The sequence below is a fragment of the Embleya sp. AB8 genome (genome assembly GCF_049739465.1).
Classification (GTDB): Bacteria; Actinomycetota; Actinomycetes; order Streptomycetales; family Streptomycetaceae; genus Embleya.
In genome coordinates this window covers 57,417-115,087 of sequence record NZ_JBMHHY010000036.1, presented here as the reverse complement: position 1 = coordinate 115,087, position 57,671 = coordinate 57,417, and the positions used below count along the sequence as shown (strand labels likewise).

The window sequence follows — 57,671 nt, the reverse complement described above, 5'->3', positions numbered from 1 at the left end:
TGGCCGCGAGCGTGTCCACGATCGTCGTGTCGATCTTCTACCTGCTCGCCCAGATGGTCGGCGCGGCCTCGGTGGTCTCACTGCTCCTGGACGTCAAGAGCGACACCGCGCAGATCTCGGTGATCGCGGCAGTGGGCGCGCTGATGATCGTCTACGTCACCGTCGGCGGCATGAAGGGCACCTCCTGGGTGCAGATCGTCAAGGCCGGGCTGCTGATGGTCGGCGCGTTCGTGATGTGCGTGTGGGTGCTGGCCAAGTTCCACTTCGACATCGCGGATCTGCTCGGCACCGCGGCGAACAAGTCGGGGGCGGGCGAGTCGTTCCTGCAGCCGGGGCTCAAGTACGGCGCCACGGACGGCTGGTCGAAGATCGACCTGATCTCGCTCGGGCTCGCGCTGGTGCTCGGTACGGCCGGCCTGCCGCACATCCTGGTGCGGTTCTACACCGTGCCCAACGCCCGGGTCGCGCGCCGGTCGGTGACCTGGGCGATCAGCATCATCGGGGTGTTCTACCTGATGACGCTGATCCTGGGCTTCGGCGCGGCGGCGCTGATCGGCAGCAAGGAGATCAAGAAGGCCGACCCGACCGGCAATACCGCCGCGACCCGGCTCGCCGAACACCTGGGCGGCGGCGCGGGGACCACCGGCGGTGCGCTGATGCTGGCCTTCATCGCGGCGGTGGCCTTCGCGACGATCCTGGCGGTGGTGGCCGGGTTGACGCTGGCCTCGTCCTCGTCGTTCGCGCACGACCTGTACGCCAACGTGTTCCGCAAGGGCCGGACCACCGACGCCGAGGAGGTCAGGGTGGCCCGGATCGCGGCGCTGGTGATCGGCACGGCGGCGATCGTCCTGTCCGTGTTCGCCCGGGAGTTGAACGTGGCGTTCCTGGTCGCGCTGGCGTTCGCGATCGCCGCCTCGGCGAATCTGCCCGCGATCGTGTTCTCGTTGTTCTGGAAGAACTTCAATACGCGCGGCGCGGTGTTCGGCATCTACGGCGGCCTGGTCACCTCGGTGGTCGTGGTGCTGCTTTCGCCGATCTGCTGGGGTGGGGCGACGGAGACGAAGCCCGCGATCAAGCAGCTGACGGCCAAGCAGGCGGACGACTGCGGGGTTTCGAAGGACCGCAAGGATGTGGGCAACGCGACGGCGTTGTTCAGCTGTACGGCGACCGCGCCCATTCCGTTGGAGAACCCGGGGATCATCTCGATCCCGGTCGGCTTCGCCTGTGCGGCGATCGGCGCGTTGTCCGCGCGGCGGCGGCGGGACGAGGACGACGACCGTAGGTTCGCCGAGCTGGAGGTCCGGGCGTTGACCGGGGCCGGCGCGCACTGAGGTTGGGCTTTCGGTGGGTATCGATCCGGACCCGTGGCCTGGGCGGCGGGTCCGGATCGGTACTACACGTTGGTGCTGGGGTGGCCGAAGCGGCCCTTGTAGAACAGCAGCGGGGCGCACTCCACGCGGGGGGCGTCGAGGGCCTGGACCCGGCCGATGACGATCTCGTGGTCGCCGCCGTCGATGACGCTTTCCAGGGTGCAGTCGATCCAGGCGAGTACGTCGTCCAGGCGCGGTGACCCGGTCGGCGTGGGGGAGTGGGCCACGCCGGCGAATTTGTCCGCGCCGCTGACCGCGAAGCCTCGGCACAGGAGTTCCTGGTCCTCGGCGAGTACGTTCACGCAGAATCGGCCGCCCGGCCGGATCCGGGGCCACGTGGTGGACGTCTTCGCCACGAAGAAGGTGACCAGCGGCGGGTCGAGCGAGAGCGACGCGAACGACTGGCAGGCGAAGCCCACCGGGGTGTCGCCGTCGAGCGCGGTGATCACCGTCACGCCGCTGGCGAAGTGGCCGAGGACGTGTCGGAACGTGGCGGCCTCGACGATGCCGTCGCCCTGCGGCAGGGCAATGGCCGCGGGGTCCGCCGGCTTCGTGCTCGCTGCGTCGATCTGGCCCATGGTGGACTTCCTCGCAGGTGTCTTGGGGCGTCGGGACTGTGACGCTACGTCACCCGATTTCCTTGCGTCAATCAAAGGAGAGGGGGTCCTTCGTCACACCTGACGACGCGTCAGTTGCCTTGTGGCGCAAGGCACATCCGCCCGTCGGCGGGCCGTGGGCGAGCGGCTGGGGGGTTGGCCGGGCGGTTGGCCGGGCGTTTGGTCACCAGCCGTAGTACTCCGGCTTGCGGCGTTCGATGAGAGATGCGACACCTTCGTTGGCGTCGCGGGAGGTCATGTTGAGCTCGACGATCTGCGCCTCCTCGTCGAAGGCGGCCACCCGGTCGGTGTCCAGGGAGCGGTTGACCAGCTGCTTGGTGTACGCGTAGGCCCGGGTCGGGCCGGTGGCCAGGCGTTCGGCCCATTCGCGGGTGACGGCCTGCAGGTCGTCGTCCGGTACGACGCGGTTGACCACGCCGATCCGCAGTGCCTCGGCGGCGGGCAGGTCGTCGGCGAAGAACATCAGCTCCTTGGCCTTCTGCGGACCGACCAGGCGGGGGAGCAGGTAGGCGCTGCCACCGTCGGGCACCAGGCCGCGGCGGGTGAAGATCTGGATGAAGCGGGCGGACTCGGCAGCGATGACCAGGTCGCAGGCGAGGGCCAGGCTCATGCCATAGCCGGCGGTGGTGCCGTTGACCGCGGCGATGACGGGCTTCTCGCAGTCGAGGACGGCGTTGGTGAGGCGTTGCACGCCCGTCTTCATCATGCGGGTGGCATAGCCGGCGGGGCGGGCGGGGGGTTGGGGGGTGGCGTCGTCGGTGTGGGTGTCGGTGTCGGCGGTGGCCTCGGCCTGCTTGGCCTCCTCGGCGGCGAGCAGGGACTTGGTGCCGGGGCTGCTGCGGAGATCCATGCCGGTACAGAAGTGCTTTTGCCCTGCGGCCGTGAGGACGACGGCGCGGACCGCCTCGGTGGCGGACGCCTCGGCGAGCAGCTCGATGAGGAGTTCGCGTTGGGACCAGGTGATGGCGTTGCTGGCCGCTGGGCGGTTCAGGGTGAGCCACAGGACGCCGGCGCTGACGCGGTGCAGGAGTTCTTGGTCGGTGTTGGTGGTCATGTGTGCGTTGGCTCCTTGCTGGGTTGGGTGGCCTCGAACGCCGGCCGGGCTGAAATGTGGCCTCGAACGCCGGCCGGGCTGGATGGTTTGCGTCCGACGTTGCGTCTTGGTCGGTCCGGGTTGGCCCCAAACGCCCGCCGGGCTGAACGGTGGCCTCGGACCCCGGTCAGGCTCGGCTGTCGCCTCGACGCCGGCCGGACCGATCAGCAGCCCGGCCGGCGTTCGAGGCCACCCCGGTCGGCGGCCGGGGCCTACCGCGCCACCGCCAACGCGTCCAGCGCGACCGTGCCGCCGCCCCTCGGCATCACCATCAGCGGGTTGATGTCCAACTCGGCCAACTCGTCGCCCAGTTCGAGCGCCATGCGCTGCACGCGCATGACCACGTCGACCAGTGCGTCCAGGTCGGCCGGGGGTTGCCCGCGCATGCCCTGGAGGCATTTGAGGCCGCGGAGTTCGCCGAGCATGCGCTTTACCTCGTAGGCGCCGAAGGGGGGTACGCCGATGGCTATGTCGTCGAAGACCTCGACGAAGATGCCGCCCAGGCCGACCGAGACCGTCGGGCCGAACAGGTCGTCGTGGGAGATGCCGACCACCATTTCCACGCCGCGGTCCACCTGTTGGCAGACCAGGACACCTTCGAGGCGACCCGCACCGGCCTCCTTCGCCGCGTCGGTGATCTCGCGGTACGCGTCCCGGACCTGGCTGGCCGAGCGCAGGCCGAGCTTGACCAGGCCCAGATCGCTCTTGTGCGGCAACTGCGGCCCGCACGCCTTCATCACCACCGGGTAGCCGATCAGCCCGGCCGCCCGCACCGCCGCCGCGGCGGAGGTGACCAACTGCTCGCGCGGCACCCGGATCCCGTACGTGCGCAGCAGCTGCTTCGCCGAGTGCTCGGACAGCGGCTTGCCCGAGGACAACAGCCGCTTCGCCTTCGCGGCGGCCGGCGACGCGATGCGCGGTACGTCCTCGAACGGCGACGTGTACTGGGTGCGGAAGCGGTGGTAGTCGAAGTAGGCCCGCAGCGCCCGGACACAGTTCCCGAACGTGCGGAAGACCACCACCTTGTTCGACTTGAGCAGGATCTGGCGATACGCGTCCTCGTCGCCCACCGGCGAGCCCCACACCACGCAGACCACCTTGTCGGTGGCCTCCGCCGCGTCCACCAGGTCCTGCGCGAGCCGGTCGCTCATCGGCGGGAACGCGCCGGTGATCGGACAGACCAGGACGCCGATCGAGGGGTCCGCCAGGATCGCGTCGATGATCTTGCGGCCCCGCTCGTCACCCGCCGGGTGTCCGCCGTTGTCCACGGGGTTGGACACGGTCAGGTACGGCGGGATCCAGGCGTGCAGCTTCTCCTGTGTCGTACGGTCGAGTTGAGGGACCGTCAGGCCCTCGGCCGCGGCCAGGTCGGCCATGTGCGCCCCGGTGCCGCCGGAGATCGAGTACACGCAGACCCCCGGCGCGATCGGGGTCCTGGTACGCGCGAACAGCTGCGACGTGTCGATCAGTTCGTCGAGGCCGTCGACCCGGGTGACCCCGTACTGGCGGAACACCGCCGACGCGGTCCGGTCGCCGCCGGTCAGCTTGCCGGTGTGCGACTGGGCCATCCGCGCGCCGGTCTCGGTCCGGCCGACCTTGACCACCACCACCGGTACACCCTGCCGGGCCGCATGGTCGGCGGCCAGCGCGAAGGTGCGGCCGTCCTTGAAGCCCTCGACGTAGGCCGCGATCACCCCGACCTCCTCCTGGTCGGCGAAGTGCCGGACGAAGTCGGCGATCTCCAGGTCGGCCTCGTTGCCCACCGGGGCCCAGTGCGAGACCCGGATGCCGATCTCCTGCGCGGCGAAGACCGGCCGGCCCTGATGCCCGCTCTGGGTGATCAGCGCGATCGCGGGCCCGTCCAGGTCGGTACGGAACTCCTCGAACGCGTTGAGGTTGGTGTTCGGCCCGAGCAGGCGCAGCGAGCCGCCCGAGGTGAGCCGGGCGAGTCGGGCCTGCGCCTCGGCTCCCGCGGCGCCCGCCTCGGCGAAGCCGGCCGCGAACACGACCGCGAAACCCACGCCGGCGCCCGCGAGTTGCTCCAGTACCTCGGCCGGGTCGCCGACCAGGACGACCGCGAGATCGACCGGTTCGGGCACCGCCGAGATGTCCGCGTGGCACGGCCGGCCGGCGATCCGCTCGTGTTTGGGGTTGACCGGGAACAACCGCGCGCCCACCCGCTCGGCCCAGGCGATCAGTTGTGCGGTGATTCGGGCGCCGGGTCGGCCCTCGGTGTCCGAGGCGCCGATCACCGCGACCGTGCGGGGTCGGAAGAAGCGGTCCAGGTCGGCGGGGCGGAGCGCGAGCGGGCGGCCGGTCACGTCGAGTTCGGCCGACGGATCCGCGTTCGCGGTGACGCTGGTTCGAGTGTGCCCCGGGAAGTGGTGTCCTCTGCTGTCGTGAAGCATCATCGCGCCCGTCCCTTTTTCGATCTTTCGTCGCCGCCAGATCCGATCGACACTGGAATCGAGCTGACGGTTAGTCAGTTAGCTTGCTGATGGGACGTCAGGGCTGTCCACTGTCTCACCGGCCCGGTCCCGACGCATCTGTCCGATCACCTGGACATTTGCTGACTTTGTCAAACATGTTGTGGATATCTGCTGGTCATCGCGCGGTTACTAAACGTCCCCGAAGGACTTCTCGTGCTCGGTCAGGGATCTGCGGTCCACTTTGTCCATGCCGGTCAACGGGAGCGCCGACACCACCCGGATCGCCTCGGGGAGCTTGTGGGCGGACAGTCGCGCGGCGGCGAACTCGCGCAACGCGGCCAGTGACGGCCCGGATGCGGCACGTGACACCACCACCGCGACACCGATCTCGCCCATCACCCGACTGGGCCGCGGCACCACCGCCACCGAGGCCACGTCGGGATGGTCGAGCAGGACCGCCTCCACCTCCTGCGGATACACGTTGTATCCGCCGCGGATGTACATCTCGGTCATCCGCCCGGTGATCCGCAGGCAACCGGCCTGGTCGAGCCGGCCGAGGTCGCCGGTACGCAGCCGACCCTCCCCGTCGAGGGCGGCGGCGCCGGCCTCCGGGTCGCGCCAGTAGCCCGCCATCACGGCGGGCGACCGCAGGCAGATCTGCCCCTCCTCGCCGACCGGCAGGACGGTGCCGGTCCGCGGGTGCCGAATCTCCACCTCGATGCCCGGTCGGGGACGGCCGACCGTATGCAGTGCCTCGGCGTCGGGCGCGTCGAAGGCGGTGAGGGTGCCGAGCCCGCCGGACTCGGTGGACGAGTAGCGAATCGAGTAGCCCGCCCCGAACCGGGTCCGGGCCTCGTGCACGAGCGCGGCGGGGGACGGCCCGCCGCCGACGATCAGACCGCGCACGTGGGCGAGATCGTAGCTGTCGAACTCCGGTCGGCCGAGCAGGAGGGAGACCTGCGCGGCCACCCCGCCGAGGTAGGGGATCTGCTCCCGGGCCACGACGCGCAGCGCGTCCTGGGCCCGCCAGCGGCCCAGGATGTGCAGGGTCGCGCCCATCTTGAGGTAGCCGGCCAGCTTGGTCATGAAGCCGACGTGCGGCAGGCCGGTGGCGACCAGTTGCGGGCCGCCCTCGCCCCAGCGGTCCCCGGTGTCCAGGGTGGTGATCGCGGCGATCTGCCGGGAGGTGAACAGGGCACCTTTGGGGGTGCCCGTGGTGCCCGAGGTGAATACCACCGTCTCGGGCAGGTCCGGGTCCCGAGCCCCGGTCACCGGCGGCGCGGGCGGGATCGTGTCGAGCCGAAGTTCGGCCCACACGTCGCGCGCGGCGCCGGCCGGCACGCAGCGGATCGTCTCGGGGCCGGCCGGGACACCCTCGGCCAACTCCTCGGTGGCAAGCACCAGGTCCGGCGCGGCCCGAGCCAGGATCGCGGCGCGCTCGACGGGGGTGTAGCGCGGTCCCACCCCCGTGGTGATCGCGCCGAGGCGGGCCAGTGCGGTGTAGGCGATCACGTACTCGGGCCCGGACGGGAGCACGAGGGCGACCAGTCGACCCGGCCGGACCCCGCGCCGGGCCAGCCCGGCGGCGACCTGGTCGGTGACCGCGTCCAGGTCGGCGTAGCTGAACCCGGTTCCGCCGTGCACGAGGGCCCGCCGCTCGGGGAAGCGTCGGGCTGCCGCACGAAGCACCTGGGCGAGAACGGTCACAACGGGTCCCTTCGGCCTGCGCCCGAAGTATCGGCGTGGGGGTGGTGTATGCCACACAACACGACACGCCCGGGGTAAGGCGACGTTTCGGAGGTGTGACGAAAGCAATGTTCCAAGGGTATGACGGTGTGTCAGATACTGGTGCTCGCGGGCTGCCGGATCGTCAATGGGGCCGACCCGGTTCTCGGGCCGGGCAACCGGACCCGGACCCGCGTGACCTGAGTGTCGAGGAGTTGGCGGTACGTGGACGTCGAGTTCAGCGATGAGCAGCAGGAGATCCGCAAAGCGCTCCGGGACGTGTTCGACAAACACAGCGATTCGCCCGCGATCCGGGCGGTGATGGCCACCGAGACCGGCTACGACGCCGCAGTGTGGCGGCGGGTGTGCGAACAGACCGGACTGGCCGGGCTGGCGATTCCGGAGGAGTACGGCGGGGTCGGCTTCGGCTTCACCGAGTTGGTGGTGGCCCTGGAGGAGATGGGCCGCTCGCTCTTCCCCTCACCGTTCCTGGCGTCGTCGGTGCTGACGGCGTACGCGCTCGCGCACGCGGGCGACGCGGCGGCGCGGGCCGAGTACCTGCCGGGCATCGCGGCGGGCAGCACGCTCGGCGCCTTCGCGCTGGCCGAGCCGGGCCGCCGGGATGTGCGCGCGGTGGAGCTGGCCGCGCGGGCCGAGGGCGACGGGTGGCGCCTGGACGGCGTCAAGACGCATGTGATCGACGGACTGATCGCGGATCTGGTCGTGGTGGTGGCAAGGGTCAATGGCGACCTGGCGCTGTTCACCGTGGATCGGGACGCGGCCGGGCTGAGCCGGGCGGCGCTGCCGACGCTCGACCAGACCCGCAAGCAGGCCCGGTTGACCTTCGTGGACACCCCCGCGCGGTTGCTCGGCGCGGTCGGGGCCGACGCGGCCCTGGAACGGGTGCTGGCGCTCGCCGAGATCGCGGTGGCGGCGGAGGCGGTGGGCGGTGCGGCGCGCTGCCTGGAGCTGACCGTGGAGTACACGAAGGGCCGGGTGCAGTTCGGCCGGCCGATCGGTTCGTTCCAGGCGATCAAGCACCGCTGCGCGGATCTGTACGTCGAGGTCGAGACGGCCCGCTCGGCGCTGTACTACGCGGCCTGGGCGGCGACCGAGGCGGAGGCGGCGGGGCTCGACGCGCCCGGCGAACTGGCGGTGATGGCACCGCTGGCGATGACCACGGCGACCGCCGCGTACCGGCATGTCGCCGAGGAGATGATCCAGTTGCACGGCGGGGTCGGCTTCACCTGGGAGTACGACTGCCACCTCTACCTGAAGCGGGCCATCACGTCGGCGCACCTGTTCGGTGAGAGGAGCGCACAGCGCGCGCGGATCGCGGAGCTGGCCGGGATCTAGGCCGCCGGTTTCGGCTTGCCGTCCTCAAACGCCGGACGGGCTGACATCAGCCCGCCCGGCGTTTGAGGACAACACGCCCGGCCGAAAGCCGAGTCGTGCCTCGAATCCGACTCGCCGACAGGCCTAACGCGTCGGCGGCTTTTTCCCGGTGACGCCCATGTAGACCAGCGTGCTGAGCGCCGGGCGGACGTCCTTCATCTTGATGTTCCAGGATTCGAAGCCCTTCTGGTGCCCGGCCACCGCCGCCAGCATCGCGACCAGCGTGCCCGCCATGGCGTTCGGGATGACGTCGTCGCCGACCTTGCCCTTGGCCTGCATGCCCTCGATCGCCTCGGTGAGCGAGCCGGTGACCGCCGTGAGGATCTTCTGGCGCACCTTGTAGAAGCGCTTGTCACCCTCGGCCGAGGCCAGGTCGACCACCCGCAGGATCGGCTCGTAGTCCCGCCAGAACTCGAGGAATCCGTCGGCCAGGGCCTCGGCGGCGGCGAACCCGCCCTTGCCGGCCCAGTTTTGGTCCTCGGCGAGAGTCTTCAGCCGCTGGCCGTCCTTGGCCATGTCGTTGGCGATCTCCAGGATCGCGCTCTCGACATCCTGAAAGTACTGGTAGAAGGTGGCGGGAGAGGTGCCTGCCATACGGGCGACGTCGATGACCTTGACGTCCCGGTACGGAGACGTGTCGAGCATCTCGCGGAGGCAGTCGAGCAGCTTTTGCCGCGTCGCCTGTCCGCGTCGCCCGGCGACGCGGCCGTCGACGGTGCGAACTTGTCCTGTCATGCCGTCAGTTTACGGGCGCATGATCGGTTCCGCTGTCCGCCGCACGGAGGAAAGCGGGCATTTCCCCGCCGCCGTGCATGAGCAGTTCCGCTCCGCTGACGTACCGTGACATCGGCGACGCGAGGAACAGACACACGTCCGCGACATCGCTCGGATCGGCCAGTCGACCGAGCGGAATCGTGTCCGCGACGCGCTGTACGCCGGCCTCGTCCCCGTAGTGCAGGTGCGCCTGTTCGGTCCGGACCAGGCCCACCACCACGGAGTTGAGCCGGATCTTCGGCGCCCACTCGACGGCGAGCGAGCGGGTGAGCGAATTCATCCCGGCCTTGGCCGCGCCGTAGGCCGCGGTGCCCGGCGAGGGGCGCACGCCGCTCACGCTGGAGATGTTCACGATCACCCCGCCGCTCTCTTGACGGTGCATCAGGCGGTGTGCGGCCTGGGCGAAATACAGCGGGCCGAGCAGGTTCAGCTCGATGATCGCCCGGGAGAAGCGCGGCGACGCGGTGGCCGCGTCGGTGTGCGGCGCGCCGCCCGCGTTGTTCACCAGCACGTCGAGGCGGCCGAAGCGTTGTTCGACGAACTCCACTGCGGCACAGGCCGTGTCGGGGTCGCGCACGTCCGCCGGGGTGTAGGCGGCGGTGCGTCCGCCGGCCGCCGGCAGCGTCTCCGGTTCGCGGCGCGAGCAGACCACGACGTCGGCGCCGGCGGCCAGGAAACGTTCGCTGATGCCCCGGCCGATGCCCTTGCCGCCGCCGGTGACCAGGACGACCCGGCCGGCCATGTCGAGCGGGTTGCCGACGGACGTCATGGCGCCTCCTGAAGGTCTGCGGTGTCGTGGGCGCCACGCTCGGTGTGTCTGGCGTGGGTCGCTCGGGGTCAACTATGGTGGCAGAAATCTGACGATCAGTCAGATCGGGTGGTGATGTGCCTCTCACGACCGGACGGCCGCGTCGGCCGCACCCGCCGGTACCCGGGCGCACCGCCGGCCGATCCGACGCACGCGGCCGAATGGATCTGGTTGCCATGGCTATCCGTTACGAGGTGCGTGAGGGCATTGCCGAGGTGGTGCTGGACGCACCGCCGGTCAACGCGCTCACCGTCGCCGGCTGGTTCGAACTCGCGGACCGGCTCCGCGACGCGAGCCGCGATCCGCAGGTCCGGGCCGTGGTGCTCCGGGCCGAGGGGCGCGGCTTCAACGCCGGCGTCGACATCAAGGAAATGTCGAACACCGAGGGCTTCGACGCGCTGGTGGCGGCCAACAAGGGCTGCTTCGACGCGTTCGCGGCGGTGTACGACTGCGAGGTGCCGGTGATCGCCGCGGTGCACGGGTTCTGCGTCGGCGGCGGGATCGGCCTGGTCGGCAACGCGGACATCGTGGTCGCCTCGCACGACGCGTTCTTCGGCCTGCCCGAGGTGGACCGCGGCGCGCTCGGCGCGGCCACCCACCTGGCCCGGCTCGTCCCGCAGCACCGGATGCGGCAGATGGTCTACACGTCGGAGCACGCTCCTGCGGCCGAACTGCACGCTTACGGCTCGATCTACAAGCTGGTCGACCGGGACAAGCTGGTCGAGACCGCGTTCGAGGTGGCCCGCACGATCGCCGCGAAGAGCCCGACCGTGATCCGCGCCGCGAAGGCGTCGCTGAACGGCATCGACCCGGTCGACGTCAAGCGCTCGTATCGCTACGAGCAGGGCTTCACGTTCGAGCTGAACCTGACCGGTGTGTCGGACGAACTGCGCGACGCCTTCACCGAGGGTCGCGAAGCGGACACCTCGAAGTGAGCGCCGAGACCCCCTTGCCGGGGGTCCGGAGGTCGTCCCCCGGGCGAGCACAGTACCGAGGGGCGCGAAGCGGACACCTCGAAGTGACCCGGACACCTCGAAGCAGATCTCGACGTAGCCGCAGAGACGGAGCAACCATCCATGGCTGACAAGCGCATGACGCCCGATCAGGTCGTCGCACGGCTCTCCGACGGGATGACCATCGGGATCGGCGGGTGGGGTTCGCGGCGCAAGCCGATGGCCCTGGTCCGGGCCATCCTGCGGTCCGACCTCAAGGATCTGACCGTCGTCTCGTACGGCGGCCCCGACGTCGGGCTGCTGGCCCGCGCGGGCAAGGCGCGCAAGCTCGTCTACGCGTTCGTCTCGCTCGACTCGATCCCGCTGGAGCCCAACTTCCGCTACGTCCGGGAGAACGGCCTGGTCGAGGCGGTCGAGTACGACGAGGGCATGTTCCTCACCGGGCTGCGCGCCGCCGCCCAGCGGTTGCCGTTCCTGCCCACTCGGGCGGGCCTGGGCTCGGACATCCTCACCGTCTCGCCGCACCTGAAGACGATCGAATCGCCGTACGGCGACGAGACGTTGGTGGCGATGCCGGCGCTGAACCTGGACGCCGCGCTGATCCACGCCAACGTCGCCGACGAGCGTGGCAATGCCGCGCTGACCGGCCCGGACCAGTTCATGGACGACCTGTTCTGCCTCGCGGCGGAGCAGGCGTACGTCTCGGCCGAGCGGATCGTGCCGAGCGAGGAACTGCTCAAGGCGGCCGGCTGTGTACACACCCTGACCGTGCATCGCTACATGACGCACGGCGTGGTCGAGGCCCCGAACGGCGCGCACTTCACCGAGTGTCCGCCGGAGTACGGCCGCGACGAGGCGTTCCAGAAGGCGTACGCGAGCGCTGCCGCCGACCCCGAGGCGTGGGCCGCGTTCGAACAGCGCTTCCTCAAGGTCGAGAGCGAAGCGGCGTATCAGGCCGCCGTCGCCGAGTTCGAGAAGGAGACGGCCAAGTGACTACGGACACCGTGCTGGAAACGACCCGTGCGGACGTGTGCGTCGCGGCCGTCGCGGACTGCTTCCGCGGCGACGGCGAGATCATCGGCAGCCCGATGGGCGCGATCCCCACGATCGGCGCCCGGTTGGCCCGCGCGACGTTCGAACCGGACCTGATGTTGTCCAACGGCGAGTCCTACTTCTTCGAGGGCGACGCCCGACTGGGCGCCCGACCCGACGAGTTCGCGGTGGTCGGCTGGATTCCGTACCGCCAGGTCCTGGACGTGCTCGCGTCGGGGCGGCGGCACGTGATGATGGGCCCGGTGCAGATCGACACGCACGGCAACGCGAACATCTCCGCGATCGGCGACTGGGCCCGGCCCAAGCGCCAGGTGCTCGGTTCGCGCGGCGGCCCGGGGAACACGATCAACCACACCACCAGCTACTGGATCCCCAAACACTCGGCGCGCGTGCTCACGCCGAAGGTGGACATGGTCTCCTGCGTCGGCTACGACCGGGCCGCGGCGACCGGTTCGGCGGGCCGCTTCCACGAGGTCCGACGGGTCGTCACCAACCTGTGTGTACTGGACTTCGAGACCGAGGCGAAGGTGATGCGGCTGCGCTCGGTGCACCCGGGCGTCACCGTCGAGGAGGTCGTCGAGGCGACCGGCTTCGAGCTGGTGATCCCGGCCGAGGTGCCCACCTCGCGGGTGCCCTCGGCCGAGGAACTGCGGATCGTTCGGGACGTGTTGGACCCGCGCGGGATGCGGCTGCGCGAGGTGCCGGCGTGACGGGCGTGGCGGCCGGGTTGCATCCGGCGCTGCGTACCGGGTTCACCGAGAAGTTCGGCGTCGAGTATCCGATCGTGCAGACCGGGATGGGCTACGTGTCGTACCCGAGCCTGGTCGCGGCCACTGCCGAGGCGGGCGGGCTCGGCATCCTGGCGTCGGCCACGATGACGTACGACGAACTGGTCGCGGCGATCGCGGCGGTGCGGCAGCGGACCGACAAGGCGTTCGCGGTGAACCTGCGCGCGGACGCGGCGGACGCGGCCGAGCGGATCGATCTGATGGGCCGTGCGGGCATCCGGGTGGCCTCGTTCGCCCAGGCGCCGAAGCAGGACCTGATCAAGCGCGCGCACGACCTGGGCATGCTGGTGGTGCCCTCGATCGGGGCCAAGCGGCACGCGCAGAAGGTCGCCGAGTGGGGCGTGGACGGCGTGATCGTGCAGGGCGGCGAGGGCGGTGGGCACACCGGCTCGATCCCGACCACGCTGCTCCTGCCGCAGGTCACCGACGTACTCGCGGGCAGCGACGTCACGGTGATCGCGGCGGGCGGCTTCTTCGACGGGCGCGGCCTGGTCGCGGCGCTGGGCTACGGCGCGGACGCGATCGCGATGGGCACCCGGTTCCTGCTCACCTCGGACAGCCCGGTGGGGCACGCGGTCAAGGACGTCTACCTGGCCACCGACGTCAACGGCACGGTGGTGTCCAAGGAGGTCGACGGCGTCCCACACCGGGTGCTCGCGACCGACTTCGTGAAGAAGCTGGAACAGCGCTCGGTGGTGGCGCGCTACCCACGTTCGATCGCCAACGCGATGCGGTTCCGCAAGCTGAGCGGGGCTCGGGTGACCGACCTGGTCCGCGAGGGCCTGGCGATGAAGAAGTCGCAGGGGCTGAGCTGGCCGCAGGTGTTGATGGCGGCGAACACCCCGATGTTGCTCAAGGCGGCGATGGTGGACGGGCGGCCGGACCTGGGGGTGATGGCCTCGGGGCAGGTGGTCGGGGTGATCGAGGACCTGCCCTCGTGTGCGGAGTTGATCACCCGGATCACCGTGCAGGCGAGCGGGATTCTCTATGGCCTCGAGGGCGATCGGGGCTGATCGCGCGTGGCCGCCGGCGCCGCCCTGTTCCGGGCGGCGCCGGCGGCCTTCGTGTTGCCGCATGTCGCCGCGCGCAGCCGGGTGTTGCCGCGCGTTGCCGAGGCGTCCGGGCGGTGTCCGGGCGGCGTTTGTGCCCACCGGGAGGGTGGGTCTGGACCCACCCCCGCTCGGGGTCCCGGCGCAGTGTTCCGCAGGCGGCCCGCCGACAGACTCGACATGTCAGCGGGAAGCACAGCGAGAAGCACGAGGGGAACCGACCAATGGCCAAGCAGCCGGCGACCGTTCGCGTCGCACGATGGAGCGCCACCCACCCGTGGCGGGCGATCACCATGTGGATCGCGTTCGTCGCCATCTGCCTGGTCGTCGGCGGTGTGGTGGGCACCACGAAGACCACCAGCGCGGACATGGGCACCGGCCAGTCGGGCCGCGCGGACGAGATCGCCCGGCAGTACGGCCTGGACGGCGCGGCGACCGAGAACGTGCTGATCACCGCGAAGAGCGGCGCGCTGAACCGGGTCGCGGCGAACAAGGTCGCGGCGGAGGTCACCGCCAAGCTGAAGGCGCTGCCCGAGGTCGCCGAGGTCTCCGCACCGCTCGCGGCGCCGGACGGCAGCGCGGTACTGGTCCCACTCACCATGAAGGGCTCCTCCGACAAGGCCAAGGACCACCTCGACCCGTTGCTCAAGGCGACCGAGGGCGTCCAGAAGGCACACCCGGACCTGCGGGTCGAGCAGATCGGCGACGCGTCCGTCTCCAAGGGCATCGACGACCAGATCGGCAAAGACCTCGGTCAGGCCGAACTGTTCAGCCTGCCGGTCACGTTGGTCATCCTGATGGTCGCGTTCGGCGCGATGATCGCCGCTGCGGTGCCGGTGCTGCTGGCGATCTCCGCGGTCGGCGCCTCGATCGGCCTGTACGGTCTCGCTTCCGCGTTCGTGCCCGACTCGGGCACCGTGGCGAGTGTGATCACCATGATGGGCATGGCGGTCGGCGTCGACTACTCGCTCTTCTACGTCAAGCGCGAACGTGAGGAGCGGGCCAAGGGCCGGGGCCGGATCGACGCGATCGAGATCGCCGCCGCCACCTCCGGGCACGCCGTGGTCGTCTCCGCGGTCGCCGTGGTCGTCTCGATGGCCGGTATGTACTTCGCCGACGACGCGGTCTTCTCCGGTCTCGCCACCGGCGGCATCATCGTGGTCGCGGTCGCCATGGTCGGCTCGCTCACCGTGCTGCCCGCGCTGCTCGCCAAGCTGGGCAAGCGGATCGACCGGCCGCGGGTGCCGTTCCTGTGGCGGCTGACCGCCCGCGAGGACCGCGAGCCGCGGGCCTGGAAGGCGATGTTGCGCCCGGCGCTGAACCACCCCGGCATCACCCTGGCGGTGTCGGTGATCGCACTCGGCGCGCTGGCCCTGCCGGCGTTCGGGATGAAGCTGCAGAACACCTCCGTCGACGACTTCCCGCGCTCGATGTCCACGATGCAGACCTACGACCGGATGACCGCCGCCTTCCCGAGCAAGCACAGCCCGTACAACGTGGTCGCGCTGGCTCAGGCCGGCAAGGAGAAGGAGACCCGCGCCGCGCTGGACAAGGCGATCGCGCAGACCCGCAACAACCCGCTGTTCACCCACGACCCGGTCGAGGTCCTGGTGTCCAAGGACGGGCGCGCGTTCAAGTTCGACGTGACCACACCGCACATCTCCAGCTCGAAGGAGGCCAAGGATGCGCTGAACCAACTGCGCGACAGCGTGCTGCCGCAGACGGTCGGCAAGGTGTCCGGCGCGGAGTTCGCGGTCGCCGGCGAGACGGCCGGCAACAAGGACTTCGCGGCGCACGTGAAGGACAAGCTGCCGCTGGTGATCGGGTTCGTGCTGCTGCTGACCTTCGTGATGATGTCGGTGACGTTCCGCTCGGTGGTGGTCGCGCTCACCGCGATCGCGATCAACCTGCTCTCCGCGCTCGCCTCGTTCGGCTTCCTGGTCGTGGTCTTCCAACACACCTGGGCGGAGGGGATCCTGGACTTCCACTCCAGTGGCGCGGTCATCTCGTGGCTGCCGCTGTTCCTCTTCGTGGTGCTGTTCGGCCTGTCGATGGACTACCACGTCTTCGTGGTCAGCCGGATCCGCGAGGCGGCCATGCAGGGCATGTCCACGAAAGCCGCGGTCGAGCGGGGCATCACCAGCTCGGCCGGCGTGATCACCAGCGCGGCAGTCGTGATGGTCTCGGTCTTCCTGTCCTTCGGCACGCTGAGCATGCTCGACATGAAGCAGATGGGCATCGGCCTGGCCGCCGCGGTCCTGATCGACGCGATCGTGGTCCGGATCGTCATCCTCCCGTCGCTGATGACCCTCCTGGGCAACGCCAACTGGTGGCCCAGCCGCATCCCGAGGATCCACGCCCCGCAACACGCGGCCCCTCAGCACCCGACCACCACGTACGAACCGCACGTGTACGAACGCCAGATCTGACCCTCTCGCTCCCCCCGAAGGCGCGGCCACCCCAACCGGTGGCCGCGCCTTTCGGCGTCGCGAGGTCACCCGGCCGCAAGGCCGAGCAGATTCGCTCCGGCGGTCCGTGCCGGAGGCCGCCTCGCCCCGAAGCCGATCAAAACCGGCCCGGTTCACGCCCGAGGTCGCCTCGACCGAGAGCCGAGCAAATCCAGCCTGGCCGGCGTTTGCGGCCAAGAAGCCGAGTCCATGCCCAGGCCGCTTCGGCCGGAAGCCGACCAACTCCAGCCCGGCCGGCGTTTGAGGCCAAGTAGCCGGGCCGGCGTTTGAGGCCACCTCGGCCGGAGGCCGGGTCAATTCCGGGCCACTCGAGTGCGCGTGAGGCCACCTCGGCCCGAGGCCGGGTCGAATCAGCCCGCCGGCGCGTGAGGCCCCGTCCCCGCTCAGCCCAGGCGCTCGATGATCATCGCATTCGCCTGCCCGCCGCCCTCGCACATGGTCTGCAGGCCGTAGCGGCCTCCCGTGCGCTCCAGGTGGTGGAGCAGCGTCGTGGCCAGCCGCGCACCGGTGGCGCCCAGGGGGTGGCCGAGGGCGATCGCGCCGCCGTTGGGGTTGACCTTCTCGTGCGGCGCCTTGAGGTCCTTCATCCAACTCAGCACCACCGGTGCGAACGCCTCGTTGATCTCGACCGCGTCGATGTCGTCCATCGTCAGGCCGGACTTGGCGAAGGCGTACTCCGTGGCCGGGATCGGCGCGGAGAGCATCTCGATCGGGGACGCGCCGCGCACGCTCAGGTGGTGGATCCGGGCGCGCGGGGTGAGGCCGTACTGCTTCAGCGCCCGCTCCGAGACGATCAGCAGCGCCGCCGCCCCGTCGGCGATCTGCGACGCGACGGCGGCGGTCATCCGGCCGCCCTCCATCAGCACCTTCAGCTCGGCCATCCTCGCCAACGTGGTGCCCCGGCGCGGCGGTTCGTCGACCGAGATCACCGTGCCGTCCACGTCGATCGGTGCGATCTCGCGCTCGAAGTACCCGTGGTCGATCGCGTGGATGGCGCGTTCGTGCGACGTGAGCGCGAACTCCTCCATCTCCGCGCGGGAGATGTCCCACCGCTTGGCGATCAGCTCGGCGCCGTAGAACTGGTCCACCGGTTCGTCGCCGTAGCGTGCCACCCAGCCCTTGGACCCGGAGAACGGGTCGGTGAAGCCCAGCGGCTCGGCCGAGGTCATCGCCGACCCGATCGGGATCTGGTTCATGCTCTGTACGCCGCCGGCCACGACCACGTCCTGCGTACCCGACAGCACACCCTGCGCGGCGAAGTGGATCGCCTGCTGCGACGAACCGCACTGCCGGTCGATGGTGACCCCGGGCACCGCCTCGCTGTAGCCCGCCGCCAGCCACGCGGTGCGGGCGATGTCGCCCGCCTGCGGGCCGATCGTGTCGACGCAGCCGAACACCACGTCCTCGACCACGTCCGGGTCGATCCCGCTGCGCTCGACCAGCGCCTTGATCGCGTGCGCGCCCAGATCGGCCGGGTGTACGCCGGCCAGGCCGCCCTTCTTGCGACCGACCGGCGTACGGACCGCGTCGACGATGTATGCCTCGGCCACAGGGGCCCCCTTTGACTGATCGGGTGGGAGCGGTCGATCGTGTCCGATCGCACGCCGCGTACGGTGTCGCCACACCGTGTACAGCAGTTAACCTGACGACCCGTCAGTTATGCTACCCGTGTCCGACCGGGTTTCGGCCTGTGTGTCCTCGGTCTCACACCCGTCGAGGGAGTCGCCCAGTGGATCTCGAATTCACCGAGCAGGAGCAGGAGTTCCGCCGCGAGGTACGCGCCTGGCTGGCGGCCAACGGGCCCACCGAGCCGCTGCCGTCGATGGACACCCGGGAGGGGTTCCTGGCCCACCAGGCCTGGGAGAAGAAGCTCTTCGACGCGCGCTGGGCGGTGGTGTCCTGGCCGACGGAGTACGGCGGGCGGGCGGCCGGGCTGACCGAGTGGCTGATCTTCGAGGAGGAGTACTACCGCGCCGGCGCGCCGAGCCGAGTCAGCCAGAACGGCATCTTCCTGTTCGCGCCGACCCTCTTCGAGTTCGGCAGCCGGGAGCAGCAGGACCGCTACCTGCCCGCGATGGCCGCGGGCGAGGAGATCTGGGTCCAGGGCTGGTCCGAGCCGGAGGCCGGCTCCGACCTGGCCAATGTGCGCTCGCGCGCGGAGCGGGACGAGGAGCGCGGCGGCTGGCGGCTGAGCGGGCAGAAGATCTGGAGCTCGCGCGGCACCTACGGGCACCGCCTGTTCGGCCTGTTCCGCACCGACCCCGATGCACAGCGCCATCGTGGCCTGACCTACTTCATGGTCGACCTCGCGGCCCAGGGGGTCACCGTGCGGCCGATCCCCCAACTGGACGGCGAGCCGGGCTTCGCCGAGGTCTTCCTGGACGACGTCTTCGTCCCCGACGCCGACGTACTCGGCGGCGTGCACGAGGGCTGGAAGATCATGATCGCCACCACCGGCAGCGAACGTGGCCTCAACCTGCGCAGCCCGGGCCGTTTCGTGGCACCGGCGAACCGGCTGATCGAGCTGTACAGGCGGGACCCGCGCCCGGCCGAGCGAGACGCGGTGGTGCGCGCGTGGATGGACGCCGAGGCGTACCGGCTTTTCACCTTCGGCACCGTCACCAAGCTGGCCGCCGGCGGCTCGATCGGCGCCGATTCCTCGATCAACAAGGTCTTCTGGTCCGAACTGGACGTCGAATTGCACGCGACCGCGCTGCGCCTGCTCGGCGAGGCGGGCGAACTGGACGAGCCGGCCGGCGGCGACGGCGACGGCGGCTGGCTGGACGGCTTCCTGTTCGCGCTCGGCGGGCCGATCTACGCCGGTACCAACGAGATTCAACGCAACACGATCGCCGAACGCATCCTCGGCCTGCCCCGAGCGAAGTAGAAGGATTCCGACGATGCGTCTCGCATACACCGAAGATCAGGAACTGTTCCGCGACACGGTCCGCGACTTCCTCGCCGATCAGTGCACCACGGCCGAGGTACGCGCCGCGTGGGCCGCCGACAGCACGATCTCCGCGCGCTGGACCGAACTCGCCAAGCTCGGCGTGACCGGTCTGGTGGTCCCCGAGGAGCACGACGGCCTGGGTCTGGGCGACGAGGAACTGGCCGCCGTGCTGGTCGAGACCGGCTACGCGGCACTGCCCGAACCGCTCCTCGAAGCGGCGGTGGCGGTCGGCCTGCTCGCCGAATTCGCCCCGGACGCCGGGTGGTTGGCCGAGATCGCAGGCGGCCGGGCGAGCGCGTCGGTGCTGCTGCCCGGGCAGCGGCTCGCGGTCGAGGCCGCCGCCGCGGACCTGTTGGTGATCGGCCTGGACAACGGCGACGTGCACGTGACCAATCCCGGTGACTGTGTGCTCACCGCGCGGCGTTCGGTGGATCGCAGTCGCAAGCTCTTCACGGTGGACTTCGCGCCGACGCCGGAGACCCTGGTGGCCTCGGCCGGGCATCGGGCGCTGGCTCGGGCGGCGGATCGGGGTGCGCTCGGCGCGGCGGCGCAACTGCTCGGCCTGACCCGGCGGATGCTGGACATGACGGTGGAATACGCCAAGCAGCGGGTCCAGCGCGGCGTGCTGATCGGCACCCACCAGTCGGTCCAGCACCACCTGGCCAACGTGCTGATCAAGTTGGAGTTCGCCCGCCCGGTGGTCCTGCGCGCGGCCTACTCGCTGGCCCGCGACCTGCCCTCGGCACCGCGCGACGTGTCGATGGCGAAGATCTACGCGACCGAGGCGGCCGACCTCGCGGCCCGCAACTGCCTTCAGGTGCACGGCGCGATCGGCTACACCGAGGAACACGACCTGCAACTGTTCATGAAGCGCGCCTGGGCCCTGGGCACGGCCTGGGGAGACGTGGGCACCCACCGCGACCGGGTCGCGGCCGACCTGCTGGGCGACGCGCCGGCCCCCACGACGCCCTCGTACTGACCCCTGGCCCCCCGAGAACCGGGCGACGCAACAGGGCGGCCGTCGTCCGACCGGGAGCCCCGACCCACCGATGGCGGGTCGGGGCTCCCGGCGTGCGCTCAGCGGACCCGGTAGTCCTTGCCGCGGGCCCGGAAGAGGCCGGCCTGCTCGGACCAGTCCAGGTTGCCCAGTTCGATCAGGTGGGGGGCCATGGTGAGGGCTTGGGCGCGGGTGAGGTCACGGGCGGCCCAGATGGCGCGGATCGAGCCCTGGACGCCGTGCGGGGGGTAGGAGGCGATGGTCTCGGCCGCCCAGCGGGCCGTTTCCAGGAGGTCGGCGGCGGGGACCACCTGGGAGATCAGGCCGGTTTCGTAGGCGCGTCGCGCACTCATGCGTTCCGCGTTGCCGAGCAGGGTCAGCCGCATCACCTCGCCGAGCGGCATGCGCTGGGCCAGGTGCATCGACTCGAAGCCGGAGACCATGCCGTACGTGGTGTGCGGGTCGAAGAAGGTCGCCCCCTCCGCCGCGATCGCGAACTCGCACTCGCCGAGCAGGTAGAACGCGCCGCCGCAGGCCATCCCGTTGACCGCGAGGATGACCGGTTTCCACAGATCGGAGAACTTCGGGCCGATCCTGAGCATCGGGTCGTCCATCATGTACGGCGACGACGGTTGCGGGATGTCCACACTCCGGTCGATGCCGGTACAGAACGCCTTGTCGCCCGCGCCGGTGAGCACCACGCAGCGCACGTCGTCGTCGTGGCGCAGCTCGCGCCACAGCGCGTGCAGTTCGTCGATCATCGTGATGTCGAACGCGTTGTGCCGGTCCGGGCGGTTCAACGTCACCCACGCGACGCCGTTCTCCTGCTCGTAGCCCAGCGTCTCGAACTTGCGCATGTCAGCCCTCAATCGTCGGTGGCCACCGGTTCGCGGTGGTCTGCGTCTCGATCGCCGCGGTGCCGCTTCCCTCGCCGCCATGATCTGACGTACCGTCAGTTCCAATCAACCTCTGGCCTCTCCGGGAGCGATCATGCAAGGGGACCTCGAGTGGGGGAGCATTCCTGCTCTCGTCGACAGCGCGGCGGATCGCTTCGGTGATCGCGAGGCCGTGGTGGACGGCAATGTACGGGTCACCTACGCCGAACTGCGGGACCGCGTCCGGCGTGCCGCCGGTGCCGTAGTCGCGGCCGGCGTCGACAAGGGCGACCGGGTCGGCGTCTGGGCGCCGAACTCGCTGGACTGGATCGTCGCCGCGCTCGGCGCGCTGACCGCGGGCGCCGTGGTGGTGCCGATGAACACCCGGTACAAGGGTGCCGAGGCCCGGTTCGCGCTGGCCAAGACCCGGGCCAAACTGCTGTTCGTCTCGGGCACCTTTCTCGGCTCGTCCTATGTCGGGATGCTCCGCCGGGCGGCCGGCGGCGCGGCCGAGGGGCGACCGTTCGCCGATCTGCCGGAGCTGGGCCGGGTGGTGGTGCTCGCGGACACCGCGCCGGACGACTGCGTGGCCTGGGCCGACTTCCTCGCCGACGGCGACCGGGTCGGCGCCGCCGAGGTGGACGCGCGGGCGGCGAGCGTGGGGCCGGACGACTTCGGCGACATCATCTTCACCTCCGGGACCACCGGACAGCCCAAGGGTGTCGTGACCACGCAGGCGCAGACGTTGCGCGTGTTCGACACGTGGGCGGCGGTGGTCGGGCTGGTGGAGGGCGACAGGTACCTCATCGTCAGCCCGTTCTTCCACACCTTCGGGTACAAGGCGGGGATCGTCGCGAGCCTGATCAAGGGCGCCACGATGATCCCGCAGGCGGTCTTCGACGCGGACGCCACGATGGCGGTGATCCAGCAGGAGAAGGTCACCGTGCTGCCGGGCGCGCCGACCATCTACACCTCGCTCCTGGACGCGGCGGCGCGCGAGGGGACGGGCAGGTACGACCTGTCCTCGCTGCGGCTCGCGGTCACCGGCGCGGCGGCGGTGCCGCTGTCCCTGGTCACCCGGATGGCGGACGAGTTGGGCTTCGACTCGGTGCTTACCGCGTACGGGCTGACCGAGTCGTGCGGTACGGCCACGATGTGCCGGCAGGGCGACTCGGCCGAGGTGATCTCGTCCACGTCGGGGCGGGCGATCCCCGGCGTCGAGGTGATCACGGTGGACGCGGATGGCAAGCCGGTGCCGGTCGGCGAGTCGGGCGAGGTGTGGATACGCGGCTACAACGTGATGAAGGGCTACTTCGAGGACGCCGAGGAGAGCACGAAGGCGGTCGATGCGGACGGCTGGCTGCACACGGGGGATGTGGGCGTCCTCGACGAGCGGGGCAACCTGCGGATCACCGACCGGATCAAGGACATGTTCATCGTCGGCGGCTTCAACGCCTACCCGGCGGAGATCGAGTCGGTCCTGGCCGGCCACCCGGCGATCTCCGAGGCGGCGGTGGTGGGCGTGCCGGACGCGCGGATGGGCGAGGTGGGCAAGGCGTACGTGCTGCTGCGGCCGGGGGCGTCGGTCGAGGCGGAGGAGATCGTTGCGTTCTGCCGGCGGGAGATGGCCAACTACAAGGTGCCGAGGGCGGTCGAGTTCGTCACGGAACTGCCTCGCAACCCGGGCGGGAAGGTGCTCAAGTTCGAACTCCGGGCGAGGGCGGCGGAGGAGGCGGCCCGCCGCTGACGCGGGGCCTCCGGCGTGCTTTTGGCCTCAAACGCCGGCCGGGCTGCTTGGCCTCAAGCGCGGGCCGGGCTGCTTGGCCTCAAACGCCGGCCGGGCTGCTTTGACCCGGCCTCCGGCCGAGGTGGCCTCAAACGCGCTCGGGCGGGCGGGATTGACCTGGCCTCCGGCCGAGGTGGCCTCAAGCGCCGGCCCGGCTTCTTGGCCTCAAGCGCCGGCCGGGCTGGAGTTGGTTGGCTTCTTGGTCGAGGTGGCGGTGGGCGGTGGCCGGGCTTCTTGGCCTCAAGCGCCGGCCGGGCTGGAGTTGGTTGGCTTCTTGGTCGAGGTGGCGGTGGGCGGTGGCCGGGCTTCTTGGCCTCAAGCGCCGGCCGGGCTGGAGTTGGTTGGCTTCTTGGTCGAGGTGGCGGTGGGCGGTGGCCGGGCTTCTTGGCCTCGAACGCCGGCCGGGCTGGAGTTGCTTGGCTTCTTGGTCGGAGTGGGCGCAGGCGTTGGCCTGGTACTTGGTCTCGAACGCCGGCCGGGCTGGATTTGCGCGGCTGTCGGTCGAGGTGGCGGTGGGCGCTGGGCCGGGCTGGATTGGCTCGGTCCTTGGGCGAGGTGACCTCAGTCGCCGGCCGGGCCTGATCTCGAACGCCCGTCGGGTGATGAATAGCCCGGCCGGCGTTTGAGGCCACCTCGGCCGGAGGCCGGGTAATTCAGCCCGGCCGGCGTTTGAGGCCAAGCCCGGCCGGCGACTGAGGCTACCTGCCCGAGAAGTCCGCAGCCCGCCGCGCGGCCTTCGCCGCGTACCCCGTTGCCGAGTCCTCCGACACCAGCGTGAGCGCTGCCGACATCGCGGTCAGGCCCAGTGCCGCGTCCAGGTTGGCGTCCGCGAAGGTGTCGATGCTGCGTTTGATGCCCTGGACGGCCAACGGGGCGTTGGCGGCGATCTCCTCGGCCAACGAACGTGCCGCCCGGTCCAGGTCGGCCCGCGGCACCACCTCCTGGACCAGGTTCAGCCGCTCGGCCAGGGCCGCGTCGATCCGTCGCCCCGTCAGGGACAACAACTTGGCCCACCCCGCGCCCGCCTCCCGGGCGATCCGGATGTCGCCGCCCGCGTCCACCGCGACACCGATCTGCGCTTCGGGCAGCGCGAATCGCGCGTCGTCCGCCGCGATCCGGATGTCCGCCATCAGCGCCAGCTCGAATCCGAAGCCCAGGCAATACCCCTGCACGGCGGCGATCACCGGCTGCGGCAGCCGGGCGAAGGTACGAAAGCGCTCGTGCACCCAGCGCAGGCCCTCGTAGTAGTTGCGGGTCCGCTCCGCGCCCGAGCGCCCGGTGATCGCCCCGCCCGGCGCGGTCACGTCGATCCCCGCGCAGAACGCCCGTCCCTCGGCCCGCAGCAGTACCACCCGGACCCGCTCGTCGAAGCGGATCCGGTCCGCCATGATGCCCAACTGGCGGGTGGCCTCCCAGCTCCACGCGTTCAGCTTGTCCGGTCGACACAGGGTCAGTACCGCGATGCCGGTGTCCGCCTCGACCACCAGTCGCATCCGCGCCTCGGTCTCGTCGATGCTCGGGTCGGTGGTGTTGATCACGGTCCGGTTCCTCCAGGAGCGGTACTTCGGCCTTGTCTGACGACCCGTTAGATCGGAGTATGTGACACGCGTTCGCCGCAGTCCAACCACCTCCGCCAAGCTCGCCCACCAATTTCCCCCGACCCCTCGGAGGCACATCCATGGCCGCGATCCTGCCCCCGGGCACCCTGCACGTCGGCATGCAGTTGCCCATCCAGTCGCAGAGCAGGCTCTACGCCGAAGCCTGGGAGGAGACCTCGGGGCCGGACGAACTGGCCGAGCTCGCCCGGGCCTGCGACCGGGCCGGCTTCGCCTACGTCGCGGTCTGCGACCACACCGCGATCCCGCGCAGCCACGCCGGCGCGATGGGCACCGAGTGGTGGGACACGATGACCACGCTCGGCTGGCTCGCGGGCATCACCGAGCGCATCCGGCTGATCAGTCACGTGTCGGTGCTCGCCTACCGGCATCCGATGATGTCCGCCAAGGCGTTTGCGACGCTGGACCGGATCTCCCACGGCCGGGCCGTCGTCGGCGCGGGCGCGGGGCACGTGGAGGCCGAGTTCGAGATGCTCGGGGTGGACTTCAAGACCCGGGGCAAGGCGCTCGACGAGGCATTGGCACTGCTCGACCTCGCGCTGCGCGAGGAGTATGTGACCTTCGCGGGGGAGCGCTGGCAGGTCGAGGACATGGGCGCGCTGCCGCGCCCCGTGCAGACGCCCCGGCCGCCGATCTGGATCGGCGGCTCGGCGGGCGCGGCGCTCAGGCGGGTGGCCAGGTACGGGGACGGCTGGTTGCCGCAGGGCAGTCCGCGGGACACGTATCCCGCGCAGTTGGCCGAACTGCGCCGCTACCGAGAGGAGTTCGGGCGCGGCGAGGAGCGCCTGGACATCGGTGCGATCACCGAGTTGCTCTACGTCGGCGAGGCCGGCTGGGACGTCGGCGCGAACACCCTCACCGGCAGCCCGGACCGGTTGGCCGAATCGCTGCGCTGGTACGGCGAACAGGGCGCGAACCAGATCCAGGTCCGCTTCCGCAGCCGCGACCTGGCCGAACTCCTGGACCAGATCGCCGGGTTCGCCGCCGAGGTGATGCCGCACCTGTCCTGCCCACGCGCGTCCTGACACACCGTCAATCTCCGTCCGATGGAAGGAACTTCGCATGGGCAAGCTGGACGGCCGGGTGGTTTTGATCACCGGCGCGGCACGCGGGCAGGGGGTGGCCGAGGCCCGCCTGTTCGCCGCCGAGGGCGCGCGGGTCGTACTCGCCGACATCCTCGACGAGGCGGGCGAGGCGGCGGCACGGGAGATCGGCGACGCGGCGCGCTACGTCCACCTGGACGTGTCGGACGAGGACGACTGGCGGCGCGCGGTCGGCGTCGCCGTGGACACGTTCGGCAAGCTGGACGGACTGGTCAACAACGCCGGGATCCTGGCCTTCGACCCGATCGAGGAGATGTCCCGGGCGGCATACCTGCGCATCGTCGAGGTCAACCAACTCGGCACGTTCCTGGGCATGAAGACGGCCCTGCCCGCGCTCCGCGCGGCGGGCACCCCCGGCACGATCGTCAACATCGCCTCCTACGCGGGCCTGGCCGGCATGGCGGGGCTGGTCGCGTACGCCTCGACCAAAGGCGCCGTCCTCGCGATGACCAGGGTGGCCGCACTGGAAGCCGGCCCGCGGATCCGGGTCAACGCGATCTGCCCGGGCGGCGTCCGGACCCCGATGACCAGCCCGGGGGACACCGACGGCCTGCCCACCCCGCCGCCGCTTCCGGGCGACCCGGACCCGGTGAGCGAGGTCTTCGCGAGCATCCCGCTGGCCCGAATCGGCGAACCGGACGAGATCGCCGGCACCGCGCTCTATCTGACCGGGCCGGACAGTTCGTACACGACCGGCACCCACATAGTCGTCGACGGCGGCTGGATGGCGGGCGTCAAGCTGTTCTGAATCCTGATCCGGTCCCGAATCGTCGTCGAGATATGCCGCTGCGGCATGACTCGGGTGAGCCCCGTCTCATCGCCCGCGGACCCCTGGCAGGCGGGGGTATCTGACGTACCATCAGGTTCGTGGAGCCGCGGGGACGGTCTGTGGCCGGCCGCGTGCGTTGGCAACACCGAGGGCAGAAGGAGCTTCGCCATGCTGGACCACGTCATCACCGGAGCAACCGTCGTCGACGGGACGGGCGCGCCGTCCTTCGTGGGTGACGTGGGGATCAGGGACGGGCGGATCGTCGCGGTCACCCCCGCCGGCGGCATAACCGAAGAGGCCGCGAGCACCGAGAACGCCGAGGGGCTGGTACTGGCTCCCGGGTTCGTCGACCCGCACACGCACTACGACGCCCAACTGCACTGGGACCCCTACGCCACGCCCTCGGTCAACCACGGCGTGACCACGATCATCGGCGGCAACTGCGGCTTCACGCTCGCCCCGCTCAGGGCCGAGGACGCCGACTACACCCGGCGGATGATGGCCAAGGTCGAGGGCATGGCGCTGCCGGCCCTGGAGAACGGCGTGGACTGGAGCTGGGAGACGTTCGCCCAGTACCTGGACAAGCTGGAGGGCCGGATCGCGGTGAACGCCGGCTTCATGGCCGGGCACTGCGCGATCCGCCGCTATGTGATGGGCGCCGACTCGGTCGGCAAGGAGGCCACGCCCGAGCAGGTCGCGGCGATGGTGGTCGAACTGGGCAAGGCGATGGAGGCCGGCGCGCTCGGCTTCTCCACCGGCCAGTCCAACCACACCGACGGCGACGGCAACCCGGTGCCGTCCCGGGCCGCGACGCCGGCCGAGATCCTGGCGTTGTGCGCGGAGGTCGGCCGACACGAGGGCACCCAGCTGGAGGTGATCGTGGCCGGCTGTCTGGACAAGTTCTCGGATGAGGAGATCGACCTCCTGGTCGAGATGACCACCACCGCCGGTCGGCCGATGAACTGGAACGTACTCACCGTCGACGCCGCGGCCCCCGACCGCGCGCCCCGGCAGATCCACGCGTCGGAGCGGGCCAAGGAGGCGGGCGGGCGGATCGTCATCCTGACCATGCCGGTCCTGGTCCCGATGAACATGTCGTTCCTGACCTACTGCGCGCTCAACCTGATTCCGGGCTGGGGGCCGATCCTGTCCCTGCCGGTGCCCGAGCGGATCGCCAAGCTGCGCGACGCCGAGGTACGGGCGGAGATGTTGCGCAACGCGGACAGCCCCGAGGCGGGCGTCTTCCGCCGGCTCGCCGACTTCGGCCGCTACGTGATCGGCGACACGTACTCCGCGGCGAACGAGGGCCTGAGCGGCCGGGTGGTCGCGGACATCGCCAAGGAACGCGGCCAGGACGACTTCTGGACGCTCGTCGAGATCTGCATCAACGACGACCTGCGTACGGTGTTGTGGCCGATGCCCACCGACAACGACCAGGCGTCGTGGGACCTGCGGCAACAGGTGTGGGACAACGAGCATGTGATCCTGGGCGGTTCGGACGCCGGGGCGCACCTGGACCGGATGTGCGGGGCCACCTACACGACCCGCTTCCTGGGCGACATGTTGCGCGGGCGCAAGCTGGTGTCGCTGGAGCGCGCGGTACAGATGCTCACCACCGAGCCCGCCGAACTCTTCGGCCTGGTCGACCGCGGCCGGATCGCCGAGGGTTTCCACGCCGACCTGGTCCTGTTCGACCCGGCCACGGTCGGCTCGGGACCGGCCCGGCTGATGCACGACCTGCCCGGCGACAGCCCGCGCCTGACCAGCGAGTCGACGGGCGTGGTCAGCGTGCGGGTCAACGGCGTGGAAACGGTCCGCGACGGCGAGACCACCGGCGCCGCCAACGGCACCCTGCTGCGCTCCGGCAAGGACACGGTGACGGTAACGATCTGACCCACCACGAACGCGGCGGCGCACGGGGGTCCTCCGGTGCGTCGCCGCTTCATTGCTGCGCTCGGGGCGGGCATGACGGGTGGGCCGTACTCGGGCTCGGCGGCGGGCATCACAGGCTCCTTTCGGGCCGGCCCGACGTCGGACACGGTCCAGCTGATGATCCTTCCGGTGTTGTGCCATCCGGGTGACCTTGTGGCGACTCGCTCGTTGGTCCATTCGAACCAGACAAGGACCGTGCCGGTGGTCGTGGAGAGTGTCACAATCGGGGCAGGTCGGGGCGACACGAAGGCGGTGCTACAAATGGCGGCTCTCCCCGCGCAGTCGCACGTCCAGCCCTGGACTGTGGACGAGTGGATCGCTCTCAACGAGGACGCGCCGGACGGCAACCGGTACGAACTCGTCGATGGGAGCGTGCTGGTGAGTCCGGCGCCATCCATGCATCATCAGTTCGCCGGCGACGAGCTCAGGGCACTCCTGCGTGCTGCGCCGCCGCCGGAGCTCATCGCGGTAACCGCATCCGGGATTCCCCTGGGGGACCGAACCGGTCTGATCCCGGATGTGCTCGTCGTCGATCGGGCCGCGTTCGCTGATGGCGCCAAAATGCCCGACCCTGCGCTCGTGCATCTCGTCGTCGAAATCGTCTCGCCCTCGACGACCACCACCGACCGCACCCTCAAGCCCGCCAAGTACGCCGCCGCCGGCATCCCGCACTTCTGGCGTCTGGAGACGGCGCGGTTTCGCGGGCTCGGGATCGATCGGCTGCCGGTGCTGTTCACGTACGCGCTCGACGCCGATGCGGAGTATCAACTGACCCGACGGCTCGCGGCCGGCACCACCGCCAAGATCGAGGACCCCTTCCCGGTCACCCTCGACCCAGCCGACCTCGTCGTTTCGTAGGCGTCAGTCACGGTAGTTCCGCTTGTCGCTCAGGAACTCCAGATCGATCCCACCCTCGGCGGCGGACCGCCGCATCTCGACCAAAGCTTGGTGACGTCGGCGTCGTGCGCTCTCTTGCAGTGCGCCGCCGCCTCGCTCGGTGCGTCGGTGCCCGTCTCGGGTGAGGTGTCGGTCATCTGCGCCTCCTGCCGGTGCCATATCCGGATGCTGGTCGGCAGCCCGGGCGATCCACCGGGTTTTCCGGACGGATCACCCGTACGAGGACGCGTCGCCCGGACGGGCTCAGCGGCCGGCCCGCCGCGACGACCGGCGGCGTCTGCTCCCCGTCCCACCCGAGCGCCGGCCGCCACTCGGCACCGGCCCGCCCGGTCAGCCGGATCGTCCCGACGGCCGGCATCGGCGCTCGCTTCGCGCCCCGTGCGGGCGCGCGCCGCCGCGCGGCATCCCCGGCCCGTGTCCTCAGTCGGAGCGCAGTGCCGCCCGGACCGCCTCCACGGCCGGTTTCGGCTCCTGCTTCGTGTCCCACATCAGCTCGTCGCCGACGGACAGCGGGTAGCTGTCGTGTTCCGCCGTCGAGCCGTAGTGGTCGGTGGCGCCCCACGTGCCGAACGACCCGCACGTCGGCGCCGCCGCGCACGTGCGCATCGCCACCGCGAACTGTTCGGCCTGCGCCTCGCGATCCTCGCCGTGCACGTCGATCTCGGACACCCGCGAGCGGATCCCCAGGTCGGCCAACGCCTTGAGGTGTGCGCCGAAGACGGCCTGGTCGAGGTGGTCGCCGCGATCGTGGATGTGGGTCTGGAAGCCGACCCCGTCGATCGGTACACCGCGCGCCTTGAGCCGCTTGACCAGCGCGAGCAGCGCGTCCCAGCGCGGCCCGTTCTCCTCGATGCCGAACTCGTTGAGGAACAGCGCCGCGTCCGGATCGGCGGCGCGGGCGGCGCGGAACGCCTTGTCGAGGTACTGCTCGCCCATACCCTCCTGCCAGATGTGCTGCCGCAGGCCCGGCTTGCCCGCCGCGTAGTCCGCGTCCTCGATCGACAACGGCTCGTTGACCACGTCCCATTCGGCCACCCGGCCGCGGAAGTGGCCCGCGACGGTGGCGATGTGCTCGGTCATCACCCGCTCGCGCTCGCCCCTCGACACCTCGCGCATCCAGCGCGGCAGCGCCTCGCCGAAGACCAAAGTGTGGCCGTGCACCTTCATCTCGTTGGCCCGCGCGAAGTCGATCATCGAGTCGGCGTCGGCGAAGTCGTAGACGTCGGGGCGCGGGTGCACGAACTGCGGCTTCATGTCGTTCTCGGGGGTCAGCATGGAGAACTGGCCGGCGATCAGGGTGCGGTAGTCCTGGTCGGTGTACAACGGCCCGGCGGCCACCGCCACCCCCGGGTCGACCGGCCGCTTGCGCCCCGCCGCGACGGTGCGCAGCGCGTCGGGCGCCGTGTGCGGCAGGCCCAGGGCCGGCGCGTCGACGATCGTGGCCCGTCCGCCGGGCAGCGCCCGGACCCGCAGCGCGGCCAACTCCCAACCGGGCCCGCCGACCCCGGCGTCCGCGCCGAACCAGATGCGGCCCGCGCCGAACACGTCGTGGTCCGCGACACTGCCGAGCACCGCCTCGCCGGCCCGGAACTCCAGCCTGCCGCCGCCGCGCCGCATGCTCAGCGCGACCTCGGCGGGCAGCTTCGCCCCCATGGTCTCGGTGCGCACCGGCTCGGCCTTCCGGCCGTCCCACAGCGCGACTTCGAGGCGCCCGCCGACCACGCCGAGCCGCACACTGCGCCGCTCCTGGCGCCATTCGTCGTAGACGACCGGAACCTCGCCGTAGAGCTGGAGGTAGGCGGGCGCCGCCGCCGTATCGCGCAGGGTCGCGGCGACCTCGAAGTCCCCGGCCACCTCCAGGTGTGGGCCGCGCAGATTGACCGGCGGGTTGGCCTGACCGCCGGAACCGTCCTGCTTGACGATCGCCCGCCCGAGCGGCCGGATGCGCACCACCTCGCCGGCCACACTCGCGCCCGCGAAGTGGCCCCAGTCCCGCCCGGCCAGGAGGTTGGTGTCGTCGCGCGCCCCGCCGGGCGCCGAACCGGACCCGGGCGCCGACGGCGCCCCGATGGTGGGCGGCGGAGCCGCGTCGTCCCCGTCCGTCCCCGACTCGCAGCCGGACGCCGACAACGCGATGGCCACCATCGTGGCGACCACGAGTGCGCCGATCCGATGCTTGCCGATTGATCGGCGGGCAGGACGCATTGCCCCTCCTGGGGTGATGGCGAGTGGTGTTCGAAGACCGCCGGACCGGCGGTCGACCACCACGTTAGGCGCCGCCGTACGGCCGGCCATCGCCCCCGCGACCGAATCGCGCGATGGTCCTTTGGTTGACGAACGGCGCCGGCCCGGCCCGGCGCGCAGCCGGCCCGACCCGGGGCCGCGCCGAGCCCGTGACGTGCGCGCGACACGCACGTGACGTGCGACACGAGTCGCAATGGCCTCGATCGGGGCCGCCTACCCTTGGTCTGTTCGGGGGGTGGCGTCGTGTGTCGGCTCCCGTTCGTCGGTGGGTCGAGGCGCGAGGTGCGGTCGGCCCGCCGGTATCGCCCGAGCTATAGCGACGACAGCGAGGTGTCGCATGACCCCGACCCCCGACGAGGGACGTCCCACCGAGAGTTCGATGCGGCGTGCGCTGCGCCGAGCCCGAGACGGGGTCATGCTCGACGTCTCGGAAGCGGCCGTGCTCCTGCACGCGCGCGACGCGGATCTCGCCGACCTCAGCCGCTCCGCCGCACGGGTCCGCGATGCCGGCCTCGAAGCGGTCGGTCGTACCGGCCTGATCACCTACAGCCGAAAAGTGTTCATCCCGCTGACCAGGCTGTGCCGGGACCGGTGCAACTACTGCACGTTCGTCACCGTCCCCGGCAAGCTCCGGCGTGAGGGCCACGGGATGTTCCTCAGCCCCGACGAGGTGCTGAAGATCGCCCGCGAGGGTGCCGCACTCGGCTGCAAGGAGGCGCTGTTCACGCTCGGCGACCGGCCCGAGGACCGCTGGCCCGAGGCGCGCGAGTGGCTGGACGCGCACGGCTACGACGACACGCTCTCCTACGTGCGGGCGATGTCCATCCGGGTGTTGGAGGAGACCGGCCTGCTGCCGCACCTCAACCCCGGGGTGCTCTCCTGGACCGACTTCCAGCGACTCAAGCCGGTCAGCGCGTCGATGGGGATGATGCTGGAGACCACCGCGACCCGGCTGTGGTCCGAGCCGGGCGGTCCGCACTACGGCTCGCCGGACAAGGAACCGGCCGTGCGGCTGCGGGTGTTGGAGGACGCCGGGCGGTCGAACGTGCCGTTCACCACCGGGCTGCTGATCGGCATCGGGGAGAACATGACCGAGCGGGCCGAGTCGATCTTCGCGATGCGCAAGGTGGCCCGGCAGTACGGCTCGATCCAGGAGGTCATCCTCCAGAACTTCCGCGCCAAGCCGGACACCGCGATGCGCTCGACGCCGGACGCCGACCTGACCGAGCTGGCCGCGGCGATCGCGGTCACCCGGATCGTGCTGGGCCCGAAGATCCGGATCCAGGCCCCGCCGAACCTGATCGGCGACGAGTACGCGCTGATGATCGCGGCCGGCATCGACGACTGGGGCGGCGTCTCGCCCCTCACCCCCGACCATGTCAACCCGGAACTGGCCTGGCCGCAGATCGAGTTCCTGGCCGAGCGGACCGCCGAGGCGGGCTTCACGCTGCGCGAGCGGCTCAACGTCTACCCCGAGGTGATCCTGCGCGGCGAGCCGTGGCTGGACCCCCGGGTGTTGCCGCACGTCCGCGCGTTGTCCGACCCGGACACCGGCCTGGCGATCGAGGGCAGGTGCCCGGAGGGGCTGCCCTGGCAGGAGCCGGAGGACATCTTCGCCGCCGCGTCCGGGCGTACCGACCTGCATGTGACGATCGACACCACCGGGCGTACCACCGATCGCCGCGACGACTTCGAAAACGTGTACGGCGACTGGGAGTCGCTGCGCGAGCAGGTCGCCGATGCCGCGACCGGGTCGGTGGTCCGGCTCGACTCGGAGGTTCGGGCCGCGCTCGCCCAAGCCGCCGCCGACCCGACCCGGCTGACCGACGACCAGGCACTCGCGCTGTTCCACTGCGACGGCGTCGCGATGGACGAACTCGCCCGGATCGCCGACGACTTGCGCCGCGAGGTCAACGGCGACGAGATCACCTACATCGTCAACCGAAACATCAACTTCACCAACGTCTGCTACACCGGCTGCCGGTTCTGCGCGTTCGCCCAGCGACGCACCGACGCCGACGCCTACACGCTGTCCCTGGACCAGGTCGGCGAGCGGGCCGAACAGGCGTGGGCGGTCGGCGCGACCGAGGTGTGCATGCAGGGCGGCATCCACCCGGACCTGCCCGGCACCGCCTACTTCGACATCGCGCGCGAGGTCAAGAAGCGGGTCCCGGACATGCACGTGCACGCCTTCTCGCCGATGGAGGTGGTCAACGGCGCGACCCGGACCGGGATGTCCATCCGGGACTGGCTGACCGCGGCCAAGGAGGCGGGCCTGGACACCATCCCCGGCACCGCCGCCGAGATCCTCGACGACGACGTGCGCTGGATCCTGACCAAGGGCAAACTGCCCGCCGCGACCTGGGTCGAGGTCGTCAAGACCGCACACGAGCTGGGCATCCGCAGCTCGTCGACGATGATGTACGGCCACGTGGACACGCCCTCGCACTGGCTCGGCCACCTGCGCCTGCTGGGCCGGATCCAGGACGAGACCGGCGGCTTCACCGAGTTCGTCACGCTGCCGTTCGTACACACCAACGCGCCGGTCTACCTGGCCGGCATCGCCCGCCCGGGCCCGACCCTGCGGGACAACCGCGCGGTGCACGCGATGGCCCGGATCCTGCTGCACGGCAAGATCGACAACATCCAGACCAGCTGGGTCAAACTCGGCGTCGAGGGCACCAACCTGATGCTCGAGGGCGGCGCCAACGACATGGGCGGCACACTCATGGAGGAGACCATCTCCCGGATGGCCGGCGCCGACCACGGCTCCAAGAAGTCGATCGCCGAACTCGAGGCGATGGCCCACTCCCTCGGCCGCCGCGCCCGCCAACGCACCACCACCTACGGCGAAGTCGACCCGGAACGCCAGGAGGTGGCCCGCCGGCACGACGAAGAGGTGTCCCGGATCATGTTGCCGATCCTGGGCTGAGCACCCGACCGAGACCACGAGCGCGCCCGCCGACCCCCGGGAAGGGATCGGCGGGCGCGCTCGTTCGGGCCGCGCGCGGGGTCAGCGCAGCGTCACCACCGTGTACGGACCCACGTTCTTCAGCGTGAATACCGCCGGGTCGAAAAGCTGCTTGCGGAACACCACGTCGCGCTGCTGGTTCTCGGGCGACATCGGGAACGAGTCGACGACCATCCGCGCGTGGTATCCGTCCGCCTCCGGGCGCAACAACATCGCGTCCGGGGCCCGCCACGGACTGGCCTTCATCCGCTTGACCAGGTCCTGCGCGGAGTCGGCGGCGGCCCAGCGGGCGATCTCCTTCTGGCGCGCGGCCAATCGGCCCAGCGGGTTCGAGTACTGCGGGATGTAGGCCAGGAATCCCCAGTAGGGCTTGATCGCGAGCAACCGGTAGTTGTCCGTGAGCACGATCGTCTTGTTCGGTGCCTTGTGCCGGGTGCCCTCGGAGATGGCCTTGACCAACATCCCGTCCAACTCCAGGGACTGGAGAGTGGCACCGGTCGGCGGTTCGTCCCGGATCCGGGGCTCGTCGCCGTTCGGGTAGGGCTCACCGAGAGCCTGGTCCAACGTGCCGTGGTCGGAGCGGGCGAACCCCTGGGCCACCGTCACGCCGGAGACCACCGCGAGCACGGTGACCACGGCGAGCGCGGTGCGCGCGATCCTGGGCCGGCCCACCCGGCTGCGAATCGCCTCCAGCAGGGCGGCGAGGCCGAACACCCCGGCGCCCGCGAGGCACAGTTCGAGGATCGGGGTCATCCGGAAGGTCAGCAGTGTGGTGTCGGCGATGCCCGCCGAGAACGACAGGACCGACCACACGTAACAACCGACGATGCCGATGGTGAGCCCCCGCGCGATGATGTCGCCCGACCCGACCGCCCACAGCAGCCAGACCAGACCGATCAGACACAGCGCGCCGATGGGGGTGAACTCCAGCATCGGTGTGGCGAACGTGGCGCCCTCGGGAAAGAGGTAGTGCTGCGCCGCGTTCTTGGGCATGCCCAGTTCGAGTGACTTGAGCAGGTACGGCAGCCACACCGGGAGGATGAGCACCGCCGCGGCCCCCACGATCGGGAGCAACCGGCCGAGTACCGTCCCGAGGGAGAAGCCGGACGGAGGGGCGCCGCGCTGGTTGGGGATCCGCACCTCGCGGTTTCGCGCGACGAACAGCCCCACGGCGGCCGACCCGACGATCACCAGCGCGAGGAAGCCGGTGATCAGGGTGTAGAACAGGGCGGAGATACCGAGAAAGACGCCGATCCCGAGGAGCACGCCGAGATTCTTCGGCCGACGATCCACGCGGGGGTCCCGGCCGCCTCGGGCCAGGACGTGTGCGATGGCGACGACGACCGGCGGGGCCAGCGCGGTGACCACCCACGCGTACCCCTCGTTGACCGCGGGCGACACGCCGGACAGGCCCACCAGCGTGGTCGTGGTGCTCAGTGCCAGGGCCATCGGGCGCGACACGATCGCGCTCCACAACGTGAACGCCAGGGCGACCGTGACGCCCGCGGTCAGGATCGTGAACGGCTTGTAGGCTTCCCAGCCGGCCAGACCGAAGAGGTTCGCGAAGCGCCCGCCGAGCCAGAACCAGCCGGTGGGATACAACGGCGGGGTGTCCTGGTAGTTCATGTCGGACAGCCGAGGAGAATCGGTCGTCCGGGTCAGGTACTGGGTGCGGAACGAGTTGTCCCCCGCGAGACCGCCGTAGTACCACTTCGTCGCGTACAGCGGCAGTGCGAGTACGAGCGTGGGCAGCGCGGTGACCAGGACCCAGGACAGCACGGTGCGCAGGAAGTCCCGGCTGCCGCGGCGCACCACCAGGAACGCGACCAGTCCCAGCAGTACGGCGGCCCCGAGGCTGGCGAACTCCAACGGGATCAGGGACTTGGAGAGCGTCTCCGACTTGTCGGGAGCGATCATGATCCTGGGCCTGGGCAGCCCGGCATGGGTGACCAGGTACTGGATGGTCAGACTCGTCGCGATCGCCACGGCCGCCGCGCAGCACAGTTCACCGATGATCGCCCGCGCCCGGCGATCGGAGCGACCGGCCGGGGGCGGGGTGGATTCGGCTGCGGACGCGGGAGAATGTGCCGCGTCGGGCGCGGAAGAATCCGACATAACGTCCACCAAGCGGTTCCGTTCGATGGGATCCGGGTGTCATGGCGCGACGTCCGGATCGGGTGACTCGAGCATCGAGGCAAGCCGGGTGTCGAGATCGATCGGACCGGGGTACGGCCGCCGCGTTCGTCGAGGTCCCTGCACCTCGGGACGGCAGCCTATCCCGCGACGCGATCATCCCGGCAGGAGCGGATCCGTCCTGCCCGGTCGGGCCGGCCGAACCGGTGGCCGGTCCCCGGTGCGCGTCGGGCGGGCCCGAGCCGGCGGTGACGGCGAAGGTCACGATCGCCGGCACGTGTCCGAGGGCCCACCGGGCACCCGGACCGGGCCGCGCCACTGCCGCCACCCGTCGGTCGGCCCGCTCGCCCCGCGCCGGGCGGTCGGCGTGCGACCCGGCGACTCGGACCACGCGCTCTCGGACGTGTGTACGACCCCTTGACGACCCGCCGCCGGTACGCTGCGGTGGGGGGTCGGGGGAGGGAGTACACACATGGCCGCACTGTGGTCGAGAGACCGGTTGCAAGACTTTCGGGCCCGGGTCCGGGGGTGTCTGGTCGGTGGCGCGATCGGTGACGCGCTCGGCGCGGGTATCGAGTTCCTCAGTCTCGCGGAGATCCGCGAACAGCATGGCGCCGAGGGCGTGGTGGGATATGTGACGGCGTATCACCGGCACGGCGCGATCACCGACGACACGCAGATGACGTTGTTCACGGTGGAGGGCCTGATTCGCGCGCACGTCCGGCGCGACACCGGGGCCTGGCATCCGCCGACCGACCTGCACGGCGCGTATCTGCGCTGGAAGGCCACGCAGAGCGAGTGGGGGCCGGACGAGCGCAAGGACGAGGGCTGGCTGGTCCGCGAGGAGTGGTTGTACAGCTCGCGCGCACCCGGCTCGGCGTGTCTGCGCGGCCTGGAGGACGAGAGCGTGATGGGCACGCTGGAGCGGCCCAAGAATCCCGAGTCCAAGGGCTGCGGGGCGGTGATGCGCTCGGCGCCGTTCGGCCTGCTGGTCGGCTGGCGACCCGAGCTGGTCTTCCAGCTCGCGGTGGAATGCGCGGTGCTGACCCACGGTCACCCCACCGGCTATCTGTCGGCGGGCGCGCTCGCGGTGATCGTGCACGCGGTGATGCAGGGCGCTCCGCTGGAGGAGGGGGTACGGGTCGCGCTGGACCTGGTGAAGTCGCGGCCCGAGCACGCCGAGACGGTCCGCGCGATCGAGGCGGCGCTGGCCGCGGTCCGGTCCGGGGCGCCGTCGGCGGAGCGGGTCGAGGCGCTCGGGCAGGGCTGGACCGCCGAGGAGGCGCTGTCGATCGGGCTGTACTGCGCGCTGGTGGCACCGGACATGCGGACCGGGCTGCTGCTCGCGGTCAACCACGGCGGGGACAGCGACTCGACCGGGTCGATCTGCGGCAACCTGCTCGGCGCGATGCACGGCGACACCGTGCTGCCCGCCGACCTGGTCGCCGAGTTGGAGGGCCGGGGCGCGATCCTGGAGCTGGCCGACGACTTCGCGATGGAGATGACCCAGGGCGCCACCCTGCACGGCCCGGAGGCCACGGACACCTCGTGGACCAAGCGCTACCCCCCGAACTGAGGCCGAGTCGCCAGGAGTTCGGGGCGACGGGCGTCCGGGGCGGGCGTCGAGCGCCGCCCGGGTGGGCGCCCCGGTCGCGGCGGCCGGGGCCACCGCGCGGCTGTTCCCTCGGCCCGCCGGGGCCCGAGGGCGGGACGGCGAACCCTAGCCGGGCTCGCGCCGCGCTCGCCGCGACCCGATCCGATCCGGCGAGGTGTACGGCCACGACCCGGGCTCAGGGGCGCCGGTCGTCCACCCACGCGCCCGCGGCCATCACCGCGCGTACGTTCAGGTCGTCGTCGAGGACCACCAGGTCGGCCTGTTTGCCCGCCTCCAGGGTGCCGACCCGGTCGGCGACGCCCAATGCCCGCGCGGGCGTGGCGGACAGCGAGCGGACCACGTCGGTGATCGGCAGGCCGCCCGCGACGCCGTTGCGCAGTGCCCGGTCCAGGGTCAGCGTGCTGCCCGCGATCGAGTCGCCGTCGGCCAACCGGGCCACCCCGTCCACCACATCCACGTTCATCACGCCCAGCGGGTACACGCCGTCCGGCATGCCCGCCGCGCCCATCGCGTCGGTGATGAACGCGACCCGATCCGGACCCGCGCTCGCGTACGCCAGATTCACCACACTCGGATGCAGATGCACGCCGTCGTTGATCAACTCGACCACCGCGTCGCTGTCCTGGAGCAGCGCGGTGACCGGTCCCGGCTCGCGGTGATGCACGCTGCGCATCGCGTTGAACAGGTGGGTGGCCACCCTCGCCCCCGCGTCCAGGGCCGCCCGGGTCTGTCGATGGGTGCCGTCCGTGTGCCCGACGGCGGCGATCACCCCCTCGTCGGCCAGTCGGCGCACCAGGTCGAGGCCGCCCGGCAGTTCGGGTGCCAGGGTGACCATCCGGATCGCCCCGTCGGCCGCCTTGAGCAGTGCGGTGACCTCGTCCCGGTCCGGCGCGCGCAACTGGGTCGGATCGTGCGCGCCGCAGCGGGCCGCGCTCAGATACGGGCCCTCCAGATGCAGCCCGGCCAACCGGCCGTCGTGCACGAGCGGGGCGAGCGTGGCGACGATCCGCAGCAGCTCCGCCGGCGCGGCGGTGACCAGGCTGGCGACCGTGGTCGTGGTGCCGTGCGAGCGATGGAATTCGGCCACCCGCAGCGCCTCTTCGGCGTCCCCCGACGTGTACGAACCACCCCCGCCGCCGTGCACGTGCATGTCCACGAACCCGGGCACGATCAGGGCGCCCGCGAGATCGAGCACCGCCTCGCCCGCCTCGCCCGCCGCGCCGGCCGCGCGGCCCGCGCCCGCGAAGGCGATCCGATCACCGACCACGTGCACCGAAGCGCGCTCGACCACCCCGGAGGGCAGCACCACCCGCGCATTGTCGAGCACCGTCACCCGCGCACCTCCAAGGTGTCCCACGCGATCAGACCGGCGCCGCGACAGCCGGCCTCGTCCCCGAGCGCCGCGGTCACCAGCGGCGGTACGTGTTGGACCACGGCGCGCTCGGCGAGCAACGTCCGCAAGGGGTTGAACAGTTGTTCCCCGGCGAGCGAGAGCCCGCCGCCGATCACCAGCAACTTCGGGTCGTACAGCGCCAGTCCGGTCAACAGCGCGTCGGCGAACGCGGACACGCCCTGCCCCCACACGGCCGCCGCGACCCGGTCGCCGGCCGCCACCCGGGCGACCACCTGGGCCGCGCTCAGCGGCGGGTCGTCGCCCGGCGCGGCCTCGGCGAACGCATGCGCGATGGCCGGTCCGGAGAAGTGCGCCTCCAGGCAACCGACCGCCCCGCACGTACACTTGCCGCCGCCCGGCCGCACGGTGATGTGGCCGATCTCGCCCGCCTGCCCGTGTGCCCCCGGGTAGGGGCGCCCGTTCAGCACCAGCACCGAGGCCACCCCGGTGCCGATCGCCACGAACAGGAAGTTGTCACAGTCGCGCCCCGCGCCGAGCCGGCCCTCGGCCAGCGCGCCGGTACGCACGTCGTGGCTCAAAGCCGCCGGCAGCCCGAGCCGGTCGGCGACCAGCGAGCGCAGCGGCACCTCGCGCCACTGGATGCTGGCCGACCACACCGCGACCCCCGCCGGATCGTCCACGATCCCCGGCACCACCACCCCCGCCGCGCGCGGCACCCCGCCCAGTTCGACGGCCCGCTCGCGCAGCTCGGCGGCGAAGTCGACGATGCCGGTGACCACGGCGTTCGGACCGTGCGTCCGACCGGTGGGCCGGCGCTCGGTGTACACCAGGTTGCCGCCCTCGTCGACGACGCCGCCCTTGATGTCGGTGCCGCCGACATCGAGAGCGACGACGCAGTCCGCGCCGGACAGGTCGGACGGCGGGAGGTTCACGTGCGGCATCGGCGTCTCGCGTCTGGTAGGTGGGGCAGATTGTGCGCCCGAGGGCGGGTGGATCCGAGAATGCGCGTTTGTGCTCACTGGATAGCAGTTGAAAACATGAACATGCAACAGCATCGTTGAGTGAGCACAGCCTTACGGAAACCCCGGCGCACGACACGTGTGCGTCGCCCGCGAGGATGTCCGCAACGATCCGACGCGGGTCGGCAGGGCTGGCGGAGCGGGCGGGAGGTCACGGGTGAGCCGTTACGAGCGGTGGGGTGCACTCCTGGAACTGCTGGCCAAGCACGGCCGGCTCGAGGTCGAGGACGTGGCCGCCGAACTGGACGTGTCGCCCGCCACCATCCGGCGCGACCTGGACCAGCTCGCCCAGCAGCAGATGCTCACCCGGACCCGGGGCGGCGCGGTCGCCCACGCGGTGTCCTACGACCTGCCGCTGCGCTACAAGACCGCCCGGCATGCATCCGAGAAGCAGCGCATCGCGCAGGCGGTCGCGGCGCTGGTCAAGCCGGGCGAGACGGTCGGGATCAACGGCGGCACCACGATGACCGAGGTGGCCCGCGCGCTGGTGGCCCGGGCCGATCTGTACACCGAGGGCGACTCGTCCGCGCAGGCGTTCACGATCGTCACCAACGCGCTCAACATCGCGGGCGAACTGGCCGTGCGGCGGCACGTGAAGATCGTGCTCACCGGCGGTGTGGCGCGCCCGCAGTCCTATGAGCTGATCGGCCCGCTCGCCACCGGGATCCTGCGCGAGGTGGCCCTGGACGTGGCGATCCTGGGCGTGGACGCGATCGATGTCGAGCACGGCGCCAGTGCGCACCACGAGGGCGAGGCGAGCATCAACCAACTGATGGCCGCCGGCGCCGGCCGGATCGTGGTGGCCGCGGACTCGTCCAAGCTGGGCCGGCGCGCGTTCGCCCGGATCTGCCCGCTGGACCGGATCGGCGTTCTGGTGACCGACACGGCCGCACCCGAGGAGGCGACGGCCGGGTTCGTCGACGCGGGGGTCCGGGTCATCCGGGTCTGACCGGCGCCGGGCCGGCCCGACCGGCCCCGCCGGCCGCGTCGCCCCCGCCGATCCGCCGACCACCCCACCCACCCGTCGTGCCCGGGACCTGCGGCGCAACCCCCGGGATCGATTCAAGATCCTTTTCCGAATGGCCCGATGGCCCATTGTCCATCGACTCGATGGGCCATTCTCCCGAAAGAACCGGCACCCTCTGTGCCGGTTCTTTCGCGTACGCACCCACATGGGTAACGAATTGCTCGGCAAACTTCCTCGACCCCTCCTGGGATTTGAAGGATTGGTGTAGACCTTTCTTCCGGCGAGGTGTTGACTGCCGACACGGCGAGTCCGCAAAATGCTCGATGCTGCTCGAGAGTTTTCTCCAAGTCCGTATTGCGAACAGTTTTGCGCAAGCGCACGCATGGGGTTTAGCGCCACGAAACCCTGCCCAACGGTCCTGTTTTCCCGAAGGCATGAAGGCGGTTCTGCGATGAAGCGGCACCAGATGGCATTGGCGGCGACCGGACTGTCGGCCGCACTGCTTCTGTCAGCGTGTGGTGGGTCGGACGACAAGAAGGACGACGGCAAGGGGGCGACCCCCGGCGCCTCCGATGCCGGCGCCCCCGGCGGTGCGCCCAAGGACGGCTCGATCAAGTTGGTCGTCGCCGACTACGGCAGTGGCGACGGCAGCATGCAGAAGTACTGGAACGGGGTGATTTCGAGTTTCAACGCGAAATACCCCGGGATCAAGGTGAACCTGCAGGTCATCAACTGGGATGACATCGACAAGTCCGTGGCCACCATGATCCAGAACAACGACATGCCCGACCTGCTGCAGACCGGCGGCTATGCCGACAAGGTCGTCGACGACCTGCTCTACCCGGTCGACGACGTGATGTCGCCCGCCACCAAGGCCGATTTCGTGGATTCCTTCACGCCGGCCGCCACGGTCAAGGGGAAGCAGTACGGCATTCCCTTCACCTCCAGCACCCGGCAATTGATCTACAACACCGATCTGTTCACCAAGGCCGGCATCACCGACCCGCCCAAGACCTGGGACGAGCTCAAGGCCGACGCGGTCAAGCTCAAGACGGCCGGCGTGCCCACCCCGTTCGGGCTGCCGCTGGGCAAGGAGGAGGCCCAGGGCGAGTTCATGAACTGGGCCCTCGGCAACGGCGGCGGCTACCAGACCAACGGCAAGTACACGGTCAACAGCCCGCAGAACCTCGAGGCACTGAACTGGGTCAACGACAACCTGGTCAAGGCCGGGCTGACCGAGTCCAACCCGGGCACCAAGAACCGCAAGGACGTCTACACCGACTTCTACGGCGGCAGCGTCGGCATGGTCAACAGCAACCCGACCATGATCGCCACGCTGAAGAAGGACTACCCCAACCTCAAGTACGCGACGGCCGCGATCCCCGGCAAGGCCGGCCCGCTGACCGAGACGCTGGGCGTCTGCGACTGGATGATGGCGTTCAAGAAGAACGGCAAGAAGGACCAGATCAAGGCCTTCGTGGACCACGCGTTCAGCACCGACCAGCAGGTCAAGTTCCAGGAGCAGTACAGCTTCCCGCCGGTGACCAAGTCGGTGATGGCCAAGATGATCGCCAACCCCGCCAATGCCGGACTCAAGCCGTACATCGACCTGCTGCCCAAGGCGAAGTTCTACCCGCTCAACGACGTCGCCTGGGACGTGCTCTCGCCCAAGATCAAGGAACAACTCGGCAGCGCGGTTTCCGGCAAGTCGCCCAAGGACGTGCTCGACCAACTCCAGAAGGAAGCCGAAGCGGCGGTCGCGCAGCAGAAGAGCTGACGCGCCACAGATTCGTCCGAGCACCGAAGGAGGAGGACGGCCCCGTGGCCGAAACCGCCGTACGCCAAACCGCCGTACGCACAGCGCCGACCCTCGCCGGCAGAGTCAGGAAGGCGCTGGCCCCGCTGCCGTGGATCGGCCCGGCCGTCCTCCTCATCGGCGTCGTGGTCCTGTGGCCCGTGGCGGTGATGGTCTGGAGCTCCTTCCAACGCATCCGCCGCACCGGTGTCGTGGTGGGCGCCAACGGCACCGACAACTACACCAAGCTGTTCGACGAGCCGGACTTCGTGGCCGTGCTGTGGAACACCGTGGTCTGGGTGCTGGTGGTCGTCGCCATCACGCTCGTGTTGTCGCTGTTCCTGGCGCAACTGTTCAACCAGCACTTCCCCGGCCGGCGGTTCGCCCGCTGGGCGATGATCGTGCCGTGGGCGGCCTCGGTCTTCATGACCGCCGTCGTCTTCAAGTGGATGCTGCACGAGACCCACGGCGCGATCAACACCCTGATGGTCGACCTGCACCTGCTGGACGCGGGCAAGGACTGGCTCGGCAAACCGTCCACCGCGATGCCCTGGATGATGGCGGTCGCGGTCTTCGTTTCGCTGCCGTTCACCACGTACACCCTGCTCGCCGGGCTCCAGACGGTCCCCGGCGAGGTGTACGAGGCGGCCAAGATCGACGGCGCGTCCACCTGGCGTACCTACCTGTCGATCACCCTGCCGCTGCTCCGGCCCGCGATCCTGGTCGCGGTGGTGATCAACCTGATCAACGTCTTCAACTCGTTCCCGATCATCTGGGCGATGACCAACGGCGGCCCGGGCTACGAGACCGCGACGACCACGGTGTTCATGTACCAGCTCAAGTCGTCCGACATCGGTGAGAGCGCCGCGATGTCGGTGGCCAACTTCGCGATGATCATCATCCTGGTCGCGTTCTTCCTCGTCGTCAGCCGCGGGAACAACAAGGAGACGGACCGATGAGCGCCACCAGCACCGCCGTCGCCCGCCCGAAGAAGTCGGTGCCCGGCGGCTCGAAGTCCGGCGGTGCCAAGTCCCGGGGCTCGAAGTACAGCCACAAGCAACTGTGGTTCGGCGCCCTGGCATGGGTGATCGCGATCGTCTTCGTACTGCCGTACGTCGAGATGGCGATCACCGCGCTGCGCCCCAAGGACGAACTGACCGGCAGCGGCTATCTGCCGTCCAGGTTCGAATGGGCCAACTTCGTCGACGTGTGGGACAAGTCCACACTCGGCAGCAACCTCAAGGTCTCGCTCCTGGTCGCGGGCATGTCCACGCTGCTCGTGCTCGTGGTCTCGCTGCCCGCCGCGTACTACACCGCGCGCAAGCGGTTCCGCGGCCGGGGCGTGTTCCTGCTGCTGGTACTGATCACCCAGATGTTCCAGCCCACTTCGCTTCTGGTCGGCCTCTACCGCGAGTTCTACATCCTGGACCTGCTCGACTCCTACTGGGCCCTGGTGCTCGTCAACGGCGCGTTCAACCTGGCCTTCTCGGTGTGGATCCTGACCGCCTACTTCAGCGCGATCCCGGTCGAGTTGGAGGAGGCCGCGATGATCGACGGCGCCTCCCGGATCGGGGCCCTGCGCCGGGTCACCCTGCCGCTGGCGATGCCCGGCATCGTCACCGCGGTGATCTTCACCTTCATCGCCGCGTGGAACGAGTTCACCGTCGCGTTGGTCCTGGTGACCACGCCGGACAAGCAGCCGATGACGGTCGGGATCAACAGCTTCCTCGGCGCCTACCGGGTCGAGTGGCAATACCTGTTCGCCGGTTCGGTGGTGGCGATCGTGCCGGTGGTGATCCTGTTCGCGTACATCGAGAAGCACGTCGTGTCGGGGCTGACCGCGGGGTCGGTCAAGTAGTAGGTCCGGTCGACTGCGGTAAGTACGCAGCACAAGCACGAAGCCCAAGCACGAAGCCCAAGCACGAAGCCCACAGGTCTCGAGGACCTGTGGGCTTCGGTGCGTTCGCGGCTTCGCGGCTTCGCGGCTTTCGCGCGTCCGCCGGCTACGGCAGGGTGATGTGGTACGCCTTGCGGAGCGTCTCGTGCACCGTCCAGATCGTTTCGTCGCCCTCCTGGAGGACGCACGCGTCGCCGGGGCCGACCTCGATCGTCGCGCCGCCGCGGATCTCGATCGTGGCGCGTCCGGAGATCACCACGAAGAGTTCGTTGGCCTCGGTGTCGGTGACCACGCCCGGGGTGATCTGCCAGATGCCGCGGATCTGCCTGCCGTCCTCGGACTCCCACAACACCTTGCCCGAAACCTCGGGGGTGCCGGAGACGATCTGAGCCGGGTCGAGCGGGTCGGCCTCGAGCTCCGCGGACGGGATATGGACGGCAAAGGTAGACATGCGGCGGAGCATATAGGCCAACCGTTCGGCTCCCGCTCGCGGGGGATTCGTGGGCTTTTCCGGCGAATCACCGTGCCGCTGCGGTCTCGCGTCGGCATGGGCGGGCACAATGCCAAAGGCGGGTCGACGGGTCCGTCCGAGGTACCGAAGGGGTGACGGATGGGTGAGGAACACGACGTGCGGCCGGAGCCGCCCGTGATCCCCGGGCAGGGCGCCCCGGCGACCGCACCCGACGTGCCCCCCGCCGGCGGGCTGTCTGAGCGGGATCGGGACATCCTCGAATTCGAGCGCCAGTGGTGGAAACACGCCGGCGCCAAGGAACGTGCCGTGCGGGACCGGTTCGGTTTCTCCGCGACCCGCTACTTCCAGGTCCTGAACACCCTGCTGGATCGGCCCGAGGCGCTCGAACACGATCCGATGCTGGTCCAGCGGCTGCGGCGGCTGCGCGAGGCCCGGCAACAGGCCCGTTCCACCGTGCGCCGCGCAGGGCACTGAGGGGCTCGGGTGTGCACGCGCCGCAGGGACGAGTACGACGTCTTCGCCGGCTTCGGTCGACCCGGCCTGATCTGGACGAACGAGCATCCGTGGTCGGGTGAGCCGTCGATCGAGCCGGCCGAACTGCCGGCGGAGGACGAGCTGATCGGCGGGCTGCGGGCCGACGACGCGCCGGCGCCGGCCCGCTCGCGGCGCGGCCTGATCGCGATGGCGGCGGCCTTGGCACTGGTCGCGGTGGCCGGCGCGGCGGCGATCGGCCGAGAGGGCCCCGCCGCGCGGATCGCGGCGGACCGGGCCACCCGGCACACCCCGGCCCGGGTCCCGGTCGCGGCCCCCGGTGCCCCCACCCGCCCGGCGCCGCCGCCCGCCCGGGCACCGGCGCTGCCGCGAGGCGTGCACGGGAAGGTGACGGTGCTGGACCAGACGAAGGTGCCGGTGCTCGCGAAGCGGATGGCGCGCCGGCTGGAAGCGGCCGGCTGGGAGGTCGCCGGAACGAAGGAGTTCCGCGGCACGGTCCCGGAGACCACCGTCTACCACCCGGCCGACCAGGAACCCCAGGCCCGCGCCCTGGCCGCCGCCCTCCCCGGCATCACCCGAATCAAGCCGACCTTCCCCGGCATTCCGCAGCGCCGGCTCACCGTGATCGTGGTCGACGACCAGGTAATCCCGCTGGCAGACCGCCTGTTGGGCTCGGTGACGACGCGTTGAACAGGGGCCGCGGGGCCTGAACAGGCCGCCTCGCAGCCTGCAGAACCGCAACCATCGAGGTGAACGCAACGGGTGGAGCGGGCGGGTACACCCTCCCGAGCCGAGTGCAACGCAACCGCGGCCCTTACCGCTCGACCGCGTCGGCAAGGGCCGTCAGCAGATCGGCGACACCCTCCGGGCCAGGCACGACCAGGTCGGCCCGTTCGGCCAGCGCATGCACCTCGGCGGAGCCACTGCACACCGTCAGCCCCGCCACCGAGCCCGACCCCCGCAGCGCCTCGACCGCCGAGAACGCCGCCAGGTCGCCGAGGTCGTCGCCGGCGAACAGGACCGATTCGGCCCGGTGTTCGGCGAGGAACGTGGTCAGGGCGCGGCCCTTGTCCATCCCCTCCGGGCGCAGTTCCAGGACGTAGCGGCCGGGCTCGACCACCAGATCGTGTCGCTTCGCGAGTTCGGCGAGCGGCGCCCGGAGCAGATCGAGGGCGGCCTGCGGGTCGGGGGCACGGCGCGTGTGGACGGCGAGCGCGCTGCCCTTGTCCTCGATCCAGGTGGTGTGCCATACGTCGAGCGCCTGGAGCAGCCCCGGGAGGGCGAGTCGTACCTCCGCCACGCCCGCCGGCGGCTCCGGCGCGCTGACCCGACCGGTCGCCGCGTCCCAGCGCTCCAGGCCGTAGTGGCCGAGGACGACCAGGCGTTCCAGGCCCGCGACGCCGCGAAAGCGGCCGTACTCGACCGCGACGGCGGCCGGCCGGCCGGTCACGATCACCGTCGCGGCCAGGTGCGGGGTCAGCCGGGACAGCGCCAGCACCGCGCGCACATCCGCTCGCGCCTGGTCCGGGCGGTCGACGATCGGGGCCAGCGTGCCGTCGAAGTCGAGGGCGACGACGGCCCGGCCGGGCGCGCCCAGCAACGCGGCCAGGCCGGCCCGGCCGGCCGGGGTGGTGGGTTCGGGCAGCGAGGGCAACGAGGGCGATGAGGACCGGTTCGTGGTCATGCCGACCAACCTAACCCCGCGATCGGGGTCACCCACCGCTTCCAGGCCACGGCGACGGGTCGTCCCCGCCGCCGTCCCCGGCGCCCCCGCGCGGTGCCGGGGCCGCCTCGGCGATCCCGTTGCGCGCCCTCGGGTCGAGCAGCAACACGACGCCCGCCCGAGCCCGAACCACCGAGCATGCCGGGCGAAAAGGGAGTTGATGGGAGCGCCGGACTGGCCTAGGCTCGCTCATTCCGCTGTCCCACCCAGTGCAGTGATCGGGAACCGTGTTCGGTGCCCGGCACCGGTGGGCCGCGCGGGTCGCCGCCACCGAGGCAGCCGGCCCGTGCCCTCCGCAGGGGCGCACCAGGACGTGGCATCGCGCACGGCCGGGCTCCGATCCGTCGCCGCCACGAACCGGAGAGACATGTCCGCGCCCGCCACCCCCGAATCCGCCCTGCCCACCCCCGACGCGCTCGCCGTCGAACGTGCCTACCTGGATGCCTCCCGCGCCGCGCTGCGCCGGATGCGCGAGGAGACCGAGGCCCTCGACCTGCGCGACATCGGCGCCACCGCCGTCGCCACCGAGACCGCCCAGCACCTGATCGCCCAGCGGATCGCCGCGCTGGCCGAGCACGCCGGCTCGCCGCTGTTCTTCGGCCGGGTCGACGGCCGGTTCGCCGACGGCGTCGAGGGCGCCGAACCGGTCGAGGTGAGCGCCGACCCGAACAAGCCCGTCGAATCCTTCTGGATCGGCCGCCGGCACGTACACGACGAACTCGGCGACCCGATGGTGGTGGACTGGCGCGCACCGCTGTCCCGCGCGTTCTACCGGGCCAACCGGGCCGAACCGCTCGGCGTCGAACTGCGCCGCCGATTCGGCTGGACGGCCGGTGAACTGACCGCGTTCGAGGACGAGCACCTGACCGACCCGAACGAGGCGGACACCGCCGGCGGTATCCTGGCCGCCGAGATCGAACGCCCCCGCGTCGGCCCGATGCGCGACATCGTCGCGACCATTCAGCCCGAACAGGACGAGATCGTCCGCTCCGACCTCGGCCACACGCTGTGCGTCCAGGGCGCCCCCGGCACCGGGAAGACCGCCGTCGGCCTGCACCGCGTGGCCTGGCTGCTGTACGCCTACCGGGACCGCCTCGCCCGCACCGGCACCCTGGTGGTCGGCCCGAACCGCTCGTTCCTCGACTACATCCAGCAGGTGCTGCCCGCGCTCGGCGAGGTCGAGGTGGGCCAGACCACCGTCGAGGACCTGGTCACCCGTACCTCCAAGATCAAGATTCGGGCGCTCGACGAGGCCGGGTCCGGCACGCTCAAGGGCGACGCGCGGATGGCCGAGGTGTTGCGCCGCGCGGTGTGGTCCGGGCTGAGCGACCCGACGGAGTCGGTGGCCGTGGTCCGCGACTCGCGCACCTGGCGGCTCGCGGTGTACGAGGTCGAGGAGTTGGTCGCCGCGCTGCGCACGCGCGACGTGCGCTACGGCGCGGCGCGCGACATGCTCCGGCAGCGGCTCGCACACGCGCTGCTGACCAAGATGGAGGAGCGCGGCGAGTCCCCGGACGACCGGGTCCAGGACGCGGTCGCGCGCAGCCGGCCGGTCAAGGCGGCGGTGGACGCGATCTGGCCCGCGGTGGACCCGCTCAAACTGGTCTTCCGGCTGCTCGCCGACGCCGAGTTCCGGGCCGCCTGCGCGGACGGCATCCTGACCGCCGACGAACAGGCCACGATCGGCTGGGCCATGCCGCCGCGCGGGGTGGGCTCGGCGCGCTGGACGGTGGCCGACGCGGTGCTCGTGGACGAGGCCGCCGATCTGCTCTACCGCACCGGCGGCTACGGGCACGTGGTGATCGACGAGGCGCAGGACCTGTCCCCGATGCAGTTGCGCGCGGTGGGTCGGCGCTGCTCCACCGGCTCGGCCACGGTGCTCGGCGACATCGCGCAGGGGACCACGCCGTGGGCCACCCCGGGCTGGGCCGAGACGCTGCGGCACCTGGGACACGAGGGGGCCAGGATCGAGGAACTGACCCGGGGCTTCCGAGTGCCGCTGCAGATCCTGGAGTTCGCCAGTCGGTTGTTGCCGCTGATCGCCCCGGGCCTGGCCCCCGCGTCCTCGGTCCGCCGGGCGGCGGGCGCGCTCGAACTGCGCGCGGTCGACGCCGACGAACTGGCCGCCCGCAGTGCCGCCGCGGCCGTCGAACTGCTCGACCACGAGGGCTCGATCGGGCTGATCTGCGCCGATGCCCGGGTCGCCGAGGTGGCCGCCGCGCTGCGCGCCGCCGAGGTCGCGCACCGGGTCCTGGGCACCGAAGGCGGCGCCGAGCAGGCCCGAATCAGCGTGGTGCCCGCGTCGCTGGCCAAGGGCCTGGAGTTCGACCACGTCGCGGTCGTCGAACCGGCCGAGATCGTCGACGCCGAGCCGCAGGGGCTGCGCCGGCTCTACGTGGTGCTCACCCGCGCGGTGTCCGGCCTGATCGTGCTGCACACGCGCGACCTGCCGGCGGCGCTGGCCGTACCGGTGCTCGGCGCCCGGTGATCGATGCCGGTGCTCGGTATCGGCTTTCCGGTATCGGGCATCGGGCACCGGGCGTCCAATACGAGTGAACCGCGTGTGTCGGATCGGTCGGTGGTCGGCTTCGCTCGCTCGTTCTGCCATGCTGGCCGGGTGGAACGCATCCAGGAGTCCGCGACCGTGACGCTGCGGGACCAGTGGGCCCGGCTCGTCGGTGAGCACGCCGAGGCCGGCGCCGTCGTCGAGAGCCTGCTGGCGCGCTATGCCGAGCCGCACCGCCGCTATCACGACACCGACCATCTGCGCACCGTGCTCGACCTGATCGGCGAACTGTCCTACGAGGCCGACGACGCCGACGCGGTCCGGCTCGCCGCGTGGTTCCACGACGCGGTCTACGACCCGGCCCGAGCGGACAACGAGGAGCGCAGCGCGCGGCTCGCCGAACGTGGGCTGCGTGAGGCGGGCGTGCCGCCGGCCCTGGTCGCCGAGACGGCCCGCCTGGTCCGGGTGACCGCCGAGCATGCGCCCGGCGAGCACGACCACAACGCCCACGTGTTGTGCGACGCGGACCTGGCCATCCTGGCCGCCGACCGGGAGCGTTACGAGGCGTACACCGCGGCCGTCCGCGAGGAATACGCGTTCGTCCCGGACGAGGCGTTCCGGGCCGCCCGCGCCGCCGTGCTGCGCGACCTGATGTCGCTGCCCCGGCTGTTCCACACCCGGCTCGGCGCGGCGCGCTACGAGGAGGCGGCCCGCTACAACATGCGCGCCGAACTGGAGCGCCTCGAAGGCAGCATCCCGCGCCAGCAGTCGTAACGGCCGCTGCGGCGTCAGCGCGGCCGATACCGCTTGCGTCGGCGCAGTCCCGCCGCGGTCAGGCGGAGCACCAGTTCCCGACTGGAGACCGGCTCCGCGCCGCGCGCCACCGCCCGGGCGTACAGATCGGCCGGGACGTCGTAATGATCCCGATCGAACGCACGTTCCGGCGCGCCCAGTTCGCGCGCGAACGTGTGCAGCTCGGCGTGCGAGACGTCGCTGACCAGGTGCGACCACAGCCGCCCGTGCGCGGGCCAGGCCGGGGGATCGATGAGGAGTGCCACGCGCTCGATTCTCGTATACGGCGCGATCGCGCACACTTGTGGACCATGAGCAAGGATCCGACCGACGTCGCACTGCTGACCGCCCGCGCCCTGGTACTCGCCGACCTGCGCACCCACGGCGTCGAGACCCCGCAGACCGTGACCGTGCTGGAGCACGCGCTGGTCGAGCGCAAGTGGTGGGTCGAGCAGTGGCCCGACGGCGCCGCCTACGTCCCCGGCCTGATCGGCCAGGACGTGCAGGAGGCGCTCGCCGAGCACGGCACGGTGTGGCCGCCGTGTCCGCTGCACGACGACCACCCGCTCTACCTGGAGCCCGAACTGGGCGAGGACCCGCACTGGGTATGCGAGCGGGCCGGCACGGTGATCGCCCCGCTCGGCGGCCTGACGCCGACTCAGCCGCCGAACGAGCGCGCGGTCAAGGACGCGTAGATCGGCCGATCCGCGCCGACCGCGTACGCCCCGACCAACCGCTCGCCCTCGGCCCGCCCCACGGTGACCCCGGCGTACGTCTGCTCCCGGGCCGTGGCCACCACCTCCCCGGTGCGCTCGGCCAGCGCCCGCTCGGCCCGCCGCTGCTCCTCGGCGTCGGCGGCCCGCAACGCCTCGGCGAGCACGTCGTAGGGGTCGCCGGCCGCCGCACCGTCACCGCCGCCGGTGGGCAGGGTCAGCGCGGTGCGAGTCGGCGGCGGGGCGGCCGGGTCGGGCGAGCCGGACCGGATCGCCTCGGCGCCGTAGCAGAACCGGATCAGCGGCTCCCACATCGCCGACCAGTAGTCGGGCGAGGGCGCCCGCTCGATCCCGGCGAGTTCGCCGTCGAGCAGCACCACCGCGCCCACCTGGTCCGGGACACACTCGAACTCGGCGACGAAACGTTCGAGTTCGAGCGCGAAGTGCTTCAGGAAGAGCACCAGGTTCCCGGTCTCGGCGAGTCCGGACGAGGCGTTGAAGCGCTGTACGGCCGGCCACAACCGGCTGTACCCGTCCGCGTCCGAGCTTGCCGACGCCGCCGCGCGCAGCCCGAGCGGCAGCACGGCGAGCGACTGCGGCCCCTCGGGGATCAGTCCGGACTGGGTCTGCTGCACGCACATCGCCGCGTCGAACGTGAGTCGGCCCGAGGGCTCGACCAGCGCAGCCCGAGGCATCGCGTGGTCCTGGGCACTGCGGTCGACGATCAGCGCGAGGTGGCACGGGACCAGCCCGACGGTCGGCGCGGGGTTGGCGAAGGTGAGCGTGCCGTAGCCGCTGGTGCCGATCCGCAACTCGGTCGGCACGGTGACGGTCGGGGCGTCGGCAGCGTCGCCGAGCAGCGGCAACACCTGCATCCGGCCGACGCTCTGCACCCGGCCCGGAGTACAGCCGGCCAGCAGGTCGCCGATCGGCAATCGGTCGTGGGCGATGGTGTTCACGCGGTCACCTCCAGGTGGGCCAGGCGCAGCAGGGCGGGCACCGCGGCGACCGGATCGGTCGTCAACATCAGCCGGCACCAGGCGAGTTCGAGGGCTTCGGGACGATGTACGGGGGCCAGGGGCAGGCCCGGCGCGTAGCCGCGCAGGCCGGCCGCCTCGGCGGCGAGTACGGGGGAGAGCTGGACCACCGGCACCGCGACGCCGAGGGTACGGGCCGCGTCGAGCACCTGCGCGAACCGCCCGGCGGGCGCATTCTCGTAGCCGTCGCCGATCACCACGATCAGCTCGGCACCGGTCCGCAGCGCGGCGACCAGGCCCTCGGCCGCCGAGGTGGCCCCGGCGGGGTGCACCAGCCGGCCGTCCGGGACGCCGCCGATCCACACGTCGTGACACTCGCCGGCCGCGGCCCGCAACGCGTCGCGCAGCGCGAGCACCGTGGCGATCGGCCGGAGCGGCTGCTCGGCGCCGCCACGCATCGACGCGGATCCGTCGAGTACGAGCGCGATCCGCCGACCGGCCAGGTCGAGCCCGGCCGCAGTGGCCGCAGCCCGCCGGTCCAGTGCGTCGGCGACGTCGTCGGTCATCCCGGTGGCGAACGCGTACAGGTAGAGCCGCACCGCGTCGTAGCGGGACAGATCGACCTCGACGGTGACCCCGGCGCGCGCCGCCTGCCGCTGCCCGGCCAGGCGCTGCCCGACGGTCAGCCGCTCGGCGGTCAGCTCCAGTACGCGGGCGGGCGGCACGTCCGGGTGGAACCGGCCGCGCAGCCCTTCGAGCGTCTCCATCGGGAGCACCGCGCCCGCCGCCAGATCGGTGCGGGCGGCCCGATAGGCGACCGGCAGCGGCAAGGTGTACGGCCCGTCCGCGCCGAGCACGAACGCCACGCACTCCCGCGCGACGCCCACATCCGCCGCCCACCGGTCGACCTCACCGGCCAGGATGCGCCGCTCCTTCGGATCGAGCGCGTCGCCCGCGAGCTGCTTGCTCAGGATCGAGCGCAGGATGCCGCTCATCCGCAGCCCCCACGCGTGCCGCAGCGCGCCGGCCAGCTTGTCCCGGTAGCGCACCGACCACAGCTCCAACGACGTGGAGCCGAGCACACTGCGCAGGATCAGCCGCCGCACCCGCGCGTTGTTCACCCGCCGCTCGGCCAACAGCCCGAACAGCTTGAGCCGACGCGGCACGGTCAACGCGGCCACCGCGTCGTGGATCGCGCTGCCGTCGTCCGCGTGCGCGGGGGTGTCCAGCAGGTGCAGCACGCCGAGCCGCCGACTGCGGTCGGTGGCCCCGGGGGAGCGGACCAGCCCGGCGTACAGCCGCCGATCCAGCGCGGCCATCGCCCGGTGCGCGTCGTGCTCCAGCGCGAGCTGCTCGTCCTTGGTGTTGTAGAAGGAGGCCCGCCCGGTCGCGGCCACGGCGACGTCCAGGAATCGAACGACGGTGGCGGCGGCCTCGGCCCGGGCCGGATTGTCCGCGCTGAGCGCGCGCATGATCTCGGTCATCGATTCGGCTCCCCCGCAGGCACCCGGGGCAGATCGCGGGTCCGGTGTGGTCCCGAGAACTCCCCGGGACCGCTTCCAACCCATGGGAAACGGCTCTGTACGAACACGAAGTTCCCCGGGTGCAATGGCAAGCGACTCCGGGCAGGTCACGGGTCCCGGTTAGGGATTCGAACCCCAAGCACCCCAAAAGCGCTTGTACGCCAAGACAGAAGGAACCCGAAGTTCCCGAAGTCGCATCCCGAGCCTACGAGCGCCCGGCCGGCGATGCCGGCGAATATCGGCTCAGCGGGGGAAGCCCGAGGTGTCCAGCTCGATGCCGAAGGGCTCGGGGATCGTGATCGTCTTGCCGAACGCGACATGGAGGAACTGTCGGTACTGTCCGCCGTCGGGTTCGGAGAACAAGGTCACGGATGGTCCTGTGGGATCCCAGCGGTCGATGAGTAGGTAGAGCGGAACCGGCGCTGCGGCATAGGCGTCACGTTTGGTCTCTCGATCGCGCTGCGCGTTGCCTTGCGAGGTGACCTCTGCAACCAGGAGGGCGCGGTGTGCCGGAGTCGGGGTTGCAGTGTCTTCACGAGGAATGATTGCCAGGTCCGGGATGTAGAGTCGACCGAGTGGAACGATCTCCACACCGAGATTCGTGAAAGCTCCGCAGCCTTTCGGGGCGGCTTGCCGCAACAATGCGGAGATCTCATCGACAATCAATTCGTGCCTGTGCACGGGCGGCGGCGACACCGTGATGTTCTCCCCGTCTACCTCGACGCGCCAACCTTCGGGCACGTCCAGCTCTTGCCACATGGCGACCATCTGGAGCCAGTGGGTGCCCGTCTCGATCACGGGTGCGGTCATGTCCTTCACCTCGCCCACCTCGATCCACGCTGTACAAGAGCGATACTGACGCCGCTCGGGGACCTGTTCAGGGTAATCGGGCCGCGCCACTCGAACGAGCGAACACGCCTCGAACAACTCGGGAACGCGACAGAGGCGGCCCCCCGAAGGGGACCGCCTCTGTCGTCAGGCAAGCAACCGACCGTGGTGCGTCAGGTCTGCCGATCCTCGGGGGATCAGAAGTCCATGCCGCCCATGTCCGGGGCGCCGCCGCCGGCCGGGGCCGCGTTCTTCTCCGGCTTGTCGGCGATGACGGCCTCGGTGGTCAGGAACAGCGCGGCGATCGACGCGGCGTTCTGCAGCGCGGAACGGGTGACCTTCGCCGGGTCGATGATGCCCTCGGCGATGAGGTCCACGTACTCGCCGGTCGCGGCGTTGAGGCCGTGACCCGGGGTCAGGTTGCGCACCTTCTCCACAACCACGCCGCCCTCGAGGCCGGCGTTGACCGCGATCTGCTTCAGCGGGGCCTCGACGGCCAGGCGCACGATGTTCGCGCCGGTCGCCTCGTCGCCGTCCAGCTCGAGCTTGTCGAACGCGATGGTGGACGCCTGGAGCAGGGCCACGCCACCACCGGCGACGATGCCCTCCTCGACGGCCGCCTTCGCGTTGCGCACCGCGTCCTCGATGCGGTGCTTGCGCTCCTTGAGCTCGACCTCGGTCGCGGCACCGGCCTTGATCACGGCCACGCCGCCGGCCAGCTTCGCGAGGCGCTCCTGGAGCTTCTCGCGGTCGTAGTCCGAGTCGGAGTTCTCGATCTCGGCGCGGATCTGGTTGACCCGACCCGCGACCTGGTCCGAGTCGCCGGCGCCGTCCACGATCGTGGTCTCGTCCTTGGTGACGACGACCTTGCGGGCGCGGCCGAGGAGTTCGAGACCCGCGGTGTCGAGCTTGAGGCCGACCTCCTCGGAGATGACCTGGCCACCGGTGAGGATGGCGATGTCGCCGAGCATGGCCTTGCGACGGTCGCCGAAGCCCGGCGCCTTGACCGCGACGGACTTGAAGGTGCCGCGGATCTTGTTGACGACGAGCGTGGCCAGGGCCTCGCCCTCGACGTCCTCGGAGATGATCATCAGCGGCTTGCCCGACTGCATGACCTTCTCCAGGAGCGGGAGGAGGTCCTTCACCGAGGTGATCTTCGAGTTGACGATGAGCACGTAGGCGTCTTCGAGGACGGCCTCCATGCGCTCCATGTCGGTCGCGAAGTAGGGCGAGATGTAGCCCTTGTCGAAGCGCATGCCCTCGGTGAGCTCGAGCTCGAGACCGAAGGTGTTGCTCTCCTCGACGGTGATGACACCTTCCTTGCCGACCTTGTCCATGGCCTCGGCGATCATCTCGCCGATCAGCGGGTCGGCGGCGGAGATCGAGGCGGTGGAGGCGATCTGCTCCTTCGTCTCGACGTCCTTCGCGAGCGCGAGCAGCTGCTCGGAGACGGCCTCGACGGCCTTCTCGATGCCGCGCTTCAGGGCCATCGGGTTCGCGCCGGCGGCCACGTTGCGCAGGCCCTCGCGAACGAGCGCCTGGGCGAGGACGGTCGCGGTCGTCGTACCGTCACCGGCGACGTCGTCCGTCTTCTTCGCGACCTCCTTGACCAGCTCGGCACCGATCTTCTCGTACGGGTCCTCGAGCTCGATCTCCTTGGCGATGCTCACACCATCGTTGGTGATGGTGGGCGCACCCCACTTCTTCTCGAGCACGACGTTGCGGCCCTTGGGGCCCAGCGTGACCTTGACGGCGTCGGCGAGCTGGTTCATCCCGCGCTCGAGGCCGCGGCGCGCTTCCTCGTTGAACGCGATGATCTTGGCCATGTGGTGAAGTCCTCCCAGAACGGGGGTGAGTGCCGGACCGCACTGGCGCCCGCGACGGACGACCCGACCACCGCGAGGATCCCTCCCTCACGGGTGCCGAGCCTCACCGGCCCGGTCCGTTTCTGTCACTCTCACATCCAGAGTGCTAACGCCAATGATTAGCACTCGACCATGCCGAGTGCAAGCGCAACGGCCGGTCCCGACCCGCCCGCGCACACACCCGCGCGTGTCGCACGAGAACACGTCCGGACGCACAACGACCGGGGCCCGACCCCCGCGTCGCGGGAAGGCCGGGCCCCGGTCATCGAACATGTGCGTGTGCGTGTGTCGTGCAGTCCGTGGTGTGGACCGTTTCGGGCAGAGGAGCGGATCGCCCC

At 70.8% G+C, this 57,671-nt stretch carries 45 protein-coding genes (1 of these 45 only partly in view); 25 read left to right on the top strand and 20 right to left on the bottom strand.

Annotation, left to right across the window (positions count from 1 at the left end; genetic code table 11):
* Window positions 1-1,331, top strand: partial view of a solute symporter family protein gene (locus ABIA38_RS39325; RefSeq protein ID WP_424643771.1) — the 3' portion only. It extends 331 nt beyond the left edge of the window; only the last 1,331 of its 1,662 coding nucleotides appear in the window; its start codon lies beyond the left edge, outside the window; it ends in the stop codon at window positions 1,329-1,331.
* A gap of 62 nt (window positions 1,332-1,393) precedes the next feature.
* Here the strand turns inward: ABIA38_RS39325 and ABIA38_RS39320 are convergent, their stop codons facing one another.
* From ABIA38_RS39320 to ABIA38_RS39305, 4 genes are all read right to left on the bottom strand, one after another.
* Complete coding sequence (locus ABIA38_RS39320) at window positions 1,394-1,948, bottom strand: flavin reductase family protein (protein WP_424643759.1); 555 nt, start codon at window positions 1,946-1,948, stop codon at window positions 1,394-1,396.
* 202 nt (window positions 1,949-2,150) lie between these two features.
* Entirely contained in the window at window positions 2,151-3,041 is an 891-nt protein-coding gene (locus ABIA38_RS39315) for an enoyl-CoA hydratase/isomerase family protein (protein ID WP_424643758.1), read from the bottom strand.
* 251 nt (window positions 3,042-3,292) lie between these two features.
* Entirely contained in the window at window positions 3,293-5,488 is a 2,196-nt protein-coding gene (locus tag ABIA38_RS39310; protein ID WP_424643770.1) for an acetate--CoA ligase family protein, read from the bottom strand.
* A 210-nt stretch (window positions 5,489-5,698) separates the two neighbouring features.
* Complete coding sequence (locus ABIA38_RS39305; RefSeq protein ID WP_424643757.1) at window positions 5,699-7,216, bottom strand: class I adenylate-forming enzyme family protein; 1,518 nt, start codon at window positions 7,214-7,216, stop codon at window positions 5,699-5,701.
* A gap of 243 nt (window positions 7,217-7,459) precedes the next feature.
* Between ABIA38_RS39305 and ABIA38_RS39300 the strand changes: the two genes are divergently transcribed.
* Window positions 7,460-8,590 (top strand): acyl-CoA dehydrogenase family protein, encoded by a 1,131-nt coding sequence (locus ABIA38_RS39300; RefSeq protein WP_424643756.1) that lies wholly within the window; start codon window positions 7,460-7,462, stop codon window positions 8,588-8,590.
* 123 nt (window positions 8,591-8,713) lie between these two features.
* On the opposite strand, the gene ABIA38_RS39295 is transcribed toward ABIA38_RS39300, so the two are convergent.
* Entirely contained in the window at window positions 8,714-9,364 is a 651-nt protein-coding gene (locus ABIA38_RS39295; RefSeq protein WP_424643755.1) for a TetR/AcrR family transcriptional regulator, read from the bottom strand.
* A 4-nt stretch (window positions 9,365-9,368) separates the two neighbouring features.
* A complete protein-coding gene (locus ABIA38_RS39290; RefSeq protein WP_424643754.1) occupies window positions 9,369-10,172 on the bottom strand; it encodes an SDR family oxidoreductase in 804 nt (267 codons plus the stop codon).
* A gap of 215 nt (window positions 10,173-10,387) precedes the next feature.
* Here ABIA38_RS39290 and ABIA38_RS39285 point away from each other — a divergent pair, with 215 nt between their 5' ends.
* From ABIA38_RS39285 to ABIA38_RS39265, 5 genes are all read left to right on the top strand, one after another.
* Window positions 10,388-11,146: an enoyl-CoA hydratase family protein gene (locus ABIA38_RS39285; RefSeq protein ID WP_424643753.1), complete on the top strand. Its 759-nt coding sequence runs from the start codon at window positions 10,388-10,390 to the stop codon at window positions 11,144-11,146.
* A gap of 141 nt (window positions 11,147-11,287) precedes the next feature.
* Window positions 11,288-12,157 (top strand): CoA transferase subunit A, encoded by an 870-nt coding sequence (locus tag ABIA38_RS39280; protein ID WP_424643752.1) that lies wholly within the window; start codon window positions 11,288-11,290, stop codon window positions 12,155-12,157.
* Window positions 12,154-12,927: a CoA-transferase subunit beta gene (locus ABIA38_RS39275; protein ID WP_424643751.1), complete on the top strand. Its 774-nt coding sequence runs from the start codon at window positions 12,154-12,156 to the stop codon at window positions 12,925-12,927. Before ABIA38_RS39280 ends, ABIA38_RS39275 begins: the two co-directional genes overlap by 4 nt.
* Window positions 12,924-14,018 carry an NAD(P)H-dependent flavin oxidoreductase gene (locus ABIA38_RS39270; RefSeq protein WP_424643750.1) on the top strand — a complete coding sequence of 365 codons (1,095 nt, stop codon included), beginning with the start codon at window positions 12,924-12,926 and terminating at the stop codon, window positions 14,016-14,018. The genes ABIA38_RS39275 and ABIA38_RS39270 overlap by 4 nt, the downstream gene beginning before the upstream one ends.
* 260 nt (window positions 14,019-14,278) lie before the next feature.
* The gene (locus ABIA38_RS39265; RefSeq protein WP_424643749.1) at window positions 14,279-16,483 is read left to right on the top strand and encodes an MMPL family transporter; all 2,205 of its coding nucleotides are present in this window, start codon (window positions 14,279-14,281) and stop codon (window positions 16,481-16,483) included.
* A 422-nt stretch (window positions 16,484-16,905) separates the two neighbouring features.
* On the opposite strand, the gene ABIA38_RS39260 is transcribed toward ABIA38_RS39265, so the two are convergent.
* A complete protein-coding gene (locus ABIA38_RS39260; RefSeq protein WP_424643748.1) occupies window positions 16,906-18,072 on the bottom strand; it encodes an acetyl-CoA C-acetyltransferase in 1,167 nt (388 codons plus the stop codon).
* 179 nt (window positions 18,073-18,251) lie between these two features.
* Between ABIA38_RS39260 and ABIA38_RS39255 the strand changes: the two genes are divergently transcribed.
* Both ABIA38_RS39255 and ABIA38_RS39250 read left to right on the top strand, forming a co-directional pair.
* Complete coding sequence (locus tag ABIA38_RS39255; protein ID WP_424643747.1) at window positions 18,252-19,409, top strand: acyl-CoA dehydrogenase family protein; 1,158 nt, start codon at window positions 18,252-18,254, stop codon at window positions 19,407-19,409.
* 13 nt (window positions 19,410-19,422) lie between these two features.
* Window positions 19,423-20,451 (top strand): acyl-CoA dehydrogenase family protein, encoded by a 1,029-nt coding sequence (locus ABIA38_RS39250; protein ID WP_424643746.1) that lies wholly within the window; start codon window positions 19,423-19,425, stop codon window positions 20,449-20,451.
* A 98-nt stretch (window positions 20,452-20,549) separates the two neighbouring features.
* Here ABIA38_RS39250 and ABIA38_RS39245 read toward each other — a convergent pair whose 3' ends face one another.
* Window positions 20,550-21,326 carry an enoyl-CoA hydratase/isomerase family protein gene (locus tag ABIA38_RS39245; protein WP_424643745.1) on the bottom strand — a complete coding sequence of 259 codons (777 nt, stop codon included), beginning with the start codon at window positions 21,324-21,326 and terminating at the stop codon, window positions 20,550-20,552.
* Window positions 21,327-21,459: 133 nt separating this feature from the next.
* Between ABIA38_RS39245 and ABIA38_RS39240 the strand changes: the two genes are divergently transcribed.
* The gene (locus tag ABIA38_RS39240; RefSeq protein ID WP_424643744.1) at window positions 21,460-23,091 is read left to right on the top strand and encodes a FadD3 family acyl-CoA ligase; all 1,632 of its coding nucleotides are present in this window, start codon (window positions 21,460-21,462) and stop codon (window positions 23,089-23,091) included.
* 737 nt (window positions 23,092-23,828) lie between these two features.
* Here ABIA38_RS39240 and ABIA38_RS39235 read toward each other — a convergent pair.
* Window positions 23,829-24,668, bottom strand: coding sequence for an enoyl-CoA hydratase/isomerase family protein (locus tag ABIA38_RS39235; RefSeq protein WP_424643743.1), 840 nt, complete (start codon window positions 24,666-24,668; stop codon window positions 23,829-23,831).
* 140 nt (window positions 24,669-24,808) lie between these two features.
* Between ABIA38_RS39235 and ABIA38_RS39230 the strand changes: the two genes are divergently transcribed.
* The 4 genes from ABIA38_RS39230 to ABIA38_RS39215 all read left to right on the top strand — a co-directional run bounded on the left by ABIA38_RS39230 (window position 24,809) and on the right by ABIA38_RS39215 (window position 29,408).
* A complete protein-coding gene (locus ABIA38_RS39230) occupies window positions 24,809-25,771 on the top strand; it encodes a TIGR03619 family F420-dependent LLM class oxidoreductase (protein WP_424643742.1) in 963 nt (320 codons plus the stop codon).
* A 37-nt stretch (window positions 25,772-25,808) separates the two neighbouring features.
* Complete coding sequence (locus tag ABIA38_RS39225) at window positions 25,809-26,597, top strand: SDR family NAD(P)-dependent oxidoreductase (protein WP_424643741.1); 789 nt, start codon at window positions 25,809-25,811, stop codon at window positions 26,595-26,597.
* Between the two features lie 138 nt (window positions 26,598-26,735).
* Window positions 26,736-28,511, top strand: a complete 1,776-nt coding sequence (locus ABIA38_RS39220) for an N-acyl-D-amino-acid deacylase family protein (protein WP_424643769.1) — start codon at window positions 26,736-26,738, stop codon at window positions 28,509-28,511.
* 342 nt (window positions 28,512-28,853) lie between these two features.
* Entirely contained in the window at window positions 28,854-29,408 is a 555-nt protein-coding gene (locus ABIA38_RS39215) for a Uma2 family endonuclease (RefSeq protein WP_424643740.1), read from the top strand.
* A gap of 459 nt (window positions 29,409-29,867) precedes the next feature.
* Here ABIA38_RS39215 and ABIA38_RS39210 read toward each other — a convergent pair whose 3' ends face one another.
* Window positions 29,868-31,652 (bottom strand): endo-1,4-beta-xylanase, encoded by a 1,785-nt coding sequence (locus ABIA38_RS39210; RefSeq protein ID WP_424643739.1) that lies wholly within the window; start codon window positions 31,650-31,652, stop codon window positions 29,868-29,870.
* A gap of 376 nt (window positions 31,653-32,028) precedes the next feature.
* Here ABIA38_RS39210 and ABIA38_RS39205 point away from each other — a divergent pair, with 376 nt between their 5' ends.
* Window positions 32,029-34,623, top strand: a complete 2,595-nt coding sequence (locus ABIA38_RS39205; RefSeq protein WP_424643738.1) for a bifunctional FO biosynthesis protein CofGH — start codon at window positions 32,029-32,031, stop codon at window positions 34,621-34,623.
* An 81-nt stretch (window positions 34,624-34,704) separates the two neighbouring features.
* Here the strand turns inward: ABIA38_RS39205 and ABIA38_RS39200 are convergent, their stop codons facing one another.
* A complete protein-coding gene (locus tag ABIA38_RS39200) occupies window positions 34,705-36,777 on the bottom strand; it encodes an arabinofuranosyltransferase (RefSeq protein ID WP_424643737.1) in 2,073 nt (690 codons plus the stop codon).
* A gap of 490 nt (window positions 36,778-37,267) precedes the next feature.
* Between ABIA38_RS39200 and ABIA38_RS39195 the strand changes: the two genes are divergently transcribed.
* Entirely contained in the window at window positions 37,268-38,371 is a 1,104-nt protein-coding gene (locus ABIA38_RS39195) for an ADP-ribosylglycohydrolase family protein (RefSeq protein WP_424643736.1), read from the top strand.
* A gap of 214 nt (window positions 38,372-38,585) precedes the next feature.
* Here the strand turns inward: ABIA38_RS39195 and nagA are convergent, their stop codons facing one another.
* Both nagA and ABIA38_RS39185 read right to left on the bottom strand, forming a co-directional pair.
* Window positions 38,586-39,743, bottom strand: a complete 1,158-nt coding sequence (gene nagA / locus ABIA38_RS39190; protein WP_424643735.1) for an N-acetylglucosamine-6-phosphate deacetylase — start codon at window positions 39,741-39,743, stop codon at window positions 38,586-38,588.
* Window positions 39,740-40,705 carry an ROK family protein gene (locus ABIA38_RS39185; RefSeq protein ID WP_424643734.1) on the bottom strand — a complete coding sequence of 322 codons (966 nt, stop codon included), beginning with the start codon at window positions 40,703-40,705 and terminating at the stop codon, window positions 39,740-39,742. Before ABIA38_RS39185 ends, nagA begins: the two co-directional genes overlap by 4 nt.
* A 235-nt stretch (window positions 40,706-40,940) precedes the next feature.
* Between ABIA38_RS39185 and ABIA38_RS39180 the strand changes: the two genes are divergently transcribed.
* From ABIA38_RS39180 to ABIA38_RS39165, 4 genes are all read left to right on the top strand, one after another.
* Window positions 40,941-41,732, top strand: coding sequence for a DeoR/GlpR family DNA-binding transcription regulator (locus tag ABIA38_RS39180; RefSeq protein ID WP_424643733.1), 792 nt, complete (start codon window positions 40,941-40,943; stop codon window positions 41,730-41,732).
* A gap of 469 nt (window positions 41,733-42,201) precedes the next feature.
* Window positions 42,202-43,527, top strand: a complete 1,326-nt coding sequence (locus ABIA38_RS39175; protein ID WP_424643732.1) for an extracellular solute-binding protein — start codon at window positions 42,202-42,204, stop codon at window positions 43,525-43,527.
* A 116-nt stretch (window positions 43,528-43,643) separates the two neighbouring features.
* The gene (locus ABIA38_RS39170; protein WP_424643768.1) at window positions 43,644-44,504 is read left to right on the top strand and encodes a carbohydrate ABC transporter permease; all 861 of its coding nucleotides are present in this window, start codon (window positions 43,644-43,646) and stop codon (window positions 44,502-44,504) included.
* Window positions 44,501-45,403, top strand: a complete 903-nt coding sequence (locus ABIA38_RS39165; RefSeq protein ID WP_424643731.1) for a carbohydrate ABC transporter permease — start codon at window positions 44,501-44,503, stop codon at window positions 45,401-45,403. Before ABIA38_RS39170 ends, ABIA38_RS39165 begins: the two co-directional genes overlap by 4 nt.
* 145 nt (window positions 45,404-45,548) lie before the next feature.
* Here ABIA38_RS39165 and ABIA38_RS39160 read toward each other — a convergent pair whose 3' ends face one another.
* Entirely contained in the window at window positions 45,549-45,893 is a 345-nt protein-coding gene (locus tag ABIA38_RS39160; protein ID WP_424643730.1) for a cupin domain-containing protein, read from the bottom strand.
* A 159-nt stretch (window positions 45,894-46,052) separates the two neighbouring features.
* Between ABIA38_RS39160 and ABIA38_RS39155 the strand changes: the two genes are divergently transcribed.
* Both ABIA38_RS39155 and ABIA38_RS39150 read left to right on the top strand, forming a co-directional pair.
* The gene (locus ABIA38_RS39155) at window positions 46,053-46,388 is read left to right on the top strand and encodes a DUF3263 domain-containing protein (RefSeq protein WP_424643729.1); all 336 of its coding nucleotides are present in this window, start codon (window positions 46,053-46,055) and stop codon (window positions 46,386-46,388) included.
* 9 nt (window positions 46,389-46,397) lie between these two features.
* Entirely contained in the window at window positions 46,398-47,096 is a 699-nt protein-coding gene (locus tag ABIA38_RS39150; RefSeq protein ID WP_424643728.1) for a LytR C-terminal domain-containing protein, read from the top strand.
* Between the two features lie 124 nt (window positions 47,097-47,220).
* Here the strand turns inward: ABIA38_RS39150 and otsB are convergent, their stop codons facing one another.
* A complete protein-coding gene (gene otsB, locus ABIA38_RS39145; protein ID WP_424643727.1) occupies window positions 47,221-48,090 on the bottom strand; it encodes a trehalose-phosphatase in 870 nt (289 codons plus the stop codon).
* Window positions 48,091-48,496: 406 nt separating this feature from the next.
* Between otsB and ABIA38_RS39140 the strand changes: the two genes are divergently transcribed.
* Both ABIA38_RS39140 and ABIA38_RS39135 read left to right on the top strand, forming a co-directional pair.
* Window positions 48,497-50,617, top strand: a complete 2,121-nt coding sequence (locus ABIA38_RS39140; RefSeq protein WP_424643726.1) for a HelD family protein — start codon at window positions 48,497-48,499, stop codon at window positions 50,615-50,617.
* 129 nt (window positions 50,618-50,746) lie between these two features.
* Window positions 50,747-51,409 carry a metal-dependent phosphohydrolase gene (locus tag ABIA38_RS39135; protein WP_424643725.1) on the top strand — a complete coding sequence of 221 codons (663 nt, stop codon included), beginning with the start codon at window positions 50,747-50,749 and terminating at the stop codon, window positions 51,407-51,409.
* Window positions 51,410-51,423: 14 nt separating this feature from the next.
* Here the strand turns inward: ABIA38_RS39135 and ABIA38_RS39130 are convergent, their stop codons facing one another.
* Complete coding sequence (locus ABIA38_RS39130; protein WP_424643724.1) at window positions 51,424-51,693, bottom strand: DUF4031 domain-containing protein; 270 nt, start codon at window positions 51,691-51,693, stop codon at window positions 51,424-51,426.
* Between the two features lie 45 nt (window positions 51,694-51,738).
* On the opposite strand from ABIA38_RS39130, the gene ABIA38_RS39125 reads away from it, so the two are divergent.
* The gene (locus ABIA38_RS39125) at window positions 51,739-52,122 is read left to right on the top strand and encodes a hypothetical protein (protein WP_424643723.1); all 384 of its coding nucleotides are present in this window, start codon (window positions 51,739-51,741) and stop codon (window positions 52,120-52,122) included.
* Here the strand turns inward: ABIA38_RS39125 and ABIA38_RS39120 are convergent.
* The 4 genes from ABIA38_RS39120 to groL form a co-directional block, all read right to left on the bottom strand.
* Window positions 52,086-53,099: an ARPP-1 family domain-containing protein gene (locus ABIA38_RS39120; protein ID WP_424643722.1), complete on the bottom strand. Its 1,014-nt coding sequence runs from the start codon at window positions 53,097-53,099 to the stop codon at window positions 52,086-52,088. The two genes, ABIA38_RS39125 and ABIA38_RS39120, sit on opposite strands and share 37 nt — an antisense overlap.
* Window positions 53,096-54,601: a hypothetical protein gene (locus ABIA38_RS39115; RefSeq protein ID WP_424643721.1), complete on the bottom strand. Its 1,506-nt coding sequence runs from the start codon at window positions 54,599-54,601 to the stop codon at window positions 53,096-53,098. The genes ABIA38_RS39120 and ABIA38_RS39115 overlap by 4 nt, the downstream gene beginning before the upstream one ends.
* A 282-nt stretch (window positions 54,602-54,883) precedes the next feature.
* Window positions 54,884-55,450 carry a Uma2 family endonuclease gene (locus ABIA38_RS39110; RefSeq protein WP_424643767.1) on the bottom strand — a complete coding sequence of 189 codons (567 nt, stop codon included), beginning with the start codon at window positions 55,448-55,450 and terminating at the stop codon, window positions 54,884-54,886.
* 215 nt (window positions 55,451-55,665) lie between these two features.
* Window positions 55,666-57,294, bottom strand: a complete 1,629-nt coding sequence (gene groL / locus ABIA38_RS39105; protein WP_391586585.1) for a chaperonin GroEL — start codon at window positions 57,292-57,294, stop codon at window positions 55,666-55,668.
* Window positions 57,295-57,671: the final 377 nt, after the last annotated feature.

Bases quoted from the DNA above. Each gene is read 5' to 3' on its own strand.
- ABIA38_RS39240 (WP_424643744.1), top strand. From the start codon at position 21,460: ATGCAAGGGGACCTCGAGTGGGGGAGCATTCCTGCTCTCGTCGACAGC.
- groL (WP_391586585.1), bottom strand. From the start codon at position 57,294: ATGGCCAAGATCATCGCGTTCAACGAGGAAGCGCGCCGCGGCCTCGAG.
- ABIA38_RS39245 (WP_424643745.1), bottom strand. From the start codon at position 21,326: ATGCGCAAGTTCGAGACGCTGGGCTACGAGCAGGAGAACGGCGTCGCG.
- ABIA38_RS39175 (WP_424643732.1), top strand. From the start codon at position 42,202: ATGAAGCGGCACCAGATGGCATTGGCGGCGACCGGACTGTCGGCCGCA.
- ABIA38_RS39160 (WP_424643730.1), bottom strand. From the start codon at position 45,893: ATGTCTACCTTTGCCGTCCATATCCCGTCCGCGGAGCTCGAGGCCGAC.
- ABIA38_RS39225 (WP_424643741.1), top strand. From the start codon at position 25,809: ATGGGCAAGCTGGACGGCCGGGTGGTTTTGATCACCGGCGCGGCACGC.
- ABIA38_RS39195 (WP_424643736.1), top strand. From the start codon at position 37,268: ATGGCCGCACTGTGGTCGAGAGACCGGTTGCAAGACTTTCGGGCCCGG.
- ABIA38_RS39210 (WP_424643739.1), bottom strand. From the start codon at position 31,652: ATGCGTCCTGCCCGCCGATCAATCGGCAAGCATCGGATCGGCGCACTC.
- ABIA38_RS39320 (WP_424643759.1), bottom strand. From the start codon at position 1,948: ATGGGCCAGATCGACGCAGCGAGCACGAAGCCGGCGGACCCCGCGGCC.
- ABIA38_RS39265 (WP_424643749.1), top strand. From the start codon at position 14,279: ATGGCCAAGCAGCCGGCGACCGTTCGCGTCGCACGATGGAGCGCCACC.
- ABIA38_RS39140 (WP_424643726.1), top strand. From the start codon at position 48,497: ATGTCCGCGCCCGCCACCCCCGAATCCGCCCTGCCCACCCCCGACGCG.
- ABIA38_RS39230 (WP_424643742.1), top strand. From the start codon at position 24,809: ATGGCCGCGATCCTGCCCCCGGGCACCCTGCACGTCGGCATGCAGTTG.
- ABIA38_RS39115 (WP_424643721.1), bottom strand. From the start codon at position 54,601: ATGACCGAGATCATGCGCGCGCTCAGCGCGGACAATCCGGCCCGGGCC.
- ABIA38_RS39185 (WP_424643734.1), bottom strand. From the start codon at position 40,705: ATGCCGCACGTGAACCTCCCGCCGTCCGACCTGTCCGGCGCGGACTGC.
- ABIA38_RS39155 (WP_424643729.1), top strand. From the start codon at position 46,053: ATGGGTGAGGAACACGACGTGCGGCCGGAGCCGCCCGTGATCCCCGGG.
- ABIA38_RS39200 (WP_424643737.1), bottom strand. From the start codon at position 36,777: ATGTCGGATTCTTCCGCGCCCGACGCGGCACATTCTCCCGCGTCCGCA.
- ABIA38_RS39125 (WP_424643723.1), top strand. From the start codon at position 51,739: ATGAGCAAGGATCCGACCGACGTCGCACTGCTGACCGCCCGCGCCCTG.
- ABIA38_RS39110 (WP_424643767.1), bottom strand. From the start codon at position 55,450: ATGACCGCACCCGTGATCGAGACGGGCACCCACTGGCTCCAGATGGTC.
- ABIA38_RS39250 (WP_424643746.1), top strand. From the start codon at position 19,423: ATGCGTCTCGCATACACCGAAGATCAGGAACTGTTCCGCGACACGGTC.
- ABIA38_RS39280 (WP_424643752.1), top strand. From the start codon at position 11,288: ATGGCTGACAAGCGCATGACGCCCGATCAGGTCGTCGCACGGCTCTCC.
- ABIA38_RS39295 (WP_424643755.1), bottom strand. From the start codon at position 9,364: ATGACAGGACAAGTTCGCACCGTCGACGGCCGCGTCGCCGGGCGACGC.
- ABIA38_RS39165 (WP_424643731.1), top strand. From the start codon at position 44,501: ATGAGCGCCACCAGCACCGCCGTCGCCCGCCCGAAGAAGTCGGTGCCC.
- ABIA38_RS39205 (WP_424643738.1), top strand. From the start codon at position 32,029: ATGACCCCGACCCCCGACGAGGGACGTCCCACCGAGAGTTCGATGCGG.
- otsB (WP_424643727.1), bottom strand. From the start codon at position 48,090: ATGACCACGAACCGGTCCTCATCGCCCTCGTTGCCCTCGCTGCCCGAA.
- ABIA38_RS39285 (WP_424643753.1), top strand. From the start codon at position 10,388: ATGGCTATCCGTTACGAGGTGCGTGAGGGCATTGCCGAGGTGGTGCTG.
- ABIA38_RS39310 (WP_424643770.1), bottom strand. From the start codon at position 5,488: ATGCTTCACGACAGCAGAGGACACCACTTCCCGGGGCACACTCGAACC.
- ABIA38_RS39315 (WP_424643758.1), bottom strand. From the start codon at position 3,041: ATGACCACCAACACCGACCAAGAACTCCTGCACCGCGTCAGCGCCGGC.
- ABIA38_RS39290 (WP_424643754.1), bottom strand. From the start codon at position 10,172: ATGACGTCCGTCGGCAACCCGCTCGACATGGCCGGCCGGGTCGTCCTG.